A 56,278-nucleotide genomic window follows, 5' to 3' on the forward strand; every position below is an offset into this window, starting at 1 on the left:
TCCAGGAGGCGCAGTACGGACTCGGCCATGTAGACGTCACGAAACGTCGAGGCGGACTCGAAGCCCTCCTGGGCGTTGGCGCGATGGAGCTGGTCGAGGTACCAGGCGCCGCGCAGGTGCCACATGGCCGTGTCGTGCTCGGCCCCGTGGCCGCGGGCGCGCTGGACGAGAGCCAGGCGCTGCAGGTGCCCCATCAGCAGGCTCAGCGCGCTGGTGAGCAGGTCCTGCTCGCCGGGGCCGAGGCTCTGGTAGCGGCCGAGCGCCGTGATGGTCACGGGGTCGTGGAAGCGCCGCGCCACGCTGACCGCCTGTTCCAGCGCCGCAAGCGCCTCCGGGGCGGCCCGGCGCACGTAGCCGGCCACCTCCTCCAGCGCGGGCAGCGGCGATCCCGCGGCCCCGGGCAGGTCGGTGCCCAGGCACCGCAACGGCGGCGCTGCGGCGGTCAGGTTCCGCTCTCTCATCCAGGTCAGCGTCTCGTGCATTTCCCGGCACCGGCCCAGCGACAGGGCGATACCGTCCGCCGCGACCTGCTCCACGGTGCCGGGGCCGGCGCGGACCCAGCCGTCCAGGACCTGCCCCTGGGTGAACGGGGCTTCCAAGGCGTACACCTCGAAACCGCACCGTTCGACCAGGAAGCGCAGGATGCGGTGGCGTACCTGGTAGAACTCCCGGATGTGGTGGGAGCTCTCGCCGAGCGCCACGACCCGCGCGCCGCCGACGATGTCGCGAAGCGGTTCGAGATCGTCCACGGCGAGCCGGGAGTCCAGGGTGTCCAGTGCCAAGGCGTGATCGCCGGCCCAGCCGGCGAAACTCGTCCGGCGGCTCGCTGTCACGTTCATGCCCTACAGCGTTTCGTGGCGGGCCTGCCACGGTCGTCATGCCGGAGGAGGGACTTGAGGGTACGGCCGGCGGAGCAGGCCCGTTCCCGATGACGACGTGGGGAGTACCCAGGTGTTCCGCGGCCCGCCCCGCCGGCAGTCACGCGGGCGTCTACGGGCGCCGCTCCGCGGGATAGTGCCGACGCGCCGCCGGCGTCTCCGCGCCCATGTCGACCGTCACCGTCCCGCCCCCGGGAAGGGACAGGACGACCACGTCCCCGGGCTCGACGCGCACGGCCGGCGCGGGCGGGTCCTGCTCCGACCTGGCCAGCCGGACGAGGCTGACGTAGAGCGCGGTGCCGCCCGGGTGGGACGCCGCGAAGGCGTACGGGGTGGCGGAGTGATGGCCGAAGGCGTTGGCGCCCGCGGCCGTGACCAGGCCCGTGCCCGTGAAGCCGCGCAGGGCGCGCACGGCGCTGGTCAGCCCGTCCGGGCGGGCCGCGAGCGCCAGGCCGTCCTTCTGCCGGAGGGCGGGCGGTGCCGGGGCGGCGAGGGCGTGGCCGCCGTCCCGCACCTGGTGCCCGGCCGGGGCCGTGACGCGGTGGATCCTGATCTCCGCGGCGCCGTCCACGATGGAGGCGGTCACCACCCGTACGGGACCGTCCTGGTAGGCCGAGGCGGCGAAGCCGTCGGACACGGCGAGCGGCTCGATGAAGCGGCGCAGCGAGGCGGTGCCGTCGGGCGCGATGACGGTCACGTGGTTGTCCACGCCCCGCGCCCGCTCCCCCACCTCGGGGCCCGTGTGGCTGGTGTAGGCGAGCTTGGTGTAGTAGGGGTCTGGGGCGCCGTCCGGGGGCTGGACGCGGTCGCGGTCGCTGCCGTGGTTGATCAGGCGTACGACGCCGTCCGCGCTGGTGGTGTGCAGCAGCCAGCCGGGGGCGGGCATGGCCAGCGTCCGGTCGGCCGTCTCGACGGGCGCGGGCTCCTCCGGCGCCGTCCAGACCGGGTGTCCGGGCGGGAGCAGGAGGCCGAGGAACGCCTTGCTGGCCCAGTACGGCGACGCCGGCCCCGAGTAGGACTGCGCGATGGGCGGGAAGGGGTCGTACCAGCCGAGGGAGAGCAGGCCGCGCTCGTCCGGCGCGCCGCGCTCGGCGAAGTGGCGCAGCACCCGCCCGGCGATGCGCCGGGTCCGGCCGGGCGGCAGCGGCGAGGCGCCGGTGAGCGCGCCCAGCCACAGCGGCGCCACCGTCGCGAACCGGTACGTCAGCGAGCGCCCCTGGTGCACGGGCCCGCCGTCGGCGGCGAAGAAGTGCTGGTACTGCTCCAGGAAGCGGCGCAGCCGGCCGGCGTACAGCTCTCGCCTGGCCGTGTCGCCGCTCATCCTGGCCCACAGCGACGGGTACAGGTGCAGTGCCCAGCCGCAGTAGTAGTCGAAGTTCTTGCCCTTGCCGTCGGAGTACCAGCCGTCGCCGGCGTACCACTCCTCGATGCGCTCCAGCCCGCCGCTGATCTCGGCCGGTTCGTACGGCCCGCCCACCCCGGCCAGGAACTGCTCGACGATCACCCGGAACAGCACCCAGTTGTTCTCCGGCGTGCGCCGCCCCACGAACCCGGCCAGCCAGTCCACCACCCGCTCCTGCTGCGCGGGCGAGAGCCGGTCGAACAGCCAGGGCCGCGTCTCGTGCAGCGCCAGCGCGATCGAGGCCGCCTCGACGAGTTGCTGCGACATGTCGGTCAGCGCCGGCCACGCGTACGGGTGCGCCGGGTCGGTGCCGGCGGTCAGGCCGCTCGCGTACCGCTCCAGCAGCCCCGGCGGCACGTCGCCGCCCGCCCCCGCGATCCTGAACGCGGCCAGCATGAACGTGCGCGCGTACCCCTCGAGACCGTCGCTCACCGGCCCCGACCTGCTGGCCCTGCCGGGCAGGCGGTACTGGGCGAGACCGTCGGTCGCATACGGCAGCACGGCGGCCAGCAGGTGGTCCGCCATGGCCTCCCAGTGTTCACGAGAGTGCTCTTCGGGCATCGACATAAAGCGGATACTAGGCCAACATGCCGGGAAAATGGAGACCGTGGATGGCTTCGCATAGTAAGCGTTTCACTCTCCGGCTCGGGTGCGGGAGGTCGTGAGGCGATTTGACACCGCGACCGCCGGGCGGAAACATGCCGTGTAAGCGGTTTACCCGGTTGTTTCACTGGGGAGGTGGCATGGTCCGGCGTGCGGCGTCCGAAGGCGGGGAGCGGCGGCCGACGACGATCCGCGACGTGGCCGCGCACGCGGGGGTGTCCGTGGCCACGGTCTCCCGCATCCTGTCCGGCTCCTATCCCAGCGCCCCGGCCACCCGCAGCAAGGTGATGAAGGCGGTCCGCGAGCTCGACTACGTCGCCAACGCCAACGCCCGCAACCTCGCCGGGGCCAGCAGCCGCAGCGTCGCCATCATCGTCAACTCCGTCGTCTCCCCCCACTACGCCCACGTCGCCCAGGGGGTGCAGACGCAGGCCGCGCTCGAGGGCAAGCTGTGCATCGTCGGCACCACCGGCGGCGACCCGGAGCGCGAGCTGGCCACCGTCCAGCTCATGCGGCAGGAGCACGCCGAGTGCGTGATCCTCGTCGGCAACGTCGTCAACAACGACGCCTACCGCGAGCGCATGGCCGACTACGCCCGCGCGCTGGCGGCGGCCGGCTCGCAGCTCGTCCTGTGCGGCCGGCCCACGCTGGGCCCCGACGTGCCCGCCCTCGTCGTCGAGTACGACAACACCGGCGGCGCCTACGCCATCACCAGCCACCTGCTCTCGGCGGGTCATCGGCGCATCCTGTTCCTCGGCCGGCACGAGGGTTACACCACCTCCGACAGCCGCATCACCGGCTACCGCAACGCGCTCGCCGACCACCGCGTCCCCCACGATCCGGGCCTGGAGGTCGACGGCACGATGGAGCGCAGCGAGGGCTACCGCATGATCCGGGAGCGGCTCGCGGCCGGGCCGCCCGACTTCACCGCCGTCTTCGCCGGCAACGACCTCATCGCCGCCGGCGCCCGCCAGGCCCTGCGCGAGCACGGGCTGCGGGTGCCCGACGACATCTCCATGGTCGGGTTCGACGACCTGCCGCCCTCCGCCGACATCGACCTCACCACCGTGCACGTGCCGCACGAGGAGCTGGGCCGCACCGCCGTGCGCCTGGCGCTCGAACGCGGCCAGGACAAGGCGGCGCCGGGCCGGCACGTCCTGCTCGGCACGCACATCATCGTCCGCGACTCCGTGCGGCCGCTCCGGCCCGACCTGGGGTGAGAGCGGCGGCGCCATGGAACGGCCGCCGGTCCCGGCTCCGCGGGTTCAGTCGGGCTCCACGTCACCCAGCCAGACGTAGCCGTTGTCCACGTTCAGCCAGGCGCTCTCCGAGGTGCTCGGGCCGATGGCGTCGGCGACCTGCTGGACGACGTACGCGGCCGGGTAGCCGCTCGCCGCCTGCGCGGGCACGGCGGCGGAGGCGGCTATGTCGTCGCCGGTCAGCCCGCGGTACACGTCATACGCCGCCGAGTCGCCGGGCATGTCGTCGCCGGCCATCAGCTCGGCGATCTGGGCCGCCTCCTCTTCGGTCATCTCGACGTAGCCGGTCGTCTCGTCGTACTGCACCGGCTCGCCGTAGTCCATGCGGTCGACGACTTCGTAGGCGGGGCCGGGGCCGGCACGCACGGGGGCGCCCTCGGGGTCGGCCACGCGCAGGCCGTCGTCGTCCGCCATCGGCTGGGCGGCCTGGGTCCGTACCTGGCCCGTGCCCACGTCATCCTGGGTCCGCACCTGGCCTGCCCCCGCGTCATCCTGGGTCCGTACTTGCCCCGTGCCGGCGTCATCCTGGGTCTGCACTTGCCCCGTGCCGGCGTCATCCTGGGTCCGTACTGGCCCGGTGCCCGCGTCGGCCTGCGCGGTCGCCGCCGCGCCGAGCAGGCCTGTCACACCTGCGGCGCCGGCGATGGCGAGCTTGGTGATGGTGGTCCGCATCGCGGGTACCCCCGAATCCTGCTTCCTCGCGACCGTTGCTCCCCACGGAGAGCCGTCGCCTTGCAGTCATCTGTCGGGCTGCCCCGCGGGCGGGAAGCCGCATCCCGCCCCGGCGTCAAAACCGGCCCAACTCCCCCTGCGGCTCGTCAGTAACACCAGCCCCGGAAGCCGTCTCACGCAGGAAGGGCAGGAGGTGCCCGAGGAGGGCGTCGGGGCTCTCCTCGGGGACGTAGTGGCCGCAGCCGGGCAGGACGGCGGTGCTCAACCGCTCGGTCACGGAGGCGAGCAGGGCGCCGAGGCGTTCGCCCTGGCCGCGGGCGCCGGAGACCCCGAGGACCGGCATCGTGAGGGGACGCTGCTTGCGGCGGTCGTTCTGGGCGATGTTGTCGTCCGTGGCCCGGTAGTAGTCGAAGCTGGCGCGCAGCGCTTCCGGATCGCGGGCGATGGTCTCGACGTAGAAGGCGACGGCCTCGGCGGGGAGCGGGCGGGCGGCCTTGAGCTGGAACTGGTCGCCGTAGTAGATGTGCTCCCGGCCGCGCACCAGCAGCTCGTTGACGGAGCGCCTCCGGTTGAACGAGAAGTGCCAGAGCATGTCGTTCTGCGCCTCAGGGCCGAAGATCGGGATGTCGGGCGCGAGGCCGGGGATGGTGGCGTCGACCAGGGCGAGGCGGTCGACGGCCGCCGGGTGGTCCGCGGCGAGGGCGTAGCCGATCCACATGCCCACGTCGTGGCCGGCCATGGCGAAGCGGTCATGGCCCAGCGTGCGCATGAGGGCGACGAGCTCGGCCGCCACGGTGGCGGTGTCGTAGCCGCCGTGGGGCTTGTCGGAGCGTCCGACGCCGCGCGGGTCCACCGCGATGACGCGGAAGTGCTCAGCCAGGCGAGGCATGACGTGGCGCCACACGTACCAGTTCTGCGGCCAGCCGCCGACCAGGAGCAGGGGATGTCCGGCACCGCCCTGCACGGTGTGCAGGCGGACGTCGCCGACGCGGACCAGGGTGCTGTCGAAGACGTCCGCGAAGCCTTCGGGGAGCCAGGGGACGCCGGTCACCGTACCGAAGCCCGTGATGCGGTTGGAGTGGTTCACATGAACCTGTTTAGACGGTTCATCGGAGCCATGTCAACCTGCGCCCGGCGGGCCGGGCTTCCCCTAGAATGAACCACCATGACCGGTTCACCTGTTGGCATGAGCGCTGATCCGCGCGGCGCGGAGGGCTTCCGCCTGGGCAACGAGATCCTCGCCTTCCGCTTCGTCGCCACGCTTTCCGAGCGGCGCGGCGATCCGGTGGAGCGCATCCCCACCCCGGAACGGCTGAGCGCCTGGCTGGCCGCCAACGGGCTCGGCGAGGCCGGCCTGCCGGTCTCCGAAGCCCTCCTCCGGGACGCCCGCGAACTACGCGAAGCCATCCACCGGGCCGGCACCGCCGTCGCCGGAGGGGGTGTGCCGGATCCCTCCGACGAGGAACTGCTCAACCGGTGGAGCTCCCGTCACCGGGCGCGGCTCGTCCTCGACGGCGGGCGTGCGCGGTGGCGGCTCCCGGAGACCGATCCGGCACGGGCCGCGCTCGCGGTCGTCGCGCTCGACGCCATCGCGACGCTCGGGGGGCAGGGGGATGGCATGATCAAGCGGTGCGAGCAGGCCACGTGCGGGGGCCTCTTCGTGGATACCAGCCGTGGTGGGCGGCGGCGGTGGTGCTCGATGGCGACATGCGGCAACAAGATGAAGAAGGCCAACCTCAAGTCGGCCAGGGCCAGGAGCGGCGAGACGCCCGCCCACAGGGGCGAACACGCCTGAACGGCCCACACCCCACGGGACGAAGGTTGCAAGAGCGGGCCGACCTCACCCGTAACGTCGCACGCGGGGACCGCCCCCTGAGGTGACGTCGCATGCGACCGGGCTCCCGACCGCGACGGCAGCACCCCGGCGACGCCATGCGGCAGGGCCGCCGAGATGGCCTGCCGATCAGCGCGGGCGGCTGAGGGCGGCCTCGGCCAGATCCGTCCACCTCTCGACCGAGGAGTGGGGCACGACCACCCAATCCTTCATCTCCCTGCCCTGCCCCGAGGGGTCGAACAGGGACGCACCGGCCAACTGGAGCGCGGCTGCGTGCTCAGGAGTATCCCTGACCAGCCGGAACACCATCGCGCCATCACGCTGCAGGCTCGCGAACACCTTGCCCGCCTGATCCTTGAGCGCGGGACTCCCCATCATCCTGGAGACCCGTACACCCAGATCGGCCAGTTCGGCGCCGACCTGCTTGAAGTCCTCTTCGGCACTCATCCTCAGTCGCCCCCGCACTCCACGGTGGCGTGGTCGGGCAACTCGTCGTGGCCGGGCTCTTCCCGCGTGACACGATCGCCCGGCCCCGCCTTCCTTCAGAACGGCGATCAGGCTAGTCGTCCTGGCGGCACCGATCAAGGCCGGTACGGGATGCCCGACCCCGCCCAGCCCACCGCCGGTCCGAGAGCACGACGGGCGGACGCGAGGCGCGGCCTCAGGTGTCCCTCACCCCGCGACGGCCGCCCGCCACGGCGTTGCCACCTTCTCGCCGTAGACGATCTCGCGGGCGCCGGCGAACGCGGCCAGGCCGGTGATCGCCTCCGTGACGGCCCGGACGGTGCTCGGGTCGGTGGTGGTGTCACCCTCCGGGAACACGCCCTCGATCTCCAGCACCCCGCGCCGCCGGTCCACGCGCGGAACGAGCCGCCCGATCAGCCGTTCCCCGTGCAGGATCGGCATGATGTAGTGGCCGTACTGCCGCTTGTGCTTGGGGACGTACATCTCCGTGCGGAACGCGAAGCCCCAGAGGCGCTGGGTGCGTTCGCGGTCGCAGATGAGGTTGTCGAACGGTGACAGCAGCGTGGTGCGCGGCTGCCAGGCGTCGCGTTCCAGGAGTGCGAGCGCGTCGGCGTGCGCGTACCAGACCTCGTCGCCGCCCTCCACCGCGACCTGCACGACGCGGCCCGAGCGGTGCAGGGCGGAGAGCGCGCCGGCCAGGCCCGGGTAGCGGGCGCGGGTGAAGTGGCGCTCGATGTCGGGGACGCGGGCCACGCCGAGGGCGCGCAGGGCGTGCTCGGCCGCTCGGGTCACCGCCTCCTCCTGGGAGAGCCGCTCAGCCTGCGCCCAGCCGGGGAGCCAGCGCTCCGTCAGGTCCCAGTGGCGGGTGCGGCCCTGACGGGCCGCCACCATGATGTGGCCCTGCGTCCACAGGAAGTCCAGCATGCGCTCGACGTTGCGGCCGTTGGTCCAGCCCGTCGACTTCCACGGCACGGCCGCGAGGTCCTCGAACGCACCCGGCGGGAGCGGGCCCTCCTCGCGCAGGCGGTCGAGCACGTGGCGGCGTAAGGCGTCGTTGGCCTCGATCCAGCCGCGCACCATGCGGGCGTAGTCGGACTCGCCCGTGGCGTAGCGGCGCATCATGAGGTGGTGGATCGGGTAGTCCTCGGCCAGCACGATCGAGGCGGCGTGGGCCCAGTACTCAAACAGCCAGCGCTCCCGCCACAGCAGCGCGTCGAGGTCGGCGAGGTCGTAGCGGCCGGCCCGGCTCCAGAGCACGAGCAGGTGACTGCGGGCCACCGCGCTGACCGGGTCGAGTTGCAGGCAGCGCAGGCTGCGCAGGATGGCGCGCAGGCCCTCGAGGTCGGCGCCGGGGCGCGGGCCGGCCAGATGCTGGCACATCACGGCCAGCCGCCGTGCCGAATCCAGGGTGAGGATGGGGGCCACGAGGCAGGAGCGTAATCGAAAAGACGTTCGACGGCAAAGCGGGGTCGGGCCTCGGCGCTGGATGGGAGGGCCGGTCAGGGGGACGGTGGTGGTGCTGGAGGGTGTCAACGGCATCGCGGCGACACCGAGCGGCTGCGGCTGCTGTTCGGCGGTCGTCGGGCTGAGGTTCCTGCGTTGACCTTTATGGCCTGGTGTCGATGAGGTTCTGGCGGGCGTCGCCGGGGAGCAGGTAACCGGCCCTGACGTTGTGGGCGTCCGCGCGGACGACCGCCGCCACGTAGTGGCTGTGCGTCGGGTACAGCCGGGCGAGCTGCGCCTGGTCGAACGGGATGTGCGTGCCGAACAGCACGCAGAACGTCTCCCCCGAGTTGTCGCCCGTGTTCAGCGCGGTGGGCGCCGCCACCTGCGACAGCCGGATGCCGCCGCGCGCCAGCCCCAGTTCGTCGCGGACCTTGGTGCCGTCGGCGGCGAACTCCAGCGGCGGCGCGGTGGGCGGCGCGGCGCCACGCCGGGCCCAGCGGGTCAGATGGTCGTAGGCGGCGGCCAGGACGTGGTGCAGCGGGACGCGGCTGAACGGCGGCCTGGCGCACGTGTACGTCGGCGGGGCGCCCAGGTCGCGGGCGAGCAGCGGGACGCGGGCGCTGTAGCCGTGCCATCCGGAGTGCGCGCTGCCGGCCACCTCCCAGCGGCGGAACCGCTCGGTGTCCGGCGGACGCACGGGCGAGCGCACGTCGGTCTCCGACAGCACCTGGAAGACCGGCTCCGCGCCGGCGCGGGTGGGGGCGGGGCCGACGATCTGGCCGTACCCGTCGAAGACGCTCTCGATGTGCGGCAGCACGGCGTCGTAGTAGACGGTCAGCCGGCCTGCCGACTGCGAGGCGCCGATGGCCAGCACGGTGTCGGCCCGCAGGCGGCCCAGGAGGGCGGGCCGGGCCGATGCCCTGATGGCCTTGGCCGCCTGGGAGAACACGTCGTAGGAGAGCTGGTCGGTCATGTAGAGGCCGCCGCCGGTGACGTCGAGGGTGCCGTAGCGGGCGGGGCTCCACTGGCGGAGCTGGTTCACGCCCACGCGCTGGGCGGAGACGCCGACCCACGCGTACCCGGCGCGGGTGAGCTGCTCGGTGCTCCAGAGGGCGTCCAGGTCGTATCCTGCGGTGACGTTCTGCCACTCCATCAGCACGGTTCCGTTGAACGTGGCCTGGCTCGCCGGGCGGCGGACGATCACCCTGGTCCGGTACGGCACGTCGGCGGCGAGCAGCTCGCCCGTGGCGCTGTAGGCGTCGGCGTTGCCCGACAGGTGGAACTCCTGCTCGACGTAGCCGAGCGCGCGCAGGTCGGCGTCGGTGGCCAGCCACGGGTAGGTCTCCGACAGCTCCGGAGAGGTGGGGTCACCCGGCGGAGCCCCTGGCAGCGGGCCCTCGACCCGCGGGACGTCGACCGCGGTGGCGACGGCCGAAGAGCTCGAAGCGGCCGAGGCCGTCGAGGTGGTCGAGGCCGTCGAGGTGGTCGAGGTGGTCGAGGTGGTCACAGCCTGCGCCGCCGAAGCAGCGGAAACAGCTGAAGCCGCCGAAGCGGCAGAGGCGGTCGAAGCGGGAAGCAGGCTCGCGGCGAGCAGTGCCGCGCCCGCGATCCGTACCGTTCTGGGGAATGGCGCCATCGCGCGATCTCCTTCCGGGGCCCAGGGAGCCGGCCGCACCGGGCGCTCTCCCTCCCGGCCACCGGCCCCGACCGATGCTCCCCCGCCCGCCGGCTTCGCGCATCGGCACAATCACCGGCGCGATCAGGAAGGCGGCGTCGCATCCATGCGGTAGAGGGAGTGGAACAGCGGCCAGGTCAGGGCGGCCATCTCGGCCGGAGGGCGGGGGCAGCCGCCCCGCAGCCACTCGGCGGCCACGCCGATGAGCGCCCCCGCCGTGAACGCCGCGGGCACGTCCAGCGGCAGGTCCAGCACCGCCCTGGCGCGCTCGGGCACGCCGGCGCTGTCGATGGCCTCCTGGAGGCGCTCCTGGATGGCCGCCGTGCTGCGGTGGCGGATGTGGTCGGCCACGCGCGCGCTGCCCTGCGGCCCCAGCAGCGCGCGGTAGAGCCCGGCGTGCTCGGCGAGGCTGGCGAAGAACGCCTCCAGCGACTGGGTGGCCTCCTCGGCGGGGTCGGCCACGTTGAAGTCGCCCGGCAGCGCCTCGATCAGGTTGTCGATCATCGCCGTGCAGGCGGCCTCGGCCAGCTCGTGCACGTCGCGGTAGTGGTCGTAGAAGGTGGAGCGGCTCACCCCGGCGAGCTCGGCCACGTCGGCGACGGTGATCCGGGACAGGTCCTGCTCCTCGACGAGCTGGAGCAGCGCCCGCGCCAGGGCCGCCTGGGTGCGGCGCACGCGCCGGTCGCCCGGGGTGGAGGTGCTGCTTGCTCTGCTCGTTGCCACGTCTTCACCCTACCGTCTACCTACATGTGCAGGTTTTCCTACAGATGTAGGGTAATCTGTGGGCGACACGAGGGAAAGGACTACGTCACATGCGGATTCCTGCAGGTAGGGCCACCTCTCGCCGGAGCGGGGCGGCGTGACCCCGCCCGGCAGCGTCCTGATCGTCGGCGCCTCGGCCGCCGGCCTGAGCACGGCCGAGGCGCTGCGGCGCCAGGGCCACCAGGGGCGGCTCACGCTCCTCGACGCCGAGCCGCACCTCCCCTACGACCGTCCGCCGCTGTCGAAGCAGGTCCTGGCCGGCGACTGGGAGCCGGGCCGGGCCCAGCTCCGTACGCAGGCGCAGCTCGATGCGCTGGACGCGGAGTTCGTCCGGGGCGAGCCGGCCGTCTCCCTCGACGCCGCCGCCCGCGAGGTGCGCACGGCCACCGGCCGGGTGCTGCGCGGCGACGCCGTCGTCATCGCCACGGGGCTGACGCCGTGCCGCCTCCCGGGGCAGCGGGGGCTGGCGGGGGTGCACGAGCTGCGCGGCCTGGACGACGCGCTCACCCTGCGCGCCCACCTGACCGCCGCCAGGCGGCTGGTGGTCGTCGGCGAGGGCGTGCTGGGGGGCGAGGTCGCCGCGACGGCCCGCAAGCTGGGCCTCGACGTCACGCTCGTCGGCCTCGGCCCGGCGATCCTCGCCGACCAGCTCGGCGGCCCGGCAGCCGAGCTGCTCACCCGCACGCACGTGGAACGGGGGGTGGTGCTGCGGCTCGGCGTCGCGGTCGAGGAGCTGACCTCGGCCGGCGGGCGGGTCACCGGCGTACGGCTGGCCACCGGCGAGCTGCTGCCCGCCGACGCGGTCGTGGTGGCCATCGGCTCCCGCCCGGCGACCGGGTGGCTGGCGGGCAGCGGGCTCCCGCTCGGCGACGGCGTGGAGTGCGACTCCCGCTGCCGCGCCGCCGAAGGTGTCTACGCCGTCGGCGACGTGGCGTCCTGGTGGCACGAGGGGCTCGGCAGGCGGCTGCGCCTGGAGAACCGCACCAACGCCACCGAGCAGGCCCAGGTGGTGGCCGCCAACGTGCTCGGCGCCGACCGCGCGTACGAGCCGATCCCGTACTTCTGGACCGACCAGTACGACATCAAGATCCAGGCCCACGGCCTGCCGTCGGCGGCGGCCGAGGTGAGCATCGCGGAAGGCGACCCGGAGCAGGGCCGCTTCGCCGCGCTCTACCGGGAGAACGGCCAGGTCACCGGCGTGCTCGGCTGGAACATGCCGAAGCAGGCCCGCGTACTGAGACAGCAGCACCTCACCGCCCGGCCCGTCACCACCGCGTGACAGCCGCACCTCGCACCCGGCCGTCACCACCGCGTGACGGCAGCCCCTCGCCACCCCGGCCCGTCACCACCGCGTGACAGGCCATCACCAGCGATCCAGGCATGACACGAGCCGCCCGGGGGCGGCCGAACGATCCGCGCACGAGGAGAATGCCGAATGAGTGTGAACGAGCAGGTCCTGAGCTATCCGATCCCCAACGACGCGGCGCTGGACCCGCCCGCGGAGTGGGCCGAGCTGCGCAGCGGTTGCCCGGTGGCCCACGTGAAGCTGCCCAGCGGCGACTCGGCCAAGCTGATCACCCGCTACGAGGACGTCAAGCAGGTGCTGGCCGACCCGCGCTTCACCCGCCAGCTCACCGCCCCCGACGCGGCCCGGCTGACGGCCGACGGCACGGGGGTGTTCAACAGCGCCCTGGCCGAGATCATCCCGGACAGCGGCGACGGGCACCTGCACTGGCGGCGCCTGGTCGGCAAGTGGTTCACGGCCAAGCGCATGGCCGCCATGCGGCCCCAGATGGCGCAGATCGCCGAGGACCTCATCGACGACCTGGTCAAGCGGGGCGCCCCCGGTGACCTGCGGGCGACGCTGGGGTTCCCGCTGCCGGTGTACGTGATCTGCGACATGCTCGGCGTGCCGGCCGAGGACCGGGACAGGTTCTCGTACTGGTCGGACACGCTGCTCAACCTGACCCGCTACAGCAAGGAGGAGATCGACGCCGCCCAGGCCGAGTTCTTCCAGTACATGTCCGACCTCATCGACGCCAAGCGCGCCGAGCCGGGCGAGGACCTGCTGAGCGAGCTGCTGGCGGCCGGCGGCCCCGACGACGGCGGGCTGGCCGACCTCCAGATCATCGTCACCGGCATGGCGCTGCTGGTCGCGGGGCACGAGACCACCGCCAACATGATCGGCAAGATGGTCTCCATGCTCCTGGCCGACCGCACCCGCTGGGAGGCGCTGGTGGCCGACCCGTCGCTGATCCGCGGCGCCGTCGAGGAGACGCTCCGCCTGGACGCCAACTCCGGTTTCGGCCTGCCCCGCTACCTGCCCGTGGAGGCGGAGATCGGCGGCGAGAACCTGCCCAAGGGCACGACGGTGATCTGCAGCATGGCCGCGGCCAACCGCGACGAGAACGCCTTCGAGGGCGCGGCCGAGATGGACCTGACCCGCAGCCCGAACCCGCACCTGGCCTTCGGCTCCGGCGCCCACTCCTGCCTGGGCCAGTCGCTGGCCCGTACCGAGCTGCAGGTCGTGCTGGAGGTGCTGCTGCGCAGGCTGCCGACGCTGGAGCTGGCGGTGCCGGTGGCGGAGCTGGAGCGGGTGGAGGGGCTGGCGGTCGGCGGCCTGCGTACGGTGCCGGTCCGCTGGTGACAGCGATCAACGAGGAGGGAATGCGGATATGAAGGTCACCGTCGACGAGGACAAGTGCTGCGGCGCCGGCTCGTGCGTGCTGATCGCGCCCGAGGTGTTCGACCAGCGTGAGGATGACGGCATCGTGATCCTGCTGAACGCCGAGCCGGGCGAGGACCAGCACGCGGCGGTCCGCGAGTCCGCCGCGGTCTGCCCCGGCGCCGCCATCGAGGTGCGCGAGTAACCCTGAAGACCTGGGCGCACGTGCGAACGGCCGCACGTGCGCCCTCGTCATGTCCTGCCGGTGAGGCGGGACCTGGTGCGCTCCGGCGCGTGCGCGGGCAGCTCGGCGAGGATGTCGGCGAGCGAGACCCCGGCGAGGCTGGCCCGCCACGCCCGGTGCGCGCCGGCCATCTTCTCCGCCAGGACGCAGATGCTCCGGCACTCCTCGGGCGGCAGCGCGCCCCGCCCCTGCCGGCGGATCTCGCGGCACTCGTACGGCGTCGACGCGCCGTCCACCGCCTCGACGATCTGCAGCAGCGTGATCTCGGAAGCCGCCCGCGCCAGCCGGAACCCGCCCCTCGGCCCGGTCGTCGCCGACAGCACCCCGGCCCGGACGAGCGCCTGGAGCTGTTTGGCCAGGTAGGGGGCGGGGAGGTCGTAGTAGTCGGCCAGCTGGGCCGCTGACGCGGTGGCGCCCGGCTCGAGCTGGGCCAGCGACGTCGCGCAGTGCAACAGCCATTCGGTACTCACAGGCAGCTTCACGATCGACAGCATATCGCGGATATTGCGGATCTATTTAGTCCGAGATACGGTCGGGGCGATACGAGATTCGAGAAGGAGATCATCATGAGGATCGCCGTCGCCGGCGCCACCGGGAACATCGGAGCCCTCACCACCGCCGCCCTCGAACGGGACGGCCATGACGTGGTGCGCATCAGCCGATCCCTCGGCGTGGACCTCGTGACCGGCGAGGGGCTCGACGCCGCGCTCGCCGGAGTGGACGCGGTGGTGGACACGATCAACGGCCAGGGAGGATCCCCCGAGGAGACGGTGGCCTACTTCGCCGCCACCACGCGCAACCTGCTCGACGCCGAGGCTCGTGCCGGCGTGCGCCACCACGTGCTGCTGTCGATCGTGGGATTGCGGCGGGTGGTGGGCAACGCCCACTACGCCGGCAAGCGCGAGCAGGAACGCCTGGTGGAGTCGGGCCCGGTGCCGTGGACGATCGTGCCGGCGACGCAGTTCCACGACTTCGCCGCGATGGTGTCGAGCTGGACGGAGCAGGACGGCGTGGCCACGATCGCGCCGCTGCTCGTGCAGCCGATCTCGCCGGCCGACGTGGCCGAGGTGCTGGCCGAGGTCGCGGTGGGCGACCCGAAGGGACGCTACGCCGACGTCGCCGGGCCCGAGCCGCAGGACCTGGTGGACATGGCCCGCCGCACGCATCAGGCGCGCGGGCGCGAGGTGAAGCTGGTGCCGGCGTGGTCGACGATGTTCGGCCCGGAGATGGCCGGCAACGCGCTGCTGCCCGGCGAGGGCGCCCGCATCGCGCCGACCACCTTCGAGGAGTGGCTCGCCCAGCAGCGATAGGCTCGGGGCGTCGAGCACGGAGGGGCCGGGATGAACGAGCTGGTGGATCTGTCGCATGTCGTCGAGCACGGCATGATCACCTACCCGGGGCTGCCCGGGCCCGAGATCGCCGACCACGTCTCCAGGGAGGCGTCGCGCGGCAGGTACGCCCCCGGCACGGAGTTCCAGATCGGCCGCATCGGCATGGTGGCGAACACCGGCACCTACCTCGACGCGCCGTTCCACCGCTACGCGGACGGCCACGACCTGAGCGAGCTGCCCCTGTCGAAGCTGGTGAACCTGGAGGGGGTGCTGGTCTCCGCCGGGGAGCCGCGGGCGATCGGGCACGAGGCGTTCGACAAGCACGAGGTGCGCGGCAGGGCGGTGCTGGTGCACACGGGCTGGGACCGGCACTGGCGCACGGAGCAGTATGGCCACCCGTCGCACCCGTTCCTGACCTCGGACGCCGTCGAATGGCTGGTGGAGCAGGGGGCCGCCCTCGTGGGCATCGACTCGGTGAACATCGACGACGTCGGCGACCCCTCCCGCCCGGCCCACACGAAGCTGCTGGCCGCCGGCATCCCGGTGGTGGAGCACCTGACCGGGCTGGAGCGGCTGGCGGGACGCCCGTTCGCCTTCCACGCCGCCCCGCCCGCCGTCCGGGGCATGGGCACCTTCACCGTGCGGGCGTACGCGGTGCTGCGCGGCTGACCCTCAGAAGTACTGCTTGACGCGGAACTCGCGGACGAGGAGCGGGGCCGAGGCGCGGCCGAGTACCTTGACCTTCCTGAGGTGGGTGGCCTTGTCGATGGTCACCTTGACGCACTTCATGCGCACCTCGTGGTGCCCGGGCGGCGCGTAGCGGGAGATGATGACGCCCCGCCTGCCGAAGCCCCGCCCCGAGAGCCCCACGCCGACCTCGCGGTAGGCGCGCCAGGAGCCCTTCAGGGGGAACGCGGTGGAGCCGACGATCGCGTGGTTCGACTCGTCGGGGCAGTGCAGGAGCACCCGGATGACGTCGTTCTGGTGAGGCGCGTACGGCGTGACGAAGAAGGACGTGAGCTTGCGCCACGGCGGCGTCCCGGCGTGGGCGGTCGCGGGGGTGGCGAGGACGGCCGCCGCCGCCATGCCGACGATGGCCCGCATTCGCCCTCCCCGCACACCGTGACCTGGCCTTTTCCCATTGTGACCAGGTCGCCGCCGATGAGCGTGACGCCACGCCGCGTCCGGTCAGCAGCGAGGCCTGAGGCTGCGGGCGACATCGAGCCAGGCGGTGACGTCGGAGTCGGTGTGGTGGCGGATGGCCCAGTCGACCAGCCGCAGGCTCATGTGGGCCCAGCAGGCCGGCGCCGACTCCGTGTCGGGGACGTCCACGTGCAGGCCGGGGGCGCGGCGGGCCAGGTCGAAGCGGAGGGTGTGCAGGTCGAAGTCGGCGTCGCCGCGGGTGGCGCCGTCCCAGTCGATCACGCCGGTGACCGTGCCCGCCGCGTCCACCAGCACGTTCTCCGGGTGAAAGTCGGTGTGCACCAGATCGTCGCCCTCCAGGGCGTCGGGGAAGGCCCGGCCGATCTCCTCGACCTGGTCGAGCAGGTGACGGGTCCGGCGGTCGTACCCGCGCAGCGAGCCGTGCAGGCAGTAGCCGGGCCCGTCGTCGCGCAGGTGGAGGCGGTGCGGCGGCAGGTCGGCGCGTCCGGCGAGCAGGCCACGGCAGCGGGAGTTGATCTCGATCATGTGCCGCACCGTGGCCTCCGACGGCACACGGGTGATCGTGCCGGGCAGCAGCTCTTGGACGATCACCGGCGGGCGCACCAGCTCGTACGCCGGTGCCGGGATGCCCGCCGCCCGCGCCACCTCCAGCAGGTGGCGCACGTCGGGCCCGCGGGTCAGGACCGAGCGGTGGCCGTCGGGCCAGCGTACGTACGCGGCGCCGACCTCACCGCCCGGGCACGGTCCTTCGTAGGTCAGCGGCTCGGGGATGTCGTGGACGTCGAGCTTGGGGACGGGAGGAAGCGTCACGGGTTCCTTCATACTCCGAGCAGGAACGCGCCCACCACCGGAGCCAGGTAGAGCAGTGGGAACGGCAGGTGGGCGTACGAGCGGGCCCTGGCCACGGTGACGACCGCACCCGTGAAGTAGACCACCAGGCCGATCGTGGCCAGGACGCCGATCACCGGTACGAACAGCCCGGCCAGCAGCCCCAGCGACCCGGCGGCCTTGGCGGCGCCCAGCCACGGCCACCAGCGGCGGGCGACGCCGTACTCGGCCAGGGGCTCCACGACCCACTTGGCGCGGATGAAGACCGACAGGGCCGAGAAGCCCACCCAGAGGGCGGCCAGGACGGTGACGGCGGTGTAGGCGATGTTCATCGGGTGCTCCTTCATGGTGCGGTTCGAGGTCTTCATCGCCTTGACCCCCGGCGCCGCGCAAGTGTGACTCAGCGGCGCGGGACGATTTCCAGGCCGAGATCCGGCTGTCCCAGCCAGTCGAGACGGACGGCCGCGGCCGCCGCCCGCTCGTCCAGCTTCAGCCGCACCTTGTACACGCTCAGCAGGAGGGCCTGCAGCGAGTCCACGCCGAACGACGCGCCCACGCCCTCCTCCCCCAGGCCGACGATCTGGTGCGGGCAGCACCAGTCGCCGTTCGCGCTCAGCTCGTCGGGGCGCGGCCTGCCGAACCTGACCGTCACCCGGGTGCGGGCGCCGTCCGTGGTCACGGCCTCGAGCTGCCGTTCTGCCATGATCTCGCCGAGCTCGTACGTCATCGCCATGGTCATCAGTCTGACCGAGGAGCGGAGCCCGACAGTAAACTGCCCGATATGCGGCGTTTGAGCAGTACGGTGGTCGTGGTGGCGGGGGACGGCGCCGCCGGAGTGGTCGCGGGGCTGGACAAGCTGCACAACGTGCGGGCGATCACCCGGGGCGAGCGCAGCGCGTCCGAGGTGATGGAGCTCGCCGGGCGGTCGGCGGCCACGTACGTCGTGCACGACGCCGACCCGCTGGCGGACGTGGCGGCGGAGTGGACCGCCTACTTCGACGGAACCGGCGTGGTCGGCGCTCTCGAGGTGGCCATCGAGGCCGCGCTGGGCGAGCTGCGTGCCGGCCGGCTGGTGCTGCCCGACTACTACCTGGTGCTGGAGCCCGACGAGCTCACCCGGACGTGGCGGCACTGGTGGCTGGGGGTGCTGGCGGGGGCGGCGCCCGTACGGGTGGTGCCGGTGAGCGCCTCGGCGGCGGCTGTCGCGCAGGAGCTGGGGCGGCTGGCGGCGGGGCGGTGGTGGCCCGCCGACCTGGAGGGATGGCTGCGCGCCCTGCCCAAGGTGGTCCCGGACCAGGCCGGCCTGCCCACCACCGGCGCGGCACTCGCCTGACCAGCCGATCAGCCGGCCGGCTCCGGCGCCTCGCAACGGCGAGACGCGCGGCAGACCGTCTCTCCTGGGCCGGAGCCGCCTCGCGCACGGGTCCATCGGACCTGTTCTGAGGGACTTTGGGTCCCTGCCTCGGGCCTGGCGGATCACGAGATCTTGGGTCCATGTCTGCTGAAGTCCCCGTGACCGATCCCGGCGCGCCGCCGTTCGCGACGCGTGCCGGGGTGCGCAGGGCGGTGGGCGCCGCCGTGGCCGCGCCGTCCGTGCACAACACCCAGCCCTGGCGTTTCCGCCGGGTCGAAGACGCCACCATGGAGCTGTACGCGGACCTCGACCGGTCGCTGATCGTCACGGACCCGATAGGGCGCGGGCTCGGCGTCAGCTGCGGGGCCGCGCTGTCCAACCTCAGGCCGGCGCTCCGGATGACCGGCGGTCACGGGTGCGGGCGGCCCGCCGCGGCCGGTTACCAGGTGACCCAGACGTCCTGCAGGCCGCCGGAGATCATGCCGGTGCGCAGGCGCAGGCTGTCGGGGTGGTCGCGCAGCCGCAGGCCGGGCAGGCGGCGGGTCAGCGTGCTCAGCACGACCTGGAGCTCGAGCCGGGCCAGCGGCTGACCGAGGCAGTAGTGCGGGCCCGCGCCGAACGCCAGGTGCTGGGCGCTGTTCTCGCGGCGCGGGTCGAACCGGTCGGGGTCGGCGAACCTGGCCCGGTCGCGGTTGGCTGCCGGGATGTGCGGGATCACCGTGCTGCCCGCGGGCACCGTGACCTCGCTCAGCTCGACGTCCTCGGTGCAGAACCTGGGCACGCCGCCGAGCACCGACAGCGTGCTGTCCAGGCGCAGCACCTCCTCGACGGTGCCGGGGACCAGGTCGGGGTCGTCCACGACGTCCTCGTAGCGGCTCCTGTCGGCCAGCAGCATGGCCGTCATGATGGCGATCATGTTGGAGGTGGTCTCGTGGCCGGCCAGCAGCAGCGCCCGCACCGTGGCGATGAGCTCCTCCCGGCTGAGCCTGCCGTCCTCGGCGTCGGTGATCTGGGTCAGCTCGCTGAGCAGGTCGTCACCGGGATCGGCGCGGTTGCGGTCGATCATGTCCGAGACGTAGGCGTTGAACTCCCGGTAGGCCTGGTCGACCTCGTCCTGGGTGTAGCGGGTCAGCGTCAGCATGACGCGCGACCAGTGCGCGAACCTGTCCTGGTCCACGGCCGGCGCGCCGACCAGCGCGCAGATGACGCGTACGGGAAGCGGCAGGGCCAGCCCGGCCGACAGGTTGCCCGGCGGGCCCTTGGCCAGCATGGCGTCGAGCAGGTCGTCGGTCATCGCCTGGATCCGGGGGCGCCAGAGCTCCATCTTGCGCAGGGTGAACCAGCCGCTGAGCAGTCGCCGCCAGCGCATGTGCCCCCGGCCTTGGCGGATTCCGGCGGCGCTGGTCCTGCGGCGGTTGAAGAGCCCGCCGTCCTCGGTGGTGGACAGCCTGGCGGCACCGTCCCTGGCGAGGTCACGGCTGAAGCGCGGGTCGGCCATCACCGCGCGGGCGTCGTCGTACCTGGTCACCACGGTGGCCACGTCGCCGCTCGGCAGTCGTACGTGGGCCACGGGGCAGCGCTCGCGCAGCTCCGCGAGCTGCGGCGGCGGCTCCAGAGCGGTGGGGCGGTCGAACGGGAAATCGGGGATCGCGTCAGCCATCACCTTTGTCCTCCGACTGGGGAGTCCGACCTCTTCGAATATAAGAAGATCGTCTATTGCTGACAATCGTCTTGACCCGATGAGGACGGATCCGGCGCCGCCACCACTCGGAACCTCTAGTGAGCGGCTTCGTACTGCTCCACGACGGTGGAGGCGATGCGGCCCCGCTCGCTGACCGGCAGCCCCTGGGCCTTGGCCCAGCGCCGGATCTCCGTGGCCTTCTCACGGCTGACGGCACGCGAGGACAGCGCGCCGACGCGCCGGCCGCGCACGCCGCGGTCGCCGCGGACCGCGCGGGCCTTGGTGATATAGGGAGCCAGCGCCTTCTCCAGCTTCTCCCTGTTCGAGCCCGACAGATCGATCTCGTAGTTCACTCCGTCGAGCGCGAACCGTGTCGTGCCCTCGGCCTCACTGCCGTCGATGTCATCGATAAAGGACTCAACAATACGCTTCGCCATAAGGGTGCTCCAATTAACGTCACGGGCTGCAGGTACTGTAGCCCGCTTCAGCACATCCTGCATCACCGAGGGGGGCCATACCTGCGTAAACGACTTTAGCGAACCGGCCCCGCACCGGGACGTGACTTGCCCATGATGGAAGCAGACAGATGCTCGTCCGAGTCCACCCGCACGCGTGCGCGGGCCACGATCCGCAGCCCGCTCCGCAGCTCGCACCGGCCCCGCGGGCAATGGCGGTGATTCCGCGGTATTGAAGTCGAATTCAAAGTTTCCCTTGCTGCATAGGGCTTTGCGGCAACGGCGGGCGCCGCGTCAGGAGTCTTCCGGCACGCGCGCCGGGGCCTCCACCTGCCGCGCCGTTTCCCACAGATAGTCGAACTGCTCGACCCAATAGGCGTACCAGCGCTCGTGCCGCTCGCGGGTGAGGTCGACGTGCATACGCGCGAAAGTCGACTGGCCCGCCCCGTGCAATTCGACGATGGCGCGGCCCTGCCAGGCGTCCGGATCGGTGAGCACGAGGCTGAAACCCGGGTTGTAGGGGAACAGGCGGTACTCCACCTTTCCCGGCGTCCGCCAGCCTCTCATTCGCGCGAGCCGTTCCAGCATCGCCTCCAGCGCGACGGGCAGGCTCTGGATCTGGTGGTCGTCCGACTCGTCGAGCTGGCTGCGTGCGATCCTGATCGCCTCCTCCTGGCCGGGGTCCAGCACCACGATGCGGACGGTGGCGTCCCGGTGCTGGAGCACGCTGGTGCGCAGGGTCTCGCACACGTACGGGGAGAGCAGGTTGGCCGCGGACGGCGCGAACACGCGCACGTCGCGGACGCCGTCGAAGAGCTTGGGCACGGGGGTGTCGTCGAAGTCGGCCCGGTCGCCGAGCACCTCGCGGCCGTCACGAGGCTGATCGGGGAGGGTGGCGCGGTAGAGGAGCACGCCGATGCCGGCGAGCACGGCCGCCCACTTGACCTCTTCCGACACCACGTCGCTGATCACCGAGACGACGGCGAAGAGGAGCACGATGAGGGCCATCGCGTAGGTCTCGAGGTTCTTGCGCGCCCGCACGTCGGCCTTGACCCGCCGCAGGAACCTCATCGCGCCACCGCCTCACGTCGAGCCCGGTCCTGCCTCCATTCTGGAGCGCCGCCGGCCGGGCCGCCCGTGAAACTTTCATCCCGCCGGACGCCCGCCGATCCGCCACCGACCTGGGGGGAACGCAACGCGGCCGACCGGATTTGCAAACGGTTGCAGCCCGCGCTTCCCGCAGGCCATCCGGCTGTGATTGACTCGCCCTCGCCTCGGGAAAGCGCTTACCCAACGTGGCTTCAGCACTCATTCTCGAAACGGAGTTCGGCGTGCGCGAAAAGGAACGTATCGGCAGAAGGCTGGCGGTCGTACTGGCCACCGGCCTCCTCGCGACCGGAGGACTGGTGGTCGCGCTCAACGGCCCCGCCTCGGCCGCCCCCTCCAACGGCAACTACACGCTGGTCAACGCCGGAAGCGGACTGTGCGCCGCCGTACCGAGTCAGAGCACCGGCGACGGTGTCCAGCTCGTGCAGAGCGCGTGCTCGGGCGGCGCCGGGCAGGTCTTCACGCTCACCTCCTCGGGAGGCGGCTTCCAGATCAAGGCCCAGCACAGCGGCAAGTGCGCGGGCGTGCGCGACGCCTCCACCTCGGCGGGCAAGGCCGTCCAGCAGGAGGGCTGCACCGGGGCCGCGTCGCAGACCTGGCAGCTCACCGCGTCCGGGTCGGCGTACCGGGTGGTCAACGGCAACGGCGGCAAGTGCCTCAACGTCAAGGACAACTCCACGGCGTCCGGCGCCCTCCTGCAGCAGAACTCCTGCGACTCGGCCGCCACCAAGCAGTGGACGCTGCGGGCCGCCGGCGGCTCGGACCCCGACCCGTCGCCCACGCCGACCATCACCCCGACCAGCGGCGGCGGGGACGGCAGCGGCGCGTGGCCGACCGCCACCGGCAGCGTCAAGCTCGCCGACACCCAGCAGGTCACCAACTTCGACGGTGGCATGAAGAGCTACTACGGCATCGGCGACGGCGGCCAGAGCGAGAGCCAGGACCCGATGTTCGAGGTCGCCAACGGCGGCACGATCCAGAACGTCATCATCGACGCCCCGGCCGGCGACGGCATCCACTGCCTGGGCTCGTGCACCATCCGCAACGTGTGGTGGAACGACGTCGGCGAGGACGCGGCCACGTTCATGAGCTCCAGCTCCTCGGCGACCTACCTGGTGGACGGCGGCGGCGCCAAGTCCGGCTCCGACAAGGTCTTCCAGCACAACGGCGCCGGCAGGGTGACCATCAAGAACTTCCAGGTGCACAGCTCGGGCAAGCTCTACCGTGCCTGCGGCAACTGCTCCTCCTCCTACCAGCGCCACGTGGTGATGGACGGCGTGACCGCCCGCTCCACCAAGGTGCTGGCCGGCATCAACACCAACTGGGGCGACACCGCGCGCTTCAGCCGGATCACGGTGTACGGCAGCGCGGTCATCTGCGAGAAGTACAAGGGCGTGCCGAAGGGCAGCGAGCCCACCAAGATCGGCGAAGGCGCCGACGGGGTGAACTGCATCTACTCCCCGTCCGACATCACCTACCGGTAGATCCGCCGGAGCCCTCGACCACCAGGCCGGTCGAGGGCTCCTTCCCTGCCAGCCGTCCCGCTGCCAGCCCTCCCGCTGTCAGCCTTCCAGCTGTCAGCCCTCCCGGTCGTCCGGGATGGTGGCGAGCTTGTCGGGGTTGCTGACGACGTAGACGTCACCCACGTGCTCGCCGTCGGCCGCCAGGGCGAGCACCATCACGGCGACCGGCCCCTCCTCCGAGAACAGCACCACCGAGGGCTCCCCGTTGACGTGCCGGTGACGCAGCTCCAGGTTCTCATTGTGACGCGTGCCCGCGACGATCGTGCGGGCCACCTTGTCCCGGCCGTGGATCGGGCGCGGACCGCCCACCGCCGACTTGCCGCCGCCGTCGGGCCACAGCGTGACGTCGGGCGCGAGCAGCTCGATCAGCGCACCCAGGTCGCCGCCGAACGCGGCCGCCACGAACCGCTCGGTGACCGCCTGGTGCGTACGCCGGTCGATGCGGGCCTTCGGCCGCCGCGCCTGCACGTGCTCGCGGGCCCGGTGCGCGAGCTGCCGCACCGCGGCCGGGCTGCGGTCGATCATGGCGGCGATCTCGGTGTGCCGGTAGGCGAACACCTCGTGCAGCACGAACACCGCCCGCTCCAGCGGGGTGAGCGTCTCCAGGACCACCAGCATCGCGATCGACACCGACTCCGCGCGTACGGCGGGCTCCGCCGCGTCGGTGGCCAGCGGCTCGGGCAGCCACGGGCCCAGGTAGGTCTCCTTGCGCCTGCGCAGCGCGCTCTGGTGGGCCAGGGCCTGGTTGACCGCGATCCGCACCAGGTAGGCGCGGTGGCTGTCGATCTGCTCCAGGTCCTTGGCCGACCAGGCCAGCCAGGTCTCCTGGAGCACGTCCTCGGTGTCGCCGACCGTGCCGAGCATGTTGTAGACGATGGAGAACAGCAGCTCGCGGTGGTCGGCGAACACCGCGGAGGCCCTGTCTTCCTGCTTCGCCCCGGACATCGTCATCCCCGCTCCCCGCGTCGGTGTCTCCGGATCCGCGATCCAAGAGCTCACCGGGGCCACCGACTGTGACACGTCCGGCGAAGATGTGATCCGCGTCATAGGGACCCGCCCGTGATGTCACAAACGCGCGCTCAGCAGCGTCTTAGAGAGTACCTGAGTGACAGCGAGGTGAATCATGGCCTGGCGGATCGCCATGGACGCCACCGAGGCGACGCTCTCGACGGGCACGTCCGACGAACCCCTCTACCCGTTGCCGGGTCTCACCGGCGCCTTCTACCTGCGCCCTGGCGGGGCGCTGGCGGGATTCGCGCTGCGGCTCCCGCTCCCCGCGCGCCGTGGCGAGCCTCGGGACCTGTGGTGGGAGGCCGCCGACCTGGACCGCGACGGCCGGGCCTGGCTGCGGTTCGGGCAGCAGGAGGTGTGCCGGGCCGTGTCCGTGCTGTGCGCGGAGATCCCGGGCGAGCGGCCGTACGAGAAGATCGTCCTGGAGACGGCGTTCTCCTCCTGGAGCCTGCGGCTGCCCGGCGTCCCGCTGCTGTGGCCGCGCCGGCTGACGCTGCGGCTGTTCAGCGAGCTCCGTACGACGGAGAGCACGCCACGCTGAGCAGGGCGTGCTCCGGCACGCCGCGCTGGGCGAGGCGTGCCGGCACCACCGTGCTGAGCAGGGACGCTCCCGCTCGTCAGAGCGTGGCGAGGTCGATCGCCTGGCCATGGCGTCGAGGCCGGCGTCGTTGGGGTGCAGCCAGTCGCCCTCCTGGCCGTCCCGGGTGTTGTACTCGGGCCGCAGCCGGTCCGGATCGGCGGGGTCGGCGAGCACGCGCTCGAAGTCGACCACCGCGTCGTACTCCCCTCCCGAGCGGATCCACTGGTTGACCGCGTCGCGGGTCCGCTCCATGGCGAGCGTCTGCGCGTTGTCCTCGGGGTAGAGCCGCGGGTTGCCCTTGAACGGCACGATCGTGCCGCCGATGACCTTGACGCCGCGGGCGCGGGCCGCGCGGATCAGCGCCCGGTGGCCCTCGATGATCTGCTCGGCCGTGACCGCCGGGTTCGGCCTGCTGCACGGGCTGTCCATCAGCGGGTACGTGATGTCGTTGATGCCGGCCATCACGATCACCGAGCGCACGCCGGGCCGGTCGAGCACGTCCCGCTGGAAGCGCGCGGTGGCCTTCTCGCCGAAGCAGGCGGAGCCGTTCAGCACCCGGTTGCCCGAGAGCCCGGCGTTGAGCACGCCCAGCCTGCGGCCGGAGCCGGCCAGGCGCTCGGCGAGCTGGTCGGGGTAGCGGTTGTCGGCGCCGGCACCGAGAAGGTGCCGGAGGGGCGGTCAGCTGAAGTCGGCGAGGTGGTCGGCGGCCCACTGCGCGTAGGTGCGGGCGGGCCGGCCGGTGAGGTCCTCGACGAGGGAGTTCACCGGCGCGGGCTTGCCCACCGTGGCCTCCATCAGGTCGAACAGCGCGTTGACGAAGGCCGGGTCCATGAACTGGCCGAGCTGCGCCCTGACCGGCCCGGCGTCGAGCTCCTCGAAGCGCAGCGGGCGGCCGAGCACCGTGCCGAGCACGCTCACCTGCTCGGCCTGGGTCATGGGCTCGGGTCCGGTCAGCTCGTACACCTTGCCTGCGTGCCCGTCGCCGGTCAGCACCCGGGCCGCCACCGCGGCGACGTCGCCCTCGTGGACGGGGGCGCTGGCGGCGCCGGCGTACGCGCCGCGCACGACGTCGGAGCCGCCGAGCTGCATCGCGTACGACAGGGAGTTGATGGCCGGGAAGAAGATGCGCAGGAACGTCCACTGCGCGCCGGTGGCCTTGACGGCCTGCTCGACGCCGTGGTGGTAGGCGGCGATCACGTCGGGCTGCTCGCCGGCGCCGTCGGTCACGGCGCCGGAGGACAGGAACACGATCCGCCCGACGCCCGCCCGCCGCGCGGCACGCAGCAGCGGCGCCGCGTCCATGCCGTACGGCAGGACGAGGAAGACGGCGCTCACCCCGCTCAGCGCCGGGGCCAGCGTCTCCTCCTCGGTCAGGTCCCCGCGCACGACCTCCACGCCCGCCGGCAGCCCGGCCTTCTCGGGATGGCGGCTCAGGGCCCGGACCCGGTGGCCCTCGGCGGCGAGCGCTTCTACGGTCTGCCTGCCGAAGTGGGCCGTAGCCCCGACAACCAGGATCATCTTCGTCCTCCTCTGGTGAAGTTGGCTCCACCATATCAGAACGGAACGCTTTGTTCCATCCGAGGGGGGTGGCAGCTTGCGGTCTGCCCGCACAGCCTGAGGCCGGGGATCGGCCCGGCTCACCCTGCACCCCATCCTCGGGTCGCTGTACCGGCTGCCGGAGGTGACCCGGAGGCTGAACGAGACGGGAGCCGAGCCGGCCCTGCGGCTGCTGGCCGGGCAGCCGGAGCGGGCCCGCGAGGAGGCGCGCGGCATCGGGGGTCGTGGCCGAGCGGACCCTGGGCGGGGTGCGCTCGATCACCGGGCGCCCCGCGGAGCTCACGTTCCTGGACGAGCCGGGCGCGACCCGTACGCTGCTGGAGGCCGCCGGCATCCGGCTGTCGGCGGACGTGCGCGCGCTGCCCGCCCTGCCTCCCGAGACGGACGCGCTGCTGGCCACCGTCCTGCGCGAGGCCGCCACCAACGTCGTACGCCACTCCGCGGCCCGCACCTGCCAGGTGACGGCCCGGTCGTGCGACGGCCGGATGCGGCTGCGGATCACCAACGACGGCGCACGCCCTCCCGGCGAACCCACGACCGGCGTGCGGCGCGGCACGGGCCTCGACAACCTGTCCGCCAGGGCTGAGAAGGCGTCGCGCGCCATCGTGCTCGACCTCGGCCACGACGTCGAGGTCGGTCTCCAGCCGCAGCAACCTGGCCAGCGCCTCCCGCAGGATGCGCATGCCCTCGGCCGGCAACACCCGAATCATCCGGCGCCCCCTCCCTCCGAGGCGGAGGTTATTCGAGCTTGCCTAAATCCTTTAGGAACATGCATAATCTTTTATGGCAAATGGAGGAAGGGTTATGGCACGAGCAGGACTGACCACGGAGCGCCTGGTGCGGGCGGGGGCCGAGCTGGCCGACGAGGTCGGGTTCGAGCAGGTGACGGTCTCGGCCGTGGCCAGGCGGTTCGACGTCAAGGTCGCGAGCCTGTACTCGCACCTGAAGAGCTCCCATGACCTCAAGACCAGGATCGCGCTGCTCGCCCTGGAGGAGATGGCCGACCGGGCCGCCGAAGCCCTGGCCGGCCGCGCGGGCAAGGACGCCCTGATCGCCCTCGCGAACGTCTACCGCGACTACGCCCACGAGCATCCGGGCCGCTACGCCGCGGCCCAGCTCAGGCTCGACCCGGAGACGGCGGCCGCCAGCGCCGGGGTGAGGCACGCGCAGATGACGCGGGCGCTCCTGCGCGGCTACGACCTGTCCGAGCCCGACCAGACCCACGCCGTGCGGCTGCTGGGCAGCGTCTTCCACGGTTACGTCAGCCTGGAGCTGGGCGGCGGGTTCAGCCACAGCGCCCCCGACACCCAGCAGACCTGGTCACGCACCATGGACGCCCTCGACGCCCTCCTGCGCAACTGGCCCTCCCCCACGCCATGAACACCCCGGCCGGGCGACCGGCCCACGCCCCGCCAGACGAGCGGCACACCCCCTCGACCCCACACCTGAAGCGATCGGCTGACACCATGCTCATCACCACCCCCATCACCGCCGGCCTCCTGCGCGGCGCCCTCGACCTGGAGCGCACCGCGCGCGGCCTGCTGCCGCACCGCCTGCCCGCGCGGGCCCGCGCCCAGTGCGCCGACGGTCAGCTCGCCATGGCGCAGTCGCAGCCCTCCGGCGTACGGCTGGCCTTCCGCACCCGGGCCACCGCCGTCGAGCTGGACACGCTGCCCACCAAGCGGATCTACCTGGGCGCGCCGCCACGCCCCGACGGCGTGTACGACCTGCTCGTCGACGGCCGCCTGGCCGGCCAGGCCAGTCTGAGCGACGGCGACGCGATAACCATCGACCTGGCCACCGGCTCGGCCGAGCACCGCCCGGGCCCGATCGGCACCGTGCGCTTCGCCGGGCTGCCCGACCGGGTGAAGGACGTCGAGATCTGGCTGCCGCACAACGAGACCACCGAGCTCGTCGCGCTGCGTACGGACGCCCCGGTCGAGCCCGTGCCGGACCGCGGGCGCCGGGTGTGGCTGCACCACGGCAGCTCGATCAGCCAGGGCTCCGACGCGGCGAGCCCCAGCACCACCTGGCCCGCGCTGGCCGCCTCCCTGGCCGGCCTGGAGCTGATCAACCTCGGCCTGGGCGGAAGCGCGCTGCTCGACCCGTTCACCGCCCGGGCCATGCGGGACACCCCGGCCGACCTGATCAGCGTCAAGATCGGCATCAACCTGGTCAACGCCGACCTGATGCGCCTGCGCGCGTTCGGGCCGGCGGTGCACGGCTTCCTCGACACCATCCGCGACGGCCATCCGACCGCGCCGCTGCTGGTCGTCTCGCCCCTCTACTGCCCCATCCACGAGGACACCCCCGGCCCGTGCGCCTTCGACTTCGCCGCGCTCAGCACCGGCAAGCTGCGCTTCCGCGCCACCGGCGACCCCGCCGAGCGCGCCGCGGGCAAGCTGACGCTGGGCGTCATCCGGGAGGAGCTGGCCCGCATCGTCGAGCAGCGGCGGGCCGAGGACCCCAACCTGCGCTACCTCGACGGCCGCGACCTCTACGGCGAGGCCGACCACGCCGAGCTGCCGCTGCCCGACGCGCTCCACCCGGACGCCGCCACCCACCGCCTCATCGGCGAGCGCTTCGCCAAGCTCGCCGCCTTCTGAACCGCCACTCCTCAGCGCCCGGCCTCAGCGCCCGGCCTCAGCGCCCGACCTCAGCGCCCGACCTCAGCGCCCGACCTGAGGGCGAGCGCAACGTGAGCTCAACGGTCGATCATGCCGTCGCGCGCACCCGCCAGCGCGTCCGGCGTCTCCCCGCTCGCCGCGTGGCCGTCCGAGGCCCGGTCGCCCGAAGCGTGATCGTCCGGAGCCCGGTCGTCCGGGACGTGGTCGTCCGAGGGGTCGTCCGAGGGGTCGTCCGAGGCGTCGTCGTCGATCAGGAAGCCGCCCGACTGGTGCTGCCAGAGCCGGGCGTACGGCCCCTGCGCCTGGAGCAGCTCGCTGTGGGTGCCCTGCTCCACGATGTGCCCCCTGTTGAGCACGACGAGCCGGTCCATCCGGACGACCGTGCTCAGCCGGTGGGCGACCACGAGCGCGGTGCGCCCCTGCATCAGCCCCCACAGGGCCTCCTGGACGAGGATCTCGCTCTCGGAGTCGAGGGCGCTGGTCGCCTCGTCCAGCAGCAGGATCGGGGCGTCGCGCAGGATGGCGCGGGCCAGCGCGAGGCGTTGCCGCTGGCCGCCGGAGAGCTTGACGCCGCGCTCGCCCACCAGCGTGTCGAACCCGTCGGGCAGCGACTCGGCGAACTCCGTGACGTGCGCCGCCCGTGCCGCCCGCAGGATCTCGGCCTCGGTGGCGTCCGGCCGGGCGAAGGCGATGTTGTCGCGGATCGACCGGTGGAACATGGCCGGCTCCTGCGGCACGTACGCGATGAGACTGCGCAGGTCGGCCTGGCGCAGGCGGGCGATGTCCTGGCCGCCGACGAGGATCCGGCCCCCGTCGATGTCCATCATCCGTAGCAGCAACCGGGTGAGCGTGCTCTTGCCGCCGCCGGACTGGCCCACCAGCCCGATCCTGGTGCCGCTGGGGATGTCGAGGTCGATGCGGTCGAACAGGGGCCGGCCACCGGTGTAGGCGAACCGCACCCGCTCGAAGCGCACGCTCGCGTCGGCCGGCCGCAGCGGCTGCGGGTCGGGCGGGTCGACCACGGTCGGCGGTTCGAGCAGCAGCTCGGTGAACTGGGCGGCCTCGGTGAGCACGCTCTCCAGCCGCCGGTAGATCTGGTTGAACTCGAACATGATGCCGATCGTGTTCGTGTAGTACGTGAAGGTCACGATGATGGCCTCCACGCCCAGGCCGCCGCGCAGCGCCACGGCCAGGAGCAGGCCCACGGCGCTGGTGAGGACCGACATCGGGGCGACGACGGTGTCGACCCGCAGGTTGCCGTAGTCCCACGAGCGCAGCGACAGCCTGGCCTGCTCGGCGATCCTGACGCGATGCTCGGTGGCCTCGCGGTCCTCGGCGGCGAACGCGCGGACCGTGTCCATGTTGGACAGCACGTCGGCCACGTGGCCCGACACCCGGACCTTGGCGGCCTCGCGCTCGTCGACCAGCGCCTGCCTGCGCCGGATGAGCGGGGCGACGAGGAAGCCGGTGACGGCGATCAGCCCCAGCAGCACGATGACCAGCAGCGGGTCGTAGCTCCACAGCACCACCGAGGCGAAGGTCAGCGGCACCAGCTTGGCCATGATGGAGAACGTCATCGTGTCGACGAAGTCCTCGAACCTGCTGGAGAAGCCCAGCACCCGCTTGGTCAGCGAGCCGGCGAAGTTGTCGTGGAAGAACGCGGCGTCCTTGACGAGCAGCTCGTCCATGCCGACCACGCCGAGCCGCTCGATGCCGCGCGCGTCCGTCCGGTTGAGGAAGTGCAGGCCCACCCGCCAGAACACCTCGCCCGCCAGCAGCAGGCCGCCGAAGCCGAGCACGTACGGCAGCAGCGCGCCGACCGCCCCGTCACCGCCGCCGGCCAGGTGCCCCACGAGCGCGGCCACCGCCAGCGGCGCCAGGTAGAACAGGCAGATGTTGCCCAGCGCCGGGAGCGTCAGCGCGGGCACGGCGACCCGCCACTGGCGCTTCAGCTCGCCGAAGTAGTGCCGCAGGACGAGCATGATCGCCGATTTTCGCGGGGACGGAACGTCTCCGGAGCCCTCGCGTCTTCCGAGCACAGTCATCCGCCCTCCCCGAACGCCCGATACCCGCCGTCGTCATGCTGCCGCAGCGCGTACGCGGCGAGCGACTGATTTTTCGTCGCCGCCCGCCCCGCTCCATCGCTTCTCGTAGTGGTATAACTACGGTCCGTAATCATGGTCGGCCCGGCGAAGCCAGCCCGGGACGCCATCCCCCCACTCTCCCCGAAGGAGAACCACGTATGCGCCTGACCCGCGCGACGCTCGTCGCCGGCGGCACCGCGCTCGCCGCACTGCTGCTGTCCACCCAGCCGGCCCCGGCCGCCCCGCCCGGCGGCGGCTGCCTGGCCGAGGGGCAGATCGGCAGATACCTGTCCAAGGAGGGCAGCGCGAAGGCCACCTTCTCCACGGAGTTCCTCGACGAGCTGAACAGGGCCGGGATCCGGTTCGAGGCGCTCGCCCCCATCGTGATGACCGACGGCGGCACCGTGGCCCGGATGCCCATCGGGGAACGTCACGACAACATCGAGACACCCAGCGGCCGGGTCTGCTACCCGGGCGGGTTCCGGCTCGTCAACGACGAGACCGGCACGACGTACGAGATCGACACCTTCTGGGTGTTGTTCGCCGCCACGGGCGACAGCAAGTTCCTCGCCACCCCGACCGTGAACGGGGAGCCGCGCCCCGGCGGCGAGCTGACCATGGTCAACTTCAGCGTCCCCCAGGCGCTGGCCCCCGGCAACTTCGTCCCGCACAACGGCGGGATCGGCCCGCGAAAGGTCATCCTGCGCCTTGACCGGGGATGGGCCGAGGACCTCAACAGGGAGCTCGGCACGAGGTTCCACGGCGGCGCCCACTGGGCGGATCTCGACATCGCCTGGCGGGGCGCGCCGAGCCGGCCCGTTCCGTCCGGCACCTCGCTCGGCATGCTGGGCGTGCGGGTCATGAGCGACGCCATTCGCGGCGGAAGCGGCGGTGGCCTGCCCATGCCGGGCGGCCTCTTCTAACCGGCCCCCTTCACCACCGCGGGGCACCCGCGCGGCGCCCGGCGCCACGGTCGCCCATCCGGCGTCTTGCGCCGCGGGGCGCCCCGCGAGGCGGGCGCCCCGCGGCCATGCCACCACCCATCGGGCGCCCGCTCAACCTCGCCGCGTCACATCGACCGCGGGCACGAACGGCTTCCGCATGCCCGGATCCGGCGCCGTCCGCCCGCCGCACCCTGGCCGCCCGCCTGCCGGGAAAGATTTTCAATCCCTTTACAGAAAGTGACTCGATCACTACTTTGGGCGAGTCATTGCAGGTCAGAGGCGCATCGCTGCCTCCCCCAATCGAAAGGTCGATGGCCATGCGTAGCCTTGTCCGCATCGCGAGGATTCTCGCGGTCGGCGCCGCGGTGTTCGCCGCCGCCCCGGCTGCTCCCGCGAATGCCGGCCCCTTCCCCCCGATTCCCGGCGTCCCGGGCGCTTCCTCGATCCCGACGCCGACCGCCACGTGCTTCCGGCTCCCGTACTTCGGCCCGAAGGGGCACGCGAACTTCGACTTCGGCCCTGACGTCGTCCGGCTCCTCGACGAGCGTGGCGTGCGGGTGGAGGGCATCGCACCGATCGCCGCCAAGCCCGGCAACAAGGGCATCTACATGCCGATCGGGTGGAAGCAGGACCACATCGACCCGTGCAACGGCGTCTACTACCCCGGCGGGTTCGTCCTCCACGACGTCGTGAGCGGGCACACGGCCGCCATCCACGACATCTACCTGCGTCCCGACGGCGCGCACGCGCAGGTGGAGATCGACGGCGAGCCCCAGGGCGAGCAGCTCGTGGCCACGTACCGGCTGGAGGAGTTCGTGCCGAACGTGGCCACCCCCCGCCCGCTGGAAGGCGGCATCGGGCCCCGGCACTGGCCGTTCTACACCAGCGCGTACCTCAGCCGGACGGTCAAGGACCTGACCGGCATCCCGCTGAACGAGGGTGACTACCTCGCCAACCTCGACGCGGTCGTCCAGTACGTGCCGTAGAGCGCCGATCCCGACCTGAGATCGCCGGGCCGTGCCGGTGGCACGGCCCGGCCCCGTGACACGACGCGAAACGAGACACAGATGCAACTGACCAGCGCTCGGAGCCGGTGGGCGTGGATCGTCGCCGGCGGCACCTCCGTCGCCGTGCTGACCGCCACCGTGCTGCTCGGCCCCGCGATGCGCCAGGGCACGGCGACCAGCCACTGGGACGCCCCCGCCACCACCGTGGACAAGCAGATCGACGCCACCGACCTGTACGCCTTCACCAGCCCGGAACGGCAGGACACGGTCACGATCGTGGCCAACTACATCCCCTTCCAGGCACCGCACAAGCCCTACCAGTTCGACACCAGCGCCCGTTACGAGGTGCACATCGACAACACCGGCACCGGTAAGGCCGCCATCACCTACCGGTGGACGTTCGCCGACAAGGGGCTGCCGGTGCCCTCGTTCATCCGCAAGCGCGAGCACCAGGCCGGGCCGCTCGACTCGCTCGTCGAGCAGAGCTACACGCTGACCCGGCTGCGCGATGGCAAGTGGGAGACCCTGGTCCGCGACGGGTACGTGGCGCCGACGGACATGGGCGGCCCCGCGGGTCCCGGCTACCCCTCGCTGCGCCGCAAGGCCGTCCGCGACCTGCCCGGAGGCGGGAAGGTCTTCACCGGCACGGCCGCCGACCCCTTCTACTCGGACAACCACGCCGTCAGCATGCTCCGGTTCGGGCTGCCGTTCTTCCCGGTCAAGTCCGGGGTGCCGATGAACGTCAGCGCCCTCGCCCTCCAGATCCCCAAGTCGGAGCTGGCCCTGCGCGGCGACGCGGCCGCCAACCCGGTGATCGGCGTCTGGACCACGGCCTCCCGCAAGTCGAGCAGCCTGCTCGGCTCCGGCTCCGGCGACTACAAGCAGGTGTCGCGGCTGGGCAACCCGAACTTCAACGAGGTGATCATCCCGCTCAAGCAGCGCGACCGGTTCAACACGCTGCGGCCGGAGGGCGACGAGAGCGGCAACCTCGTCGTGCCGTCCACGCTCGACCCCGACCAGGCCAGGGTCGTGGCCAGGCAGGCCAAGGTCGACGCGCCGCCGGCGCCGCGCAAGGACCTGGAGGAGATCTACCTGACCGGGCTGAGCACGCGCGGTGACGGCCCGATCGGGCGGGACCTCAACTCCCACCTGCTCAACCGTGACGCCCCCCGCGTCGTCAAGGCGGAAGAGCTGCGGCTCAACATGAGCACGCCCGTCGCCACCGCGCCGGACAAGTACGGCCTGCTCAAGGGCGACCTGCAGGGATATCCCAACGGCCGCCGCCTCATCGACGACGTCGTGACCATCAACCTGCGGATGCTCCTGGGCGAGCCCGCGGGCAAGGGCGCGCCGGGCCTGATCGCCGAGGACAACCCGGCCTTCCTGCTCAAGCCCGTCTCCGGCAGCTTCCCCTACCTCGCGCTGCCGGTCACCGCCGCCGGCTGACCACCGATCACCACCACCGAGGACATCCGATCAGATGAACCGCGTACGGCGACTGCTGCCCCTGCTGGGATGCGTGCTGCTGGGGTGCGTCCTGCTGACCCTGTACGCCCCGGAAGGCGTCCTGCGCCGGGACGAGCCGCCGGGCCCGCCGGCGTGGTCGCCGTTCGACCTGGCCGGATCGATCGAGGACGCCCAGAGCCGGCTGCGCCGTCACCCGGACGACGCGGCCGTCTGGGCGAGCCTCGGTGACCTCTACCTGGAACAGGCCCGCCGCACCGCCGACGCCGCCTACTACGCGAAGGCGCAGGGGGCGTTCGAGCGTTCCCTGCGGCTGCCCACGGGTGACGGTGAGCCGTACATCGACGCCGTGATCGGCATGGGCGCGCTGGCCAACGGCAGGCACGACTTCGCCGGGGCGGTCCGGTGGGGCGAGCGGGCCCGCAAGGCCGCCCCGTACCGCTGGCCGCTGTACGGCGTGCTCACCGACGCCTATCTCGAACTCGGCCAGTACGAGCAGGCCGAGAGCACGCTGCGGCGCATGCTCGACGGCCGCCCCGACCTCGCCTCCTTCACCAGGGCCGCCCGCCTGGAGCAACTGCGGGGGCGCATCGAGCCCGCGCGCAAGCTGCTGCACCGCGCGTGCGAGATCGCCGGTGACCCCGGCGAGTACGCCTTCTGCCAGTGGCAGCTCGGCGAGCTCGCCTGGCACGACGGCGATCCGCGTGGCGCGCGCACCGCCTACGCCCAGGCGCTGGCCGCCGATCCCGAGCACGTGCCCTCGCGGGCGGGCAAGGCCCGGGCGGAGGCCGCGCTCGGCCGTACCGACCAGGCGCTGCGCGACTACGCCACCGCCGTCGCCCGCTCCCCCTCGTACGTCGTGGAGTACGGGGAACTGCTCGAACACCTCGGCGACCGGGACGGGGCCAAGCGGCAGTACGCCGTTTTCGCCGCGCACTCCAGGCTGCTCGCCGCGAGCGGGAGCCCGGACCGCCTGCCCATGGGCTTGTTCGAGGCGGACCACGGCGACCCGGACGCCGCCGTCCGGCACCTGCGTGCCGAGTGGCAGCGGCGGCGCAGCGTCGAGGTCGCCGACGCGCTCGGCTGGGCGCTGCACCGCGCGGGCCGCCACGCCGAGGCCGCCGCCTACGCCACCCGCGCCGACCAGGCCGGCGGGCGCAACGCGCTGTTCGCCTACCACCGGGGCGAGATCGAGCACGCGCTCGGCCACGCCGCCGCGGCCTGCGCCCACCTGTCCAGGGCGCTGTCCATCAACCCGCACTTCTCACCCGGCGGGGCGGCGCGGGCGCGGGCGTTGCTGGCGGCGACGGCATGAGCATGCTCGCCCCTCTCCTCGCCGCCGCGCTGGCGGCGCACCCGCTGGGTGACTTCAGCGTCAACCACTACGACGGGCTGACGATCCACCCGGACCGGATCGAGCACCTCGCGATCGTCGACAGCGCCGAGATCCCCACGCTGCAGCAGGAGCCGGTCGGCTCCGCCGCCGGCCACGCCCGGCGCGCCTGCGCGTCACTGCGCGACGCGATCCGCGCGCAGGCCGGCGGCCGGCCGCTGACCTGGGACGTCGCCGACGCCTCCTTCGCCTACCGGCCGGGTTCCGCCGGGCTGCGGACCAGCAGGCTCACCTGTCGCCTGGCCGCGCCCCTGCGGGTCGACCGGCCGCTCACCCTGACCTTCGCCGACACCTACCTCGCCGGCACCATCGGCTGGCGGGAGATCACCGCGAAGGGGCACGGCGTACGGCTCGGCGCCTCCAGCGTGCCCGCGCACAGCGTGTCGCGCGAGCTGCGCGACTACCCCGCCGACCTGCTCAGCTCGCCGCTCGACGTCCGGGAGGCGCGGATCACGGTGGAGCCGGGCGACGGCGGCACCGGCGCGCGGGCGTCCACGACCGCCACGGGCATCGAGGGCATCGGAGGCATCGCGGGCGCGCTCGCCGATCGGCTGGTGAGCGCCGTCACCCGCTGGACCGGGACGCTGGCCGACCGGCTCAACGCCCTGATCGGCGCCGACCGGCTGACCGTACCGCTCGGGCTGCTGGCCCTGCTCCTGTCGCTGGTGCTGGGAGCGGTGCACGCGGCGATGCCGGGGCACGGCAAGACCATCATGGCCGCGTACCTGGCGGGGCGGCACGGACGGCTGCGCGACGCGGTCACCGTCGCGGCCACCGTGACCGGGACGCACACGGCGGGGGTGCTCGTCCTCGGTGCCCTGGTGACGGTCACGGCCTCGTTCGCGGGTGAGGCGGTGCTGGGGTGGCTGGGGGTGGTGAGCGGGCTGATCATCTTCGCGATCGGCGCGGCTCTGCTGCGTTCGGCCGTACGCCGCCGCCACGAGCAGGGGGACGGGCACGGCCACGGGCATGGGCACGGGCATGGGCACGGGCATGGGCACGGGCATGGGCGGTGGTCGGGGGGTGTGGCGGCGCTGGCGGTGGCCGGTGGGCTGGTGCCGAGCCCGTCCGCCCTGGTGGTCCTGCTCGGCGCCATGGCCCTGGGGCGTACCGTCTTCGGCGTCATGACCGTGGTCTGCTACGGGCTGGGCATGGCGCTGACGCTGCTGCTCGCGGCGCTCGTCCTGCGCAGGCTGGGCGACCTGGCCCTCCCGGGGCGGCTGCGGCGGCTGCGGCCGTACAGTGCCGCCATGACCGCCACGCTCGTCCTGCTCGTCGGCACGGGCATGACGCTGCGCGCGGTGACCTCCCTGGCGTGATGGTGCCGGGGCGGGGTGGAGCCGCCCCGGCACGTTCGCACCGTCAGAAGGCGAGGTCCTGCCAGGTCTTCACCTCGTCGGCGGTCAGCGTCCTGGCCAGGACTGCGGCGCGGTCCACGCCGCCGGTCAGGCGCTGGCCGCCGCCCTGGTCGGCGCCGAAGCGCAGCGGCCGGGCGGTGCAGCCGGTGATGCCGTCGGCGGTCACCTGGCCGGTCGCCGCGCGTTCGCCGTCCACGTAGAGGGCCAGCGCGCCGGTGCGGTCGAGGGTGACCACGAGGTCGAGCCAGCGGCCGGTGGGCAGGGTGGCGTCCAGGGTGACGTTCGCGCCGGCGCCGATGAAGCGCACCTTGTTCTCCGGGGTGACGTCGATGAGGACGCCGTCGGTGCCGGGGTCGCCGGACGGCTGGGAGTCGAACAGCCGCCGGTAACCGCTGCCCGCGACCTTCACCTCGGCGGCGAACGTGGCCTCCCGCACCACGCCGAGTGTGGTGTTCGCGGTGGTCAGGTACGTGTTGCCGTCGAGCGCCAGCCCGCTGCCCGTCGGCGCGCCCGGGTCGTAGGAGGCGGTCCCGGTGACGGTGGCGTGGCGGGCGTTGCCCGAGGCGTCGGCGACCGTGGTGCCCTCCTTCGGGTCCCAGGCGACCAGGACCGATCCGGCCGGGGCCGGCGCGCACGGCTCCAGGGCGAGCACGGCGGTGGCCGCGCCCTTCCACGAGTCACCGGTGACCGAGGCGGCCAGCACGGCCCGCCGCGACCCGTCGGCCGGTCCCGGGGTGACGGTGAAGGTGGCCGTGCGCGACCGGCCGGGCGCCACACCCGCGAGGTGCCGGGTCGCCGGCTCGGCGGTCCAGCCCTGCGGCACGGTGAGCGTCACGTCTGAGGCGGGCACCGACCTGCGGCGGGTGGCGGTGACGGTGACCTCGGCCTCGAACGGCGTGCCCGGCGTGGCGGTGCCGGGTGCCGCCAGGGTCACGGCGGCCTCGTTCTGGATCGTGTAGGCCTTGCCGGCGCGGGCGTTCCAGCTCAGCGTGTCGCCGTCGCGGCGCGGGGCGATCTCGTGCCCCTGCTCGTCGTGGACGCGGTAGCGGCCGGCGACGAACGACGACCTGACCTTGATCGGCCCGCTGCTGCCCGGCCGGACGGTGATCGTGTCGGGGGCGCCGTCCTTCCAGGCGGCGTCCACGGTGACGTCGCCGCGGGCGCGCAGCCCGGTGACCGAGCCGTCCCGCCACGTGCTGGGCAGCGCGGGCAGCACGTGCACCACGTCGTGCTGGCTCTGCAGCAGCATCTCGGCGATGCCGGAGGTGGCGCCGAAGTTGCCGTCGATCTGGAACGGCGGGTGTGTGTCCCACAGGTTGTCCAGCGTGGAGCCCTTGAGCTGCTCGGCGAGCATCTTGTGCGCGTGGTCGCCGTCCAGGAGCCGCGCCCAGAAGTTGATCTTCCAGGCCTTGGACCAGCCGGTGCCGCCGTCGCCGCGCGCGGTCAGCGACACCTTCGCCGCCTCGGCCTCGGGCGTGCCGGGCGTGATCTGGTTGCCGGGGTGCAGGGCGTACAGGTGGGAGACGTGCCGGTGGGTGTCGGTCCGGGAGTCCCAGTCGCTCTTCCACTCCTGGAGCTGGCCCCAGGAGCCGATGCGCAGGCCCGGGTCGAGCTTGGCCAGGGCCGCGCTCACCTCGGCACGGAAGCCCGCGTCCACGCCGAGCCGCTCGGCCGCGGCCAGGGCGTTGGTGAACACCTCGCGGACGATCTGCTGCGACATCGAGGCGCCCGCCGAGAAGTCGCCGTGCTCGGGCGAGTAGCTGGGTGAGACGACCAGCTTGCCGTCACGCGGGTCGGTGTGCAGGAAGTCCAGCCAGAACTCCGCCGCCCCCTTGATCACCGGGTACGCGGTCTCGCGCAGGTAGCCGAGGTCGCCGGTGAAGCGGTAGGTGTCGTACAGGTGCTGGGTGGTCCACGCGGCCGCCTCGGGGAACCAGAAGGCGGTGGCCCAGTCGTGCACGCCGGTGAAGCCGAACGGGTTCGTCTCGTTGTTGACCACCCAGCCGCGGGCGCCGAACAGGTCCTGGGCGGTCTTGCGGCCGGGCGCCACCAGCGAAGTGATGTAGCGGTCGTACGGTTTCGTGGTCTCGTGCAGGTTGGTCTGCTCGGCGAGCCAGTAGTTCATCTGCAGGTTGATGTTGACGTGGTAGTCGGCCGACCAGGGCGGGTTGGTGACGTTGTTCCACACGCCCTGGAGGTTGGCCGGGAGCAGGTCGTTCTCGCGGGAGGAGGAGATCAGCAGGTAGCGGCCGTAGGCGAAGAACATCGCCTCCAGCGCGCGGTCGTCGGGCGAGGCGCCGCCGGTGTAGTTCCTGCGCAACCGGTCGGTGGGGATGGCCGGGGCCCGCCGGCCGAGGTCCAGTCTCACCCGGTCGAACAGCTTGCGGTAGTCGGCGACGTGCGCGCGCCTGAGGTCGTCGTAGCTCTGGGCGGCGGCGGCGTCCACCGCGGCGGTGACCTTGGCGTGCGGGTCCTCGCCCCGGTAGGCGGGGTAGGCGCCGGCGTAGTCGGTGCCGGCCGACAGCACGAGCACGGCGCTGTCCGCGCCGGTGACGGTGATCCTGTCGCCGGCGTCGGTACGGGTGCCGCCCTCGGTGACCACCTGGATCTGCGCCTCGAACTTCATGCCGTTGTCGCGCAACGCGCCGCGGATGGTGAGCCGGCCGCCGGAGGCCGTGACGGTCTTGTCGTCGCGGGGCGAGGTGTGGCGCAGCGTGAACGACACCTTGCCGCCCTGGTCGGCGGAGATCCGGCCGACGATGACGTTGCCGGGGTTGCTGGCGAAGAACTCGCGCGAGTGACGCACGCCGCCGGCGGTGTAGCCGACCCGGGCGACGGCCTCGCGCAGGCTCAGCTCGCGCCGGTAGTCGGCGGGGTTCGCGTGGCCGAAGTCGAGGAACAGGTCGCCGAACGTCTGGTACGCCCCGAAGCCCGTCTTGGGCTGGCCCAGCTTGGCGGCCACGGCCTCGGGCGCCATCCTGCCGTCGCGGTCGATCTGCCGCTGGACCTCGGCGACGGCGTCCGGCCGCGGGGTCTTCCAGTTGCCGAAGTCGTAGCCGGAGACGCCGGGGCCGCCCGTCCATAACGTCTTCTCGTTGAACTGGAGCTGCTCGGACGCCACCCCGCCGAAGACCATCGCGCCCAGGGGGCCGTTGCCGATGGGCAGGGCCTGGGTCTCCCAGTCGGTGGCGGGTTCGTCGTACCAGAGGGTCAAGTCATCGGGTGTCTGGGTGGCGCCGGCGGACGCGCTCAGCGGGACAGACAGGCCGGCGGTGAGAGTGAAGGCGGCGATCAGGGCGCTGCTGAATCGTCGTCGTGGGGGGTGCGGCACGGAATCCTCCGATCACAGGAGTCTTGATCCAAGGAGATAGCACCGAAACCCGTACGCAACAAGACTTTCCATCCGATGTCTCTGCGTGGACACTCGGTGGAGCACCGCCGACCCTACACATCGGATCACCCGGGCGTTAAGCATCCGTCAACGATCTGTCGACATGCGGGCCCTACCATCGTGCGCCATGTCCACTGACCAGGTCGCGGTAGAACGCGCCGCTGCAGATACGCTCCCCGCGAGCGACGCCCCCTCCGCGGAAGAGGGCAACGGCGGAGTCCTCTACCTCCTCGAACGCATCGGCTCCGTCATCGTTCCCATCGGCGTGACGCTCTATGCGGTGCTCTACCTCGGCGTCGAAGCGATGTACGACGTCTTCGGCATCAGCCCCCAGCAGGCGGGCATCGACCAGTCCGTCCTGCTGGGCCGGCTCATGGGCACGCTGATCCTGATGCTGCTCATCCTCATCCCCACCCTCGGTCTCGTCGTCGGCCTCTTCTGGGTGGCCGACAGGCTGACCCGGGGCGCGCTCGGCAGGCTGATCGAGGCCGTCCGACGGCGGCCGTGGGCGGCCGCGCTGCTCGCCGCGTTGTGGTGCGGCGCGACGTACTGGGGGTTGTTCACCCTCTTCGGCGACCTCGACCTGTTCTTCATGGTGGCCGTCGCCGTGGGGCTCGGCGTGCTGACGTTCCTGGTGCCGTTCCGGCTGCTGCGCCGCAAGCCGGTCGGGCGCGCCGCGACGAAGGTCCTGCTCGGCGCCCTGACCGGGGTCGGCCTGGGCTTCCTGCTGATCCTGGCGATGGTGCAGGGCGCGCTGGAGGTCCAGGAGACCGGCCAGGCCAACGAGCTGCTCGGCTACGTCGGCTTCCAGGACCAGTGGGCGATCATCAAGAACGCCGAGGACGACAAGCCGCTCTACGACGGCCGGTGGATGATGCTGCTCGGCGAGAGTGACGGCACCTACGTCTTCTACGACTGCGACAAGTACGAGACCTTCCGCCGCCCGATGGAGACGACGAACCTGGCCTCGATCCAGCTCGACCCGGAGCGCGAGAAGGGTTTCACCTGCGGCTCGCTCGCCGAGCAGTAAACCGTTTTCTCGGTCCGCCGTCGCGGGCGGGGCTGCGCGACGCCCACCGGCTGGCGCAGCCGGACCCGGTGACGGCGCCGGGCATCATGGAGCTCCGACCATGCCGCCGTCCTGACCACGTTCCGCACCTCCTGGCGCTGAGCCGCGGGGCCTGCCCGGCAGGTCGGGCAGGGCCCCGCGAGTGCCGCTCAGGCCAGGAAGAGCTCGATCACCGGCACCGTGACGTCCGGGCGGGTGATGGGCAGCTGCAGCGTGAGCGTGTCCTCCGGCAGGCCGCGCAGGTAGTGGTGGAAGGGCTCCTTCGGGTCGATCGTGACCAGCGGCACCTCCGAGGCGTCGTGCAGGAACTGGGCGTACCTGACCCGGTCGCCGAGCCCGGCGAGGTGCACGTACTTCATCGGCCAGGACAGCAGGTGCAGGTAGAGGCGGTCGCCACGCTGGGTGTAGCGGCAGTCCTGTGGCGGCTCGAACGCCGAGGCGCCGGCGCCGTGGATCGAGCGGGCGTGCAGGCGCATCCACTGCCCGATGCCGCGCAGCCGCTCGACGGCCCGGGGCTCGAACTCGCCGCGCGCGTTCGGGCCCACGTTGAGCAGCATGTTGCCGCCCTTGGAGACGGTGTCGACGAGCATCTTCACCAGCAGGTCCACCGGCTTCCAGTCCTGGTTGTCGCGGTGGTAGCCCCAGCTTCCGTTGAGCGTCTGGCAGGACTCCCACGGGGTGTGGCCGGGCACGCCGCCGGGCGGCATGACCTGCTCCGGGGTGGTGAAGTCGCCGGTGCCGAGCCCGAGCCGGTTGTTGATCAGGATGCCTGGCCTGAGCTCGCGGACCAGCCGCTCCAGCTCTTCGGAGCGCCACTCCTGCGGGCCCTTGGCGCCGAAGCCGCGTCCCTCGTAGGAGAAGTCGAACCACATCGTGTCGATGTCGCCGTACCGGGTGAGCAGCTCGCGGACCTGACCGTGCATATAGTCCGTATATTTCCGGATGTCACGGTCGCCGAGATCTTCGTCCCGCTGCGGGTGGTAGAGGTCGTTGGGGAAGTCCGGGTGGTGCCAGTCGAGCAGCGAGTAGTACAGGCCGGTACGCAGGCCCCGCTCCCTGAAGGCGTCGAGCATCGGGGCGAGCAGGTCGCGCCGCGCCTTGTAGCCGGTCAGGTCCGAGTCCCACAGGCAGAACCCGTCGTGGTGCTTGCTCGTCACCACGGCGTACTTCATCCCCGCGTTGACCGCCTCGTCCGCCCACGCCGCCGGGTCGTAGAGGTCGGGGTCGAAGTGGTCGAAGTAGCGGCGGTACTGCTCCTCGGTCAGCCGCTCGTACGAGCGCACCCATTCGTGCCGCGCGGCGGCGGCGTAGATCCCCCAGTGGATGAACAGCCCGAATCGGGCCTCGGTGAACCAGCTCATGCCCTGTCCCTCTCCTGGACCGCGACTCCCGAGAGCCCGATCCGTCCCGTACCGGTCCGCTGAACGCGCACGTACCGCCCCTCGGCGTCCACCGTGACCAGCGACGGGCGCAGCACCTTGCCGGGCAGCGGCACCACGGTCGCGTCGGCGAAGTCCGGCGTGCGCGACACCAGCACCCGCACGTCGGCCGTGGTCATGCTCGCGTCGTTCCAGAGCTCGACGGCGCCGATCGTGCGCACCTGCCCGAGGTCGACCTGCCACCACGAGCCGGGCGCCGAGGTGGTCCTGCTGTCGGTGACGGTGGAGCCGTCGATGGCGTTGGCGGCGACCGCCGTCCCCTCGGTGGCGGACTGGGTCGCGCTGCCCGCCCTGGCGAGGTCGGGTTCGAGCTGCTCGACCTGGCCGGGCTGGGCGCCGGCCGCCCCGGCGACGCGCAGCGCGGCCTCGGGCAGCAGCTCCAGCGCCGTGACGTTGTCCACCTGCTGCGAGCCCCGCCCCGACAGCGCGGGCGCGGTGGTGTCGGTCCAGTTGCCCGTGGCGAGGTTCTCGATCCCGTAGCCGGCCCAGTTGGAGATCCACTTGTAGCCGACCCGGGTGATCACGTTGCCCTCGACCCTGATGTACGAGCTCTGCTCGTCCAGGTAGACGCCGTTGCCGTCGCGCTCGGTGTTGCCGTAGGCGGAGCGGTTGATGTAGTTGCCGGAGATCACCGTGCCCGGCTGCGGGCCCTGCGTGTAGATGGCGCCGCCGTCGTGCTGCTGCTCGGCGACCATCATGACGTCCACGATCCGGTTGCCGGTCACCTGGTTGTCGCGCATGTCGGGGCGCTGGGCGACGGGCTGGTTCCAGCCCCAGCCGACGGAGATGCCGGAGTACGGCAGCCGCTCCAGCGTGTTGTGGTCCACGCGCAGGCCCGTCTCGTAGCCGGCCCAGATGCCGACCGCGTCGGTGAACTCCCTGCCGGCGAGCGTGATGGTGTTGCGGGCCACGGTGTTGCGCTCGCCGCGCAGCTCGGCCGGCGGGTTGGGCTCGGTGTCGCCGACGTAGACCGCGCCGGAGGACAGGTCCGTGAACGTCGAACCGGTCACCGCCGAGTCCTTGGTGCCGGACTGAAGGATCACGCCCGCGCCGCCGAGGTGCGCGAAAGCGGCGCCGGTGATCTCCACGTTCCTGCCGCCGTTCACGACCACCGCTGCGGCGGGCTTGGTGTAGTACCGGCCGGCATGGTCCTCGGGGCCGGTGGCTCCGGTCAGGGTGAGCCCCGCCTGGGTGCCCGCGTATCCCTCGTCGGTGCCGGGCTGGTGGTAGGCGGCGTGCTGGAAGGACAGGCCGGCGATCCTGATCCGGCTCGCGCCGTCGATCCGCAGGAGCGTCTCGCCGGCCGGGACGATCACGTCGTCGAGGTTCTCCCCCGGCCTGGGCAGGTACGTGATGGTCCCGTCCGCACGGTCGTGGACGAACTCGCCCGGCTCGTCGAGCAGCTCGCGGGCGTTCTCGAAGAAGGCCACGCCGCTGTAGCGGGAGGAGTCGACCGTCGTGGTGTCCCAGGCGGGGCCGGTGCGGCCGGTACCGCTCGCCGAGTTCGTCCAGCACGGTTGCGCGAAGGTGATCGTGTCGCCGTCCACGCGGTCGATCCGGCAGCGGTAGTTGCGCCACCTGACCTTGATGACCGCCTCGGCGTTCGCGGGGGCGCTCCAGCCGGACACGCCGCTCTGGACGGCGCCTGTCATGCCGGTCCTCGTCGCGTCGCAGACGGCTGCCGGGCACGCGGCGCCGCGGGCCCGGATCGCGCGGACGCCGCCGACGAAGAGCTGGCGCGGGGTCACGCCCTCGGGCGCCCGCGCCACCATGAACCCGCCCTGGCGCGTCCAGCCGGTGACCCGCACCCCGCCGGACAGGACCGGCCGGGAGCCGGGCGCCGCGGTCCAGGTCACGGTGTGCCCGTCCGGGCCGGAGTCGCGCTGGTCCAGCAGGAGCGGCTCGGCCATCCGGTAGAGGCCACCGGTCAGGCGCACCTCGATGTCGCGGCTCATGCCGCCCTCGACGGCCTGCCTGACCTTGTCCCTGGCGGCTTCCAGCGAGCAGGGGCGGGCCTGGCTGCAGGCGGGGGAACCGCCGTCGGGGGCCGCGTAGTAGACCTTGGGGCCCGGCGCCGCCGCCGGGGTCATGGTCAGCAGCAGGACGAGGGCGATCGTGCCGTTCACATGCCCTCCAGCGGCGGGTTGTGCGTGCCGTAGAGCCAGTCGCGCAGGAATCCGTCCAGGTCGGGGCGGTGCGTCGTGGCGGCGGCGTGGGCGATGAAGTCCTCGGTGGAGGCGTTGCCGTCCTTGTGGCGCTGCACCCACCTGCGCATGATCAGGTCGAACGCGGCGTCGCCGACCTCGGTGCGCAGCGCGTACAGCACGAGGGCGCCGCCGTCGTAGATGTTGTAGCCGCCCAGCGCCTTGGGCCTGCCGGGCGGGCCGTCCTTGGCACGCACCGCGTCGAGCTTGGCGTACACGGTCCGCATCCGCTCCGGCATGGACTGGCCGCCGTGCTCCTCGGCCCACAAGGCCGCGTAGTACACGGCGGGGCCCTCGTTCAGCCAGGCGTCCTGCCAGGTGGCAGGCGTGACCGAGTCGCCGAACCACTGGTGGACCAGCTCGTGCACCATGGTGTTGGAGTAGGTGGGCTGGTCGAACCAGCCGGTGCCGAAGAGCGACAGCGTCTGGTTCTCCAGCGCGTTGCGGTACCCGGGGTAGATGTGGATGCCGTAGGTGGAGAACGGGAAGCGGCCGAACCTCGCCTCGGCCCAGGCGATCTGGTCGCCGGTCTCGGCGGCGACGGGGCCGTAGCGGTCCTCCTGGCCCTGGGGGACGACGTGGCGCAGCGGCAGGCCGTGGGGGCCCTTGCCGTACAGGTAGGTGCCCTTCACCACAGCGAGGCCGATCAGCTCGGACGCCATCGGCTCGCGCTCCTCGAACCGCCACACGTTCCCCCGCCTGCCGGCGAGCTCGCCGTTGGCGGTGGCGACGTACCCTTCGGGCGCGGTGACGCGGAAGGTCCAGGTGGCCTTGTCCGACGGGTGGTCGTTGACCGGGAAGAACGTGTCGGCCCTGCTGGACTGCGCGGCGGCGGCGAACCCGCCGTCGGGGCCGAAGTTCCATCCCGTCAGGCCGGCGCGCGGCGCCTTGCCGTTGCCGTGGAAGCGCACCTCGGCCGTGAACGGCACGTGCTCGCGCAGCGGCGTGGCCGGCGTGACGGTCAGCTCCTGCCCGCTCTGGCCGAGGGAGAGCGACCAGGCGGCGGGTTCGCCGTTGACGGTGACCGCGTCGACGGTGTGGCCGTCGGTGTCGAGGTTGAAGGACGACAGCGCCTGGGTGGCCTTCGCGGTGAACGCGACCGTGCCGGAGAAGTCGTAGGTGACCGGCGTGAAGTCGAAGGAGACGTCGTAGTGGCGGACGTCGTAGCCGCCGTTGCCGAGGGTCGGGAAGAGCGGGTCGCCCAGCCCGGGCGAGCCGGGCGAAGGCTGGGCGGGCACGGCGGCGGCCGTGCTGAGCAGCGCGGCGGCGGCGAGTAACAGGAGTGTGCGTCTCACGGTCAGCCTGCCTTCGGTGTCTGCTCGAGCGCTTCTTCGAACTCGGCGCGGGCCTTGTCCCCGCCCTTGGCGCGCCAGTCCTTGATCAGCTGGTCGAGGTCGCTGACGGGGGCGCGGCCGGCCACGATGGAGGTGACGCGGTCGTTGCGCATCGTGTAGAGCGACTCGTAGCTGTTCTCGTTGGCGGGCGAGTACGCCCCCACCGTGGGGTCCTCGACGCCGACGGCGATCATCTTGCCGATCGCGTCGTGCATGATCTTCACGGCGTCGGACGAGGAGGAGTCGAACAGGGGCTGGGTCGGCGCGGCGACCATCTTCCACGGCACCGTGGTGTCCCTGCTGCCCTGCTCGGTCAGCACGGGGTTGCCCTTGCCGTCGCGCGTGTGGTCGGTGCCCTCGACTCCGTAGTTGAACAGCGTGTACTCCTCGCTGCCGAACGGCGAGGCGAAGAAGTCGGCCACGCGCAGCAGCTCCTTGGCGCGGGCCTCGTCGCTCTTCTTCATCATGGTGATCGAGACGACGATGTTGTTGAGGTGCGCCTTGGCGGCCTGGCCGATCGGGACCATCGGCCTGGGGTCGGCCTTCGGGTCGATCTTCCTGGAGGTCTGCAGGTAGCCGGTGGGGCCGAGGTAGGCGGGCAGGCCGTCGTAGACGAGCGCGGCGCGGCCCGCGTTGAACTCGTTCTTGCGCTTGAGGGTGTCGAAGCCTTCCGAGCCGGGGTAGATGACGCCTGCCTCGCGCAGCTTGCGCACGTACTCGACGGCGGCCTTGTACTCCTCGGTCTCGATCTGGTGCACGAGCTTGCCGTTCTCCAGCCGCCAGAGGTTTGGCGTGCCGAAGAGCTGGGCGAAGATCGACAGGCCGTAGACGCCGCCGGTGTGGGTGACCAGCCCGTACTGGTTGTCCTTGGGCCTGGTGACCTCCTTGAGCAGCTCGAACAGCCGGTCCAGGTCGGTGACCTGCGCCAGGTCGTCCACGCCTGCCTCGGCGAACATGTCGGCGCGGTAGAAGCCGAGGCCGCCGACCAGGTTGCGCGGCACGGGGATGCCGTACAGCTTGCCGCCGACGATGCCCTGCTTCCAGAACACCTGCGGGATCGCCGCCAGGTTCGGGTACTCCTTGACGGCGTCGCCGCCGAGCAGCGGCGTCAGGTCGGTGCACTGGCTGGCGACGAACGCGGGCAGGTTGTTGACGCCCTGCGTGGAGACGTAGGTGAACAGGTCGGGCAGCGTGCCGCCGGCGACCATGGTGTTGAACTTCGTCGGCCAGTCGTCGGCGGTGACCGGCTGCATGTCGGCGGTGCCGCCGAGCCGCTTCTCGACCTCCTGCCAGGCGGGGTTGTCGGCACGTCCGGGCGGGGGCGGCGAGAAGGTCTGCACCGCGATGCTCACGGTGCCGCCCGACATGGGCGGCTTGGCCACCGCCTTGAACAGCTCCTTGGGGTAGGTGAAGTACCCCTCGGGCACGCCGGTGGCGTTGCCGGGCAGGTCGGGCTTGAGCGCGCCGGACAGCGGCGCGTACGCGGGCAGCTTGATGCTCAGTCCCTGGGCCTTGGCGGCGGGGGCGGCCGAGCCGCCGCCGCAGCCCGCCAGCACGGTGGAGGCGGCCGCGGCGGCGCCGAGGCGCAGGAAGCCGCGGCGGGAGACAGGTTCTCTCATGAGGGATCTTCCTTGGGGTTCGGGGGGTTCAGCCCTTGATGGCGCCGGTGAGCACACCCTTGGTGAAGTAGCGCTGGAGGAAGGGGTAGACGAGCAGGATCGGCACGATCGCCACCACGAGCACGGCCATCTGGATCGCCTGCACCGGGGCGGGCGCCTCGGCGGCGGCCAGGGTCTCCAGCGTCCTGCCCTGCAGCACGAAGGTGCGCAGGATCAGCGGGAGCGGGAACTTGTCCGAGTCGTTGAGGTAGAGCAGGGCGTTGAAGAAGGCGTTCCAGTAGCCGACGGCGTAGAAGAGCGAGATGACCGCGAGCACCGCCTTCGACAGCGGGAGCACGATCCTGACGAGGATGCCGAAGTCGCCCGCCCCGTCGATGCGCGCGCTCTCCAGCAGCTCGCGGGGCAGGCCCATGAAGAACGAGCGGAGCACGACCAGGTTGAACGCGCTGACCAGGCTGGGCAGGATCAGCGCGCCGAAGGTGTCGATCAGGCCGATCTGCTTGACCAGCAGGAAGTTGGCGATCAGCCCGGGGTTGAAGAGCATGGTCAGCAGGGCGATCAGCAGGATCCAGCGGGCGCCGGTCACCTCGCGGCGGCTCAGCCCGTACGCCATGCCGATGGTCGCCAGCATGCTGGCGCACGTGCCGACGACCGTGACCAGCACGCTGACGAGCAGCGCCCTGGTGACGGTGCCGCCGTTGAAGATGGTCGTGTAGGCCGACAGGCTGGGCGAGCCGGGGAAGAGCACGAACCCGCCGCTCCTGGCGATGTCGCTCTCCGTCGACAGGCTGGTGCCGATCACGCCGACGAACGGGTAGGCGACCAGCAGGACGACGGCGGTGAGGATCACGCCCTTGAGGACCAGGCCCACCGTGGACGGCCGCTCCATCCAGGCGGGACGGCTACTTGTCGGCACCGCGGTACACCCCCTCGTGGCCGAACAGATGGGCCACCTTGTTCGCGCCGAGCACCAGCGCGGTGCCGACGATGGTCTTGACCAGGCCGACCGCGGCGGCGGCGCCCCACTGGCCGTCCTTGACGCCGTTGAAGTAGACGAAGGTGTCCAGCACCTCCCCCGCCTCGGGGCCGACGTTGTCGCGCTGGAGCAGGATCTGCTCGAAGCCGACCGACAGGATGCTGCCGAGGTTGAGGATGAGCAGCAGGATGATGATCGGGGTGATGCCGGGCAGCGTGACGTGCCACAAGCGGCGCCACCTGCCCGCCCCGTCCATGGCCGCGGCCTCGTACAGGCCCTGGTCGATGGAGAGCAGCGCGGCCAGGAAGATGATCGTGGCCCAGCCCGCGTCCTTCCAGATGACCTGCAACGTCACCAGCAGCGGGAAGACGTCGGGGTCGGTCATCATGTCGTAGCGCGGCAGCCCGATGCTCTCCAGGAAGCTCGGCAGCGCGCCGGCGCCGCCGAGTATTTGCTGGAACACCGAGACGATGATCACCCAGCCGATGAAGTGCGGGAGGTAGACCACGCTCTGCACGAACCTGCGCACCTTGTCGTTGAGCACGCTGTTGAGCAGCAGCGCGAGCGCGATGGGCGCGGGGAAGAACAGCACGAGCTGGGTGATGGTGATCTTGAGCGTGTTGCCCAGGGCGTTCCAGACGCCCGGGTCTCCGAAGACGCTGACGAAGTTCTGCAACCCCACCCAGGGGCTGTCCACGAACCCGATGTAGGGCTGATAGTCCTTGAACGCGACCACGTAGCCGAACAGCGGCCCGTAGTGGAAGACCAGGAAATAGAGCAGCCCGGGCAGCGCCAGCAGGAGCATCACCCGGTCGCGCCAGACGCGGCGCCACAGCGGCAGCTTGCGTGGCGGCTGTCGCCGCTCGGAGGCGGCCGCGGTCGAGGGAGCGTCGAGGGTAGCGGTCATGCGCTGGGTCCTTCCAGTTGGCGAGGAAGTTAGTAAGCGCTTTCGTTTCCGTCAAGCCCTCTCCCGGAAAGTCCGCTCATTTCCCCTACTCTGCTTGACCTTTTCGCAGGTGGAGTCCTAACGTGCCACCTCGATGCATAGAATGCGCTTACTATCAGAGAGGATGCCGGTGAAACCTCCGCAAGCCCGGCTGAGACCGCGCGCCGTCCTCGCGATGGCGCCCGGAGTGCGAGAGGAGGTGTTCGGGCACGCCACGCTGCGCAGGCTCGCCGACCTGGCCGAGGTGGACGACCGGGTGCTGCACGAGGTCAGCTCGGCCGGCGCGCTGCGCGCGATGGCCCGCGCCGAGGTCCTCGTCACCGGATGGGGCTGCCCGAGGATCGGCGCCGACCTGCTCAACCGGGCCCCCGGCCTGCGCCTCATCGCGCACGCGGCGGGCACGGTGAAGACCTTCCTCGACCCCGCGGTGCTCGACCGCGGCGTACGCGTGACCAGCGCCGCCGACGCCAACGCGGTGCCCGTGGCCGAGTTCGCCTACGCCGCCATCGTCTTCGGCGCCAAGCGTGCCTTCACCCTCGCCCACCGCTACCGCGAGACGGGCGCCCGGCGCGACTTCACCGGCCTGGCCTGGCTCGGCACCCGCGACATCACGGTCGGGCTGATCGGGCTGTCGCGGATCGGGCGCAGGGTCATGGAGCTGCTGCGCGGGCTCGACGCCGAGGTGCTGGTGTACGACCCGTACGCCGAGCCCGCCGGGATCGCCGCGCTCGGCGGCGCCGCCGTCGATCTCGACACGCTGGTCAGGCGCTCGCACGTGGTCAGCCTGCACGCGCCGGAGACCCGCGAGACGTACCGGATGCTCGACGCCAGGCGGCTGTCGATGCTCAGGGACGGCGCGGTGGTCGTCAACACCGCCCGCGGCGGGCTGATCGACACCGAGGCGCTCGTCAAGGAGGTACGCAGCGGCCGGCTGGACGCGATACTGGACGTCAGCGACCCGGAGCCGCTGCCGGCCGGTCACCCGCTGTTCGACCTGCCCAACGCGTTCGTGACCCCGCACCTGGCCGGTGCCCAGGGCAACGAGCTCGCGCGGCTGGCCGAGTCGACGCTCGCGGAGATCGCCCGGTACACCGCCGGAGAGCCGCTGCTCCACGAGATCCATCGCGACGAGCTCGACCGGATGGCATGATCGTCAGCCACGGAAAGGAGGGCACGTGACCGAGCAGAGCCTGGCGACCATGGCGGACGTGGCGGCGCGCGCCGGCGTCTCCAGCGCCACCGTCTCCCGGGTGATCAACGGCAACTACCCCGTCTCGGCCGCGACCAGGCAGCGGGTCGAGCAGGCCATCGCCGAGCTTGGATACGTCGCCAACGCGCATGCCAGAGCCCTGGCGGGAGCCACCAACAGGACCGTCGGCATCATCATCAACGACCTGGTGGACCCCTTCTACGCCTACATCGCCCGCGGCGTCGAGCGCGAGGCGACCAGGCACGGCCGGCTGTGCATGGTCTGCTGCACCCAGGGCAGCCACGAGCAGGAGCTGGCGCTGATCGACCTCCTGCACGAGCAGCGCGCCGACGCGGTGATCCTGGTGGGCGGGGCCTACGAGGACCGCTCCTACGCCGCGCAGGTCGCCCGCAGGGCCCGCGCGCTGCACGCCAGCGGCTCCACGCTCGTGCTGTGCGGGCGCCCCTCGCTCGGCGAGGACGTGCCGACCAGGATCGTGGAGTACGACAACGAGGGCGGCGCCTTCGCCATCACCGACTACCTGATCACCCAGGGGCACCGGCGGATCGTCTTCCTGGGCGGCCCGCCGAACCTGTCGACCACCGTGGCCCGGCTGGCCGGCCACCGGCGCGCGCTGCGCTTCCGCGGCCTGCCCCACGACAAGGGCCTGATCCACACCGGGCAGCTCAACCGCAGGTTCGGCTACGACAGGATCAGGGCCCTGCTGGCCGACAAGCTCGACTTCACCGCCGTGTTCTGCGCCAACGACACCGTCGCGGCCGGCGTGATGCAGGGGCTGGAGCTGGCCGGCGTGCCCGTGCCCGAGGCGATCTCCGTGGTGGGCTACGACGACGTGCCCATCGCGCAGGAGCTGCGGCCGCAGCTCACCACGGTGCGCATCCCGCTGGAGGAGATGGGCCGCCAGGCGGTGCGCATCGGCCTGGACGTGGTGGAGGACGACGCCTACCTGTCGCCGGTGCAGACCGCGGCCGTGGTCGGCACGAACATCGTGGTCAGATCCTCGGTCGCGCCGCCCAAGTAGCAAGCGCTTACCCCAGAATGCGGGGAAACCGCCCGTAGAACTGGGATAGAAAGCCGTAGAAAGATCCGGTAAGCCCTTGACCGTAGTAGAAAGCGCTTACAAACTCCCTGCCATGACCCCCCTCAGTCGCAGATCCTTCCTGGTCGCGGGCGGCACGGGCGCGGCCCTCCTGCTCGCCCGGCCGGCCCTCGCCGCCGAGGCGCACCACACCGTCACGCTCAGGGCCAGGCCGGGCGCCGAGAGCGAGCGCCTCCGGCTCCAGCAGGCACTCAGGACCACCGACTTCCACCCCACCGGCGTGCACCTGCCCGCCGGCACCCCGCTGACCGTCGAGGTGGCGGCCCCCGACGGGCTCCTGCCCACGCTGCACGTCGGCGCCCCCGACACGCACGCCGACGTCACGTACAAGAACCCGCGCGCCTACCCGCTGGCCGCCGGCGTCAACACCGTCACGGACCCGGGCGGCGGCCTGGTCTACCTGTCGCTCACCGGTGACGGGCAGCGCGCCCGGGTCAGGTTCCGCTCGGGCGGGGTGCGCGTCCCCACGTTCAGGCTGGGCGAGACCAGCGAGGAGAGCTTCCAGGCGCAGCTCGACGCGCTCACCGACGCGCCCCAGGTCGAGCTGGTGTCCGAGCGCGCCATCGTCTCCGTCACCCGGGACGGCATGCTCGCCTGGCGCGACCAGGACCACGCCGCCCTGCTACGGCTCCTCGAAACGATCATCGCCTCGCACGCCGCGATCTCCGGGCTCTCCCAGGCGGAGCGTTCCCCGCTGCCGTTCCACCTCGTCGAGGCCCCCCGGATGCCCGCCGGCGCCGGAGCGTACGCCACGCACGGGTGGACCGCCTACCCGCGCACCTACCTGGACCGCCTGATCACCGTGACCGGCCTGCGCACCAGGGGCTGGGGCGTCTACCACGAGCTCGGCCACCAGCACCAGCAGATGGCCTACAAGCCGAACGACCTCACCGAGGTCACGGTCAACATCTACTCGCTGGCCGCCCAGCGCACGCTCGGCCAGCCGTCCAACCTGGTCGTGAACGGCGTCTACGCCACGGCCCTGGCCAAGCTGCCCGCCGCCGACTACCTCAAGCTGGGGGCGTACGAGAAGCTCGTCCCCTTCCGCCAGCTCGAACTGGCCTTCGGCGAGGACTTCTACCCGCGGCTGCACCGCCTGGTGCGCGCCGAGCGGCCCGCCTCCGACTACACGGAGTCGGCCAAGCGCTGGGGTCACCTCGCGCTCTACACCTCCCGCATCGCCCGCGCCGACCTGTCCGCCTTCTGGCGGCGGTGGGGCGCCCCGCTGACGGACGAGTACCTGGCGCAGGTGGCGGCGCTCGGGCTGCCCGCCCCCGCCACCGATCTGACCGCGCTGGTCGAACGATGACCAGCCGCCGCGCCTTCCTCGGCGGCCTGGCCGCCGTACCGCTCCTCGGCTCCCGGTCCGGGCAGGATGCCTTCTCCGAGCTGCGCGCCAAGGCCGCCGCCCTGTTCACGGGCGGTGGCATCGACCCGGACGACCCCGTCTTCGCCGCACCCGTGGCCCGGCTGGACGCCGCCGCGCGGGCGCACCGGGCGGCCATGGACGTGTCGGCCGGCCGCACCTTCCTCTGGCCTGACCTCCCCCTCACCGGCGTGTCGGGTGACATCGCGGGCAGCTACCAGCGCCTGCGCACGCTCGCCACCGCCTGGGCGAGCCCGGGCACCTCCACGCACGGGGACGAGGCCGCGGCCCGGGAGATCCTCGGCGGCCTCGACTTCCTCTACGAGCGCGCCTACAACGAGGCCAGGCGCGAGACCGGCAACTGGTGGCACTGGGAGATCGGCGCGCCCCGCGCCCTGATGGACACCGCCGTGATCATGCACGACGCCATCAGCGCCGGCCAGCGGGCCGCCTGGATCCGCGCCGTGGACCGCTTCTGCCCCAACCCCGACCGCAGGACCAACCTCACCGACTTCGCCGAGACCGGCGCCAACCGGGCCGACAAGGCGCTCATCGTGGCCCTGCGCGGCATCGTCGGCGCGGACGCCGGCAAGCTCGCGCTCGCCCGCGACGGCCTGTCCGACACGCGCGACGCCGGCAAGCACACCCTGTTCGGGCACGTCACCTCGGGCGACGGCTTCTACGCCGACGGGTCGTTCATCCAGCACGGCGTGGTCGCCTACACCGGGTCGTACGGGGTGGTGCTGCTCCAGTCACTCGCCACGATCCTGGGGCTGCTCGGCGGCAGCGCCTGGGAGGTCACCGATCCGGCGGTGCGCGTCGTGCTCGACGCGGTGGAGAACGCCTACGCGCCGTGGATCCACGACGGGCTGATGATGGACAGCGTCCGCGGCCGGGCCGTGTCGCGGCAGTTCAACCGCGACGACGACGCCGGCCGCGACACCGTCGACGCGATCCTGCAACTGGCCGCGGGCGCCGGCGAGCCCTATGCCACCCGGTTCAGGCAGCTCGCCAAGGGGTGGATCCGGCGGGGCCGCTTCCTCGACGCCGCGAACGTCGCCGCCACCGCCAGGGCCGCCGCGCTGCTGGGCGACGCCGCGGTGGCCGCGGCGCCGCGCCCGCGCGGCCACCGCGTGTTCGCCGCCATGGACCGGATCGTGCACCGCCGCCCCTCCTGGTCGTTCGCCATCAGCCTGTCGTCGCGGCGGATCGCGATGTACGAGTGCGGCAACGGCGAGAACTACCGGGCCTGGTACCAGGGCGACGGCGCCACCTACCTCCACCTCGACCTCGACCACTACAGCGCCGGCTACTGGCCGACGGTCGACTCCTACCGGCTGGCCGGCACCACCGTGGACACCCGCCACCGCGACCCCGCCGTCTCCGTCGGCGGCACGGGCACGTTCCGGCCGGCCAACGCCTGGGCGGGCGGCGCCACCGCCGGCGGGTACGGGGTGGCGGGGCTCGACCTGATGGCGGCCGGCACCTCGCTGACGGCCAGGAAAAGCTGGGTGTGCCTGGACGACGCGGTGGTCTGCCTGGGCGCCGGCATCACCAGCAGCGACGGCCGCCCGATCGAGACGGTGGTCGAGAACCGCGCCACCGCGGCCACCCTGACCACCGGCGACGGCTGGGCCCACCTCGACGGCGTCGCCGGATACGTCTTCCCCACCGGCCCCGCCCCGCGCACGCTCCAGGAGCGCCGCACCGGCACCTGGCTGGAGATCAACGACGGCCCCAGCACCAGGGGCACCGCCGATCCCGTGACCCGCGACTACACCACCCTCTGGTTCGACCACGGGCCCGACCCCACGGACGCGACCTACGCCTACATCCTGCTCCCGGCCGCCACCCGCGAGCGGACCAGGGACTTCGACGGCGTCGAGATCCTCGCCAACACCGGCGACGCGCAGGCGGTCCGCGCGCGGGGCCGCTCGGCCGGCGGCGGCGAGCTGCTCGCGGCGATCTTCTGGACGCCCGGGGAGGTGGGCCGCGCGCCGGAAGCGGGCGGTGTTTCGGCGTCGGCGCCCTGCGCGGTCCTGATCCGGCGTGCGGCCGGGCGGATCACGGTGGCGGTCTCCGACCCGAGCCGCACGGTCGCCACCACCACGATCACGCTCCCGCACCCGGCGCACCGCCTGATCGAGGCCGACGATACGGTCTCCGTGACGACGGGCGACCGGCCCCGGGTCACGGTGAACCTGGCCGGCTCGGCCGGCCGCACGCACACCGCCGTACTCTCGACGGGCCGG

The 56,278-nt window shown here is 72.2% G+C and carries 48 protein-coding genes and 1 pseudogene (2 of these 49 cut by a window edge); 22 read left to right on the plus strand and 27 right to left on the minus strand.

The genetic code is table 11. The features are described from left to right. Both AB0I79_RS26955 and AB0I79_RS26960 read right to left on the minus strand, forming a co-directional pair. Positions 1-839 carry the 5' portion of an erythromycin esterase family protein gene (locus AB0I79_RS26955; protein WP_357877907.1) on the minus strand. It extends 451 nt beyond the left edge of the window, so the window shows 839 of its 1,290 coding nt (coding positions 1-839); the start codon lies at positions 837-839; its stop codon lies off the left edge, out of view. A gap of 151 nt (positions 840-990) precedes the next feature. Continuing rightward, positions 991-2,847 (minus strand): DUF2264 domain-containing protein, encoded by a 1,857-nt coding sequence (locus tag AB0I79_RS26960; protein ID WP_357877909.1) that lies wholly within the window; start codon positions 2,845-2,847, stop codon positions 991-993. Between the two features lie 176 nt (positions 2,848-3,023). On the opposite strand from AB0I79_RS26960, the gene AB0I79_RS26965 reads away from it, so the two are divergent. Then, positions 3,024-4,103 (plus strand): LacI family DNA-binding transcriptional regulator, encoded by a 1,080-nt coding sequence (locus tag AB0I79_RS26965; protein ID WP_357877912.1) that lies wholly within the window; start codon positions 3,024-3,026, stop codon positions 4,101-4,103. A gap of 45 nt (positions 4,104-4,148) precedes the next feature. Here AB0I79_RS26965 and AB0I79_RS26970 read toward each other — a convergent pair whose 3' ends face one another. Both AB0I79_RS26970 and AB0I79_RS26975 read right to left on the minus strand, forming a co-directional pair. Then, positions 4,149-4,814, minus strand: a complete 666-nt coding sequence (locus AB0I79_RS26970; protein WP_357877915.1) for an SH3 domain-containing protein — start codon at positions 4,812-4,814, stop codon at positions 4,149-4,151. 115 nt (positions 4,815-4,929) lie between these two features. Then, a complete protein-coding gene (locus tag AB0I79_RS26975; protein WP_357877918.1) occupies positions 4,930-5,901 on the minus strand; it encodes an alpha/beta hydrolase in 972 nt (323 codons plus the stop codon). Between the two features lie 99 nt (positions 5,902-6,000). Here AB0I79_RS26975 and AB0I79_RS26980 point away from each other — a divergent pair, with 99 nt between their 5' ends. Beyond that, positions 6,001-6,609, plus strand: coding sequence for an ABATE domain-containing protein (locus tag AB0I79_RS26980; RefSeq protein WP_357877921.1), 609 nt, complete (start codon positions 6,001-6,003; stop codon positions 6,607-6,609). Positions 6,610-6,777: 168 nt separating this feature from the next. Here AB0I79_RS26980 and AB0I79_RS26985 read toward each other — a convergent pair whose 3' ends face one another. The 4 genes from AB0I79_RS26985 to AB0I79_RS27000 all read right to left on the minus strand — a co-directional run bounded on the left by AB0I79_RS26985 (position 6,778) and on the right by AB0I79_RS27000 (position 10,957). Continuing rightward, positions 6,778-7,095: a hypothetical protein gene (locus AB0I79_RS26985; protein ID WP_357877924.1), complete on the minus strand. Its 318-nt coding sequence runs from the start codon at positions 7,093-7,095 to the stop codon at positions 6,778-6,780. A gap of 225 nt (positions 7,096-7,320) precedes the next feature. After that, positions 7,321-8,538, minus strand: coding sequence for a crosslink repair DNA glycosylase YcaQ family protein (locus tag AB0I79_RS26990; protein ID WP_357877927.1), 1,218 nt, complete (start codon positions 8,536-8,538; stop codon positions 7,321-7,323). 181 nt (positions 8,539-8,719) lie between these two features. Continuing rightward, complete coding sequence (locus tag AB0I79_RS26995; RefSeq protein ID WP_357877929.1) at positions 8,720-10,066, minus strand: alpha/beta hydrolase domain-containing protein; 1,347 nt, start codon at positions 10,064-10,066, stop codon at positions 8,720-8,722. A gap of 252 nt (positions 10,067-10,318) precedes the next feature. Then, positions 10,319-10,957: a TetR/AcrR family transcriptional regulator C-terminal domain-containing protein gene (locus AB0I79_RS27000; RefSeq protein ID WP_357877931.1), complete on the minus strand. Its 639-nt coding sequence runs from the start codon at positions 10,955-10,957 to the stop codon at positions 10,319-10,321. Between the two features lie 136 nt (positions 10,958-11,093). Between AB0I79_RS27000 and AB0I79_RS27005 the strand changes: the two genes are divergently transcribed. The 3 genes from AB0I79_RS27005 (at position 11,094) to AB0I79_RS27015 (ending at position 13,866) form a co-directional block, all read left to right on the plus strand. Beyond that, positions 11,094-12,275, plus strand: a complete 1,182-nt coding sequence (locus AB0I79_RS27005) for an FAD-dependent oxidoreductase (RefSeq protein WP_357877934.1) — start codon at positions 11,094-11,096, stop codon at positions 12,273-12,275. A 156-nt stretch (positions 12,276-12,431) separates the two neighbouring features. Beyond that, complete coding sequence (locus tag AB0I79_RS27010) at positions 12,432-13,643, plus strand: cytochrome P450 (RefSeq protein WP_357877937.1); 1,212 nt, start codon at positions 12,432-12,434, stop codon at positions 13,641-13,643. Between the two features lie 28 nt (positions 13,644-13,671). Continuing rightward, positions 13,672-13,866, plus strand: coding sequence for a ferredoxin (locus AB0I79_RS27015; protein WP_357877940.1), 195 nt, complete (start codon positions 13,672-13,674; stop codon positions 13,864-13,866). Positions 13,867-13,913: 47 nt separating this feature from the next. On the opposite strand, the gene AB0I79_RS27020 is transcribed toward AB0I79_RS27015, so the two are convergent. After that, positions 13,914-14,387, minus strand: coding sequence for an Rrf2 family transcriptional regulator (locus tag AB0I79_RS27020; protein ID WP_357877943.1), 474 nt, complete (start codon positions 14,385-14,387; stop codon positions 13,914-13,916). An 84-nt stretch (positions 14,388-14,471) separates the two neighbouring features. Between AB0I79_RS27020 and AB0I79_RS27025 the strand changes: the two genes are divergently transcribed. After that, positions 14,472-15,215, plus strand: coding sequence for an NAD(P)H-binding protein (locus AB0I79_RS27025; protein WP_357877946.1), 744 nt, complete (start codon positions 14,472-14,474; stop codon positions 15,213-15,215). 30 nt (positions 15,216-15,245) lie between these two features. After that, positions 15,246-15,905: a cyclase family protein gene (locus AB0I79_RS27030; protein WP_357877949.1), complete on the plus strand. Its 660-nt coding sequence runs from the start codon at positions 15,246-15,248 to the stop codon at positions 15,903-15,905. A 3-nt stretch (positions 15,906-15,908) separates the two neighbouring features. Here the strand turns inward: AB0I79_RS27030 and AB0I79_RS27035 are convergent, their stop codons facing one another. The 4 genes from AB0I79_RS27035 to AB0I79_RS27050 all read right to left on the minus strand — a co-directional run bounded on the left by AB0I79_RS27035 (position 15,909) and on the right by AB0I79_RS27050 (position 17,961). Then, a complete protein-coding gene (locus tag AB0I79_RS27035) occupies positions 15,909-16,340 on the minus strand; it encodes a hypothetical protein (protein ID WP_357877952.1) in 432 nt (143 codons plus the stop codon). Between the two features lie 84 nt (positions 16,341-16,424). Further along, complete coding sequence (locus AB0I79_RS27040; protein ID WP_357877955.1) at positions 16,425-17,210, minus strand: phosphotransferase; 786 nt, start codon at positions 17,208-17,210, stop codon at positions 16,425-16,427. Positions 17,211-17,218: 8 nt separating this feature from the next. Further along, on the minus strand, positions 17,219-17,596 hold the full coding sequence (locus tag AB0I79_RS27045) for a DoxX family protein (protein ID WP_357877958.1): 378 nt from the start codon (positions 17,594-17,596) through the stop codon (positions 17,219-17,221). A 32-nt stretch (positions 17,597-17,628) separates the two neighbouring features. Then, positions 17,629-17,961, minus strand: coding sequence for a hypothetical protein (locus AB0I79_RS27050; RefSeq protein WP_357877961.1), 333 nt, complete (start codon positions 17,959-17,961; stop codon positions 17,629-17,631). A gap of 48 nt (positions 17,962-18,009) precedes the next feature. Here AB0I79_RS27050 and AB0I79_RS27055 point away from each other — a divergent pair, with 48 nt between their 5' ends. Next, entirely contained in the window at positions 18,010-18,561 is a 552-nt protein-coding gene (locus AB0I79_RS27055; protein WP_357877964.1) for a hypothetical protein, read from the plus strand. A gap of 460 nt (positions 18,562-19,021) precedes the next feature. On the opposite strand, the gene AB0I79_RS27060 is transcribed toward AB0I79_RS27055, so the two are convergent. The 3 genes from AB0I79_RS27060 to AB0I79_RS27070 all read right to left on the minus strand — a co-directional run bounded on the left by AB0I79_RS27060 (position 19,022) and on the right by AB0I79_RS27070 (position 21,789). Further along, positions 19,022-20,242, minus strand: a complete 1,221-nt coding sequence (locus AB0I79_RS27060) for a cytochrome P450 (RefSeq protein WP_357877967.1) — start codon at positions 20,240-20,242, stop codon at positions 19,022-19,024. A gap of 116 nt (positions 20,243-20,358) precedes the next feature. Continuing rightward, complete coding sequence (locus tag AB0I79_RS27065; protein WP_357877970.1) at positions 20,359-20,700, minus strand: Lsr2 family protein; 342 nt, start codon at positions 20,698-20,700, stop codon at positions 20,359-20,361. 312 nt (positions 20,701-21,012) lie between these two features. Beyond that, positions 21,013-21,789, minus strand: coding sequence for a hypothetical protein (locus AB0I79_RS27070; protein ID WP_357877973.1), 777 nt, complete (start codon positions 21,787-21,789; stop codon positions 21,013-21,015). A 260-nt stretch (positions 21,790-22,049) separates the two neighbouring features. On the opposite strand from AB0I79_RS27070, the gene AB0I79_RS27075 reads away from it, so the two are divergent. Beyond that, a complete protein-coding gene (locus tag AB0I79_RS27075) occupies positions 22,050-23,309 on the plus strand; it encodes a pectate lyase (protein ID WP_357877976.1) in 1,260 nt (419 codons plus the stop codon). A gap of 93 nt (positions 23,310-23,402) precedes the next feature. On the opposite strand, the gene sigJ is transcribed toward AB0I79_RS27075, so the two are convergent. Beyond that, entirely contained in the window at positions 23,403-24,299 is an 897-nt protein-coding gene (gene sigJ / locus AB0I79_RS27080; protein WP_357877979.1) for an RNA polymerase sigma factor SigJ, read from the minus strand. 172 nt (positions 24,300-24,471) lie between these two features. Here sigJ and AB0I79_RS27085 point away from each other — a divergent pair, with 172 nt between their 5' ends. Continuing rightward, positions 24,472-24,900 (plus strand): hypothetical protein, encoded by a 429-nt coding sequence (locus tag AB0I79_RS27085; RefSeq protein ID WP_357877982.1) that lies wholly within the window; start codon positions 24,472-24,474, stop codon positions 24,898-24,900. A gap of 156 nt (positions 24,901-25,056) precedes the next feature. Here AB0I79_RS27085 and AB0I79_RS27090 read toward each other — a convergent pair. Further along, positions 25,057-25,551 (minus strand): annotated as a pseudogene (locus AB0I79_RS27090) (GDSL-type esterase/lipase family protein); the annotation flags it as partial. A 66-nt stretch (positions 25,552-25,617) separates the two neighbouring features. After that, positions 25,618-26,457, minus strand: coding sequence for an NAD(P)H-binding protein (locus AB0I79_RS27095; RefSeq protein ID WP_357877985.1), 840 nt, complete (start codon positions 26,455-26,457; stop codon positions 25,618-25,620). 843 nt (positions 26,458-27,300) lie between these two features. Here AB0I79_RS27095 and AB0I79_RS27100 point away from each other — a divergent pair. Then, complete coding sequence (locus AB0I79_RS27100) at positions 27,301-27,876, plus strand: TetR/AcrR family transcriptional regulator (RefSeq protein WP_357877988.1); 576 nt, start codon at positions 27,301-27,303, stop codon at positions 27,874-27,876. 86 nt (positions 27,877-27,962) lie between these two features. Then, a complete protein-coding gene (locus AB0I79_RS27105; RefSeq protein ID WP_357877991.1) occupies positions 27,963-29,102 on the plus strand; it encodes a GDSL-type esterase/lipase family protein in 1,140 nt (379 codons plus the stop codon). Positions 29,103-29,200: 98 nt separating this feature from the next. Here the strand turns inward: AB0I79_RS27105 and AB0I79_RS27110 are convergent, their stop codons facing one another. Beyond that, positions 29,201-31,105 carry an ABC transporter ATP-binding protein gene (locus tag AB0I79_RS27110; RefSeq protein ID WP_357877994.1) on the minus strand — a complete coding sequence of 635 codons (1,905 nt, stop codon included), beginning with the start codon at positions 31,103-31,105 and terminating at the stop codon, positions 29,201-29,203. Positions 31,106-31,365: 260 nt separating this feature from the next. Between AB0I79_RS27110 and AB0I79_RS27115 the strand changes: the two genes are divergently transcribed. The 5 genes from AB0I79_RS27115 to AB0I79_RS27135 all read left to right on the plus strand — a co-directional run bounded on the left by AB0I79_RS27115 (position 31,366) and on the right by AB0I79_RS27135 (position 37,334). Then, a complete protein-coding gene (locus AB0I79_RS27115) occupies positions 31,366-32,130 on the plus strand; it encodes a hypothetical protein (RefSeq protein WP_357877997.1) in 765 nt (254 codons plus the stop codon). 338 nt (positions 32,131-32,468) lie between these two features. Further along, positions 32,469-33,137 (plus strand): hypothetical protein, encoded by a 669-nt coding sequence (locus AB0I79_RS27120; protein ID WP_357878000.1) that lies wholly within the window; start codon positions 32,469-32,471, stop codon positions 33,135-33,137. A gap of 81 nt (positions 33,138-33,218) precedes the next feature. After that, entirely contained in the window at positions 33,219-34,604 is a 1,386-nt protein-coding gene (locus tag AB0I79_RS27125; RefSeq protein ID WP_357878003.1) for a DUF4331 domain-containing protein, read from the plus strand. Positions 34,605-34,638: 34 nt separating this feature from the next. Continuing rightward, positions 34,639-35,937 carry a tetratricopeptide repeat protein gene (locus AB0I79_RS27130; protein WP_357878006.1) on the plus strand — a complete coding sequence of 433 codons (1,299 nt, stop codon included), beginning with the start codon at positions 34,639-34,641 and terminating at the stop codon, positions 35,935-35,937. A gap of 2 nt (positions 35,938-35,939) precedes the next feature. After that, complete coding sequence (locus AB0I79_RS27135) at positions 35,940-37,334, plus strand: High-affinity nickel-transporter (protein WP_357878009.1); 1,395 nt, start codon at positions 35,940-35,942, stop codon at positions 37,332-37,334. Positions 37,335-37,377: 43 nt separating this feature from the next. Here the strand turns inward: AB0I79_RS27135 and AB0I79_RS27140 are convergent, their stop codons facing one another. Next, positions 37,378-40,587 (minus strand): glycoside hydrolase N-terminal domain-containing protein, encoded by a 3,210-nt coding sequence (locus AB0I79_RS27140; protein ID WP_357878012.1) that lies wholly within the window; start codon positions 40,585-40,587, stop codon positions 37,378-37,380. Between the two features lie 304 nt (positions 40,588-40,891). On the opposite strand from AB0I79_RS27140, the gene AB0I79_RS27145 reads away from it, so the two are divergent. Then, positions 40,892-41,794, plus strand: a complete 903-nt coding sequence (locus AB0I79_RS27145; RefSeq protein ID WP_357878015.1) for a hypothetical protein — start codon at positions 40,892-40,894, stop codon at positions 41,792-41,794. 188 nt (positions 41,795-41,982) lie between these two features. Here the strand turns inward: AB0I79_RS27145 and AB0I79_RS27150 are convergent, their stop codons facing one another. Genes AB0I79_RS27150 through AB0I79_RS27175 form a run of 6 tightly spaced genes read right to left on the minus strand, consistent with a single transcriptional unit; the run spans position 41,983 to position 50,312 of the window. Beyond that, positions 41,983-43,194, minus strand: a complete 1,212-nt coding sequence (locus tag AB0I79_RS27150) for an alpha-L-fucosidase (protein WP_357878018.1) — start codon at positions 43,192-43,194, stop codon at positions 41,983-41,985. After that, on the minus strand, positions 43,191-45,398 hold the full coding sequence (locus tag AB0I79_RS27155) for a right-handed parallel beta-helix repeat-containing protein (RefSeq protein WP_357878021.1): 2,208 nt from the start codon (positions 45,396-45,398) through the stop codon (positions 43,191-43,193). Before AB0I79_RS27155 ends, AB0I79_RS27150 begins: the two co-directional genes overlap by 4 nt. Then, the gene (locus AB0I79_RS27160; protein WP_357878024.1) at positions 45,395-46,771 is read right to left on the minus strand and encodes a M1 family metallopeptidase; all 1,377 of its coding nucleotides are present in this window, start codon (positions 46,769-46,771) and stop codon (positions 45,395-45,397) included. The genes AB0I79_RS27155 and AB0I79_RS27160 overlap by 4 nt, the downstream gene beginning before the upstream one ends. 2 nt (positions 46,772-46,773) lie before the next feature. Beyond that, positions 46,774-48,429 carry an extracellular solute-binding protein gene (locus tag AB0I79_RS27165; RefSeq protein ID WP_357878027.1) on the minus strand — a complete coding sequence of 552 codons (1,656 nt, stop codon included), beginning with the start codon at positions 48,427-48,429 and terminating at the stop codon, positions 46,774-46,776. A gap of 28 nt (positions 48,430-48,457) precedes the next feature. After that, positions 48,458-49,345 carry a carbohydrate ABC transporter permease gene (locus AB0I79_RS27170; RefSeq protein WP_357878030.1) on the minus strand — a complete coding sequence of 296 codons (888 nt, stop codon included), beginning with the start codon at positions 49,343-49,345 and terminating at the stop codon, positions 48,458-48,460. Beyond that, the gene (locus tag AB0I79_RS27175; RefSeq protein ID WP_357878033.1) at positions 49,332-50,312 is read right to left on the minus strand and encodes an ABC transporter permease subunit; all 981 of its coding nucleotides are present in this window, start codon (positions 50,310-50,312) and stop codon (positions 49,332-49,334) included. Before AB0I79_RS27175 ends, AB0I79_RS27170 begins: the two co-directional genes overlap by 14 nt. Before the next feature lie 163 nt (positions 50,313-50,475). Between AB0I79_RS27175 and AB0I79_RS27180 the strand changes: the two genes are divergently transcribed. The 4 genes from AB0I79_RS27180 to AB0I79_RS27195 all read left to right on the plus strand — a co-directional run. Next, positions 50,476-51,501, plus strand: coding sequence for a hydroxyacid dehydrogenase (locus AB0I79_RS27180; protein ID WP_357878036.1), 1,026 nt, complete (start codon positions 50,476-50,478; stop codon positions 51,499-51,501). 25 nt (positions 51,502-51,526) lie between these two features. Beyond that, positions 51,527-52,582 (plus strand): LacI family DNA-binding transcriptional regulator, encoded by a 1,056-nt coding sequence (locus tag AB0I79_RS27185; RefSeq protein WP_357878039.1) that lies wholly within the window; start codon positions 51,527-51,529, stop codon positions 52,580-52,582. 112 nt (positions 52,583-52,694) lie between these two features. Beyond that, positions 52,695-53,969, plus strand: coding sequence for a M60 family metallopeptidase (locus tag AB0I79_RS27190; protein ID WP_357878042.1), 1,275 nt, complete (start codon positions 52,695-52,697; stop codon positions 53,967-53,969). Continuing rightward, positions 53,966-56,278, plus strand: the 5' portion of a protein-coding gene (locus tag AB0I79_RS27195; protein ID WP_357878045.1) for a polysaccharide lyase 8 family protein. The gene runs 9 nt beyond the window's last position; the window shows 2,313 of its 2,322 coding nt (coding positions 1-2,313); it begins with the start codon at positions 53,966-53,968; its stop codon lies beyond the right edge, outside the window. The genes AB0I79_RS27190 and AB0I79_RS27195 overlap by 4 nt, the downstream gene beginning before the upstream one ends.

The organism is Nonomuraea sp. NPDC050202 (assembly GCF_040656115.1).
Classification (GTDB): domain Bacteria; phylum Actinomycetota; class Actinomycetes; order Streptosporangiales; family Streptosporangiaceae; genus Nonomuraea.

What these genes read in the sequence shown, in the direction of transcription:
- AB0I79_RS26960 (WP_357877909.1), bottom strand. Translation starts at nt 2,847, where the DNA reads ATGTCGATGCCCGAAGAGCACTCTCGTGAACACTGGGAGGCCATGGCG.
- AB0I79_RS26965 (WP_357877912.1), top strand. Translation starts at nt 3,024, where the DNA reads ATGGTCCGGCGTGCGGCGTCCGAAGGCGGGGAGCGGCGGCCGACGACG.
- AB0I79_RS26970 (WP_357877915.1), bottom strand. Translation starts at nt 4,814, where the DNA reads ATGCGGACCACCATCACCAAGCTCGCCATCGCCGGCGCCGCAGGTGTG.
- AB0I79_RS26980 (WP_357877921.1), top strand. Translation starts at nt 6,001, where the DNA reads ATGAGCGCTGATCCGCGCGGCGCGGAGGGCTTCCGCCTGGGCAACGAG.
- AB0I79_RS26985 (WP_357877924.1), bottom strand. Translation starts at nt 7,095, where the DNA reads ATGAGTGCCGAAGAGGACTTCAAGCAGGTCGGCGCCGAACTGGCCGAT.
- AB0I79_RS27010 (WP_357877937.1), top strand. Translation starts at nt 12,432, where the DNA reads ATGAGTGTGAACGAGCAGGTCCTGAGCTATCCGATCCCCAACGACGCG.
- AB0I79_RS27015 (WP_357877940.1), top strand. Translation starts at nt 13,672, where the DNA reads ATGAAGGTCACCGTCGACGAGGACAAGTGCTGCGGCGCCGGCTCGTGC.
- AB0I79_RS27025 (WP_357877946.1), top strand. Translation starts at nt 14,472, where the DNA reads ATGAGGATCGCCGTCGCCGGCGCCACCGGGAACATCGGAGCCCTCACC.
- AB0I79_RS27030 (WP_357877949.1), top strand. Translation starts at nt 15,246, where the DNA reads ATGAACGAGCTGGTGGATCTGTCGCATGTCGTCGAGCACGGCATGATC.
- AB0I79_RS27035 (WP_357877952.1), bottom strand. Translation starts at nt 16,340, where the DNA reads ATGCGGGCCATCGTCGGCATGGCGGCGGCGGCCGTCCTCGCCACCCCC.
- AB0I79_RS27045 (WP_357877958.1), bottom strand. Translation starts at nt 17,596, where the DNA reads ATGAAGACCTCGAACCGCACCATGAAGGAGCACCCGATGAACATCGCC.
- AB0I79_RS27050 (WP_357877961.1), bottom strand. Translation starts at nt 17,961, where the DNA reads ATGGCGATGACGTACGAGCTCGGCGAGATCATGGCAGAACGGCAGCTC.
- AB0I79_RS27055 (WP_357877964.1), top strand. Translation starts at nt 18,010, where the DNA reads ATGCGGCGTTTGAGCAGTACGGTGGTCGTGGTGGCGGGGGACGGCGCC.
- AB0I79_RS27060 (WP_357877967.1), bottom strand. Translation starts at nt 20,242, where the DNA reads ATGGCTGACGCGATCCCCGATTTCCCGTTCGACCGCCCCACCGCTCTG.
- AB0I79_RS27065 (WP_357877970.1), bottom strand. Translation starts at nt 20,700, where the DNA reads ATGGCGAAGCGTATTGTTGAGTCCTTTATCGATGACATCGACGGCAGT.
- AB0I79_RS27070 (WP_357877973.1), bottom strand. Translation starts at nt 21,789, where the DNA reads ATGAGGTTCCTGCGGCGGGTCAAGGCCGACGTGCGGGCGCGCAAGAAC.
- sigJ (WP_357877979.1), bottom strand. Translation starts at nt 24,299, where the DNA reads ATGACGATGTCCGGGGCGAAGCAGGAAGACAGGGCCTCCGCGGTGTTC.
- AB0I79_RS27085 (WP_357877982.1), top strand. Translation starts at nt 24,472, where the DNA reads ATGGCCTGGCGGATCGCCATGGACGCCACCGAGGCGACGCTCTCGACG.
- AB0I79_RS27095 (WP_357877985.1), bottom strand. Translation starts at nt 26,457, where the DNA reads ATGATCCTGGTTGTCGGGGCTACGGCCCACTTCGGCAGGCAGACCGTA.
- AB0I79_RS27100 (WP_357877988.1), top strand. Translation starts at nt 27,301, where the DNA reads ATGGCACGAGCAGGACTGACCACGGAGCGCCTGGTGCGGGCGGGGGCC.
- AB0I79_RS27105 (WP_357877991.1), top strand. Translation starts at nt 27,963, where the DNA reads ATGCTCATCACCACCCCCATCACCGCCGGCCTCCTGCGCGGCGCCCTC.
- AB0I79_RS27110 (WP_357877994.1), bottom strand. Translation starts at nt 31,105, where the DNA reads ATGCTCGTCCTGCGGCACTACTTCGGCGAGCTGAAGCGCCAGTGGCGG.
- AB0I79_RS27115 (WP_357877997.1), top strand. Translation starts at nt 31,366, where the DNA reads ATGCGCCTGACCCGCGCGACGCTCGTCGCCGGCGGCACCGCGCTCGCC.
- AB0I79_RS27120 (WP_357878000.1), top strand. Translation starts at nt 32,469, where the DNA reads ATGCGTAGCCTTGTCCGCATCGCGAGGATTCTCGCGGTCGGCGCCGCG.
- AB0I79_RS27125 (WP_357878003.1), top strand. Translation starts at nt 33,219, where the DNA reads ATGCAACTGACCAGCGCTCGGAGCCGGTGGGCGTGGATCGTCGCCGGC.
- AB0I79_RS27130 (WP_357878006.1), top strand. Translation starts at nt 34,639, where the DNA reads ATGAACCGCGTACGGCGACTGCTGCCCCTGCTGGGATGCGTGCTGCTG.
- AB0I79_RS27135 (WP_357878009.1), top strand. Translation starts at nt 35,940, where the DNA reads ATGCTCGCCCCTCTCCTCGCCGCCGCGCTGGCGGCGCACCCGCTGGGT.
- AB0I79_RS27145 (WP_357878015.1), top strand. Translation starts at nt 40,892, where the DNA reads ATGTCCACTGACCAGGTCGCGGTAGAACGCGCCGCTGCAGATACGCTC.
- AB0I79_RS27150 (WP_357878018.1), bottom strand. Translation starts at nt 43,194, where the DNA reads ATGAGCTGGTTCACCGAGGCCCGATTCGGGCTGTTCATCCACTGGGGG.
- AB0I79_RS27165 (WP_357878027.1), bottom strand. Translation starts at nt 48,429, where the DNA reads ATGAGAGAACCTGTCTCCCGCCGCGGCTTCCTGCGCCTCGGCGCCGCC.
- AB0I79_RS27175 (WP_357878033.1), bottom strand. Translation starts at nt 50,312, where the DNA reads ATGACCGCTACCCTCGACGCTCCCTCGACCGCGGCCGCCTCCGAGCGG.
- AB0I79_RS27180 (WP_357878036.1), top strand. Translation starts at nt 50,476, where the DNA reads ATGCCGGTGAAACCTCCGCAAGCCCGGCTGAGACCGCGCGCCGTCCTC.
- AB0I79_RS27190 (WP_357878042.1), top strand. Translation starts at nt 52,695, where the DNA reads ATGACCCCCCTCAGTCGCAGATCCTTCCTGGTCGCGGGCGGCACGGGC.